This is a genomic window from Sphaerisporangium rufum (assembly GCF_016863395.1).
Lineage (GTDB): Bacteria > Actinomycetota > Actinomycetes > Streptosporangiales > Streptosporangiaceae > Sphaerisporangium > Sphaerisporangium rufum.
This window is the reverse complement of record NZ_BOOU01000100.1, coordinates 1-43,458: the sequence shown is the minus strand read 5'-3', so window position 1 is coordinate 43,458 and position 43,458 is coordinate 1. Positions and strand designations below refer to the sequence as shown.

Here is a 43,458-nt window from a genome sequence, read left to right as displayed (position 1 = left end):
CCGCCGTCCGGCGAGCACCGGGGGCCCGGCGGGTGACCTGACGCTGTTCCGGCGGCCGGGCGGGCCGCCGTCCGGCGGGTGTCAGGTGAACAGGGTGCGGCCCCAGTAGTCGCCGGCGTCCCGCAGCCCGGGCGGGCAGGCGAACAGCCCGCTGGAGATGTGCTTGATGTACTCGTTCAGCGAGTCCGACCGGGCGAGCATCCGCTGGATGGGGACGAACTGCTTGCGCGGGTCGCGCTGGTAGGCGATGAAGAACAGGCCGGCGTCCAGCCGGCCGAGGCCGTCGGATCCGTCCACGTAGTTGTAGCCGCGGCGCAGCAGCCGGGCGCCGCCGTGCGTGCTGGGGTGGGCCAGCCGCACGTGCGCGTCGTCGGCGATGACCGGGGTGCCGCCGGCGCCCCGGGCGGCGAAGTCCGGCTCGTCGAACTCCTTGTGGCCGCCGAGCGGCGCGCCCTCGCCCTTGTTGCGGCCGAAGATCTGTTCCTGTTCCGACAGCGGGGCGCGGTCCCAGGTCTCGATGTTCATCCGGATCTTGCGGGTGACCAGGTAGCTGCCACCGGCCATCCAGGCGGCACCGTCGGACGGCGCCACCCACAGCTGGTCGCGCAGCATGGCGGCGTCCTCGAGCTTGAGGTTGTTGGTGCCGTCCTTGAAGCCCATCAGGTTTCGCGGGGTGGCCTGGGCCCGGGAGGTCGAGGAGGTGCGGCCGAAGCCGAGCTGGGACCAGCGCACCGAGACCTTGCCGAAGCCGATCCGGGCCAGGTTGCGGATCGCGTGCACGGCCACCTGCGGGTCGTGCGCGCAGGCCTGGACGCAGATGTCGCCGCCGGAGATCTCCGGCCGCAGGTCGTCGCCGGGGAACTTGGGCAGGTCGGCGAGCGCGGCCGGCCGGCGTGACTTCAGGCCGAACCGGTCGTCGAACAGGGACGGGCCGAAACCGATGGTGAGGGTCAGGCCGGAGGCGGGCAGGCCGAGCGCCTCGCCGGTGTCGTCCGGCGGGGCCTCCGGCGATCCGCCGAGGGCGCCGAACGTGCCGGCGTCCTTGCCCTGGGTCATCCGCGCCGCGGCCGCGGTCCACTCCTGGAGCATGTCGATCAGCTCGGCGCGCTCCTTGGTCACCACGTCGAAGCTGACGAAGTGCAGGCGGTCCTGGGCGGGGGTGACGATGCCGGCCTGGTGCTCGCCGTAGAACGGGACGGGGGCGGCGGTGGCGTCCGCGGCGGCGGGAGCCGTGCCCTCGGTCAGCGTCTGGGTGGCCAGCGCGCCCGCGCCGACGGCGGCCACGCCGGCCGCGCCGAGCCCGAAGAGCCGGCGGCGGTTGATCTGCGTCATTTCCCCTCCTCGGCGCGGCGGATCACGGACGTGGCGGTCACCTGGCCACCACCGCGGCGACCTTGCTGATCGGCTCGGCCAGCGCGTTGATCGTGTCGGACAGCTTCTTCAGGTCGTCCTTGGACAGCTCGGTGTGCAGCTTCCAGCCCTCGCCGTCCCGGTGGGCCTCCAGCGCGGCCTCGGCGGCGGCGAACTTCTGGTCCAGCGTCTTGACCAGGTCGGGGGCCCGCTCGGTGAGCGCGGGCCGCAGCGCGGAGATGGCGGCCTTGGACCCCTGGAGGTTGGCGGCGAAGTCCCACAGGTCGGTGTGGGAGTAGCGGTCCTCCTCGCCGGTGATCTTGCCGGTGGCGACCTCGTCCAGCAGTTCCTTGGCGCCGTTGGCCATCTTGAGCGGCTGGAGCTTCTCCGCGTTCGCCTTCTCGACGATCTTCTTGACGTCGGCCATCAGCCGGTCGGCCAGCGGGCCGTCCTTGCTGATGTCCTTGGCGACCCACAGGTCCTTCTCGATCTTGTGGAAGCCGGTCCACTCGGCGCCCGGCTCCAGGGAGTCCTCCCGGGCGTCGATGGCCGGGTCCAGGTCGCCGAAGGTCTCCGCGACCGGCTCGATGCGCTCCCAGTACGTGCGCGCGACCGGGTACAGCCGCTTGGACTTCTCGATGTCGCCGGCCTTGACCGCGTCGACGAACTCCTGGGTCTTCTCCAGCAGCGCGTCGGTCTGGCTCTTCACGTACCGCTGGTAGTCCGCGGCCGCCTGCGCGAGCTTGGCGTCCCGGGAGAGCGCCGGGCTGTCGCCGGTGACGGTCAGCGGGTTGCGCACGCCCTTGCCCACCATGCCGGGCTTGCACGCGGCCTCGTACGTCCCGGCGGGCAGCTCGATCATGACCTCCCGGGTGAGGCCGGGGACGATGTTCTCCACCTCGCCCATGACCCGGTCGCCGGCCGCGTAGACGTAGAACTCGGTGACCTTGGTGCCGCCGTTGGTGACCTCGAACGTCGACGCGCCGGCGGGCAGCGAGGCCGCCGACACCTTGCACTCGGTGTCCGTCGCCGCGACGGTGATCTTCCCGTCCCCGCCGGACCGCGCGGAGGTGTCCCCGCCGCCGGGCTCCGCGGAGCAGGCGGCCAGCCCGGCGAGCGCCAGCGCGCCGGCGGTGAGGGCCAGGGAGGTACGCATGATTCTCCAGTTCACGATCGGAAGGACGGCGGTCAGGAGGCCGGCGCGGCGGCGGCGGACGGCGTGCGCGTGGCGCCCGGGCCCTTGCGCGAGGGCAGAAGGAACAGCACCAGCACCGGCACCAGGTACGCCACCCAGGCGATCATCTCCAGGACCGTCGGCTGCGGGGTGAAGTTGAACATGCCGCCCAGCAGGCTGGTGTACCAGGCGTCCGGCGGCAGGGCGCCGGTGAGGTCGAACGCGGGACCGGCCAGCACGTCGACCACGCCGGCCTCGATCATGTCGTGCACCCCGTACTTGAAGATGCCCGCCGCGACGAGGATCAGCAGCAGGCCGGTCCAGGTGAAGAACCTGGTGAGGTTGACGCGCAGCGCGCCGGCGTACAGCACCCAGCCGAGCGCTACCGCGGTGGCCAGGCCGAGCAGGATGCCGGTGAGCGGGGCGGCGCTGGCGGTGGCGCCCTGGGCGGCGGCGAAGAACAGCAGGGCCGTCTCCAGGCCCTCGCGGACGACGGCGAGGAAGGCGACGAGCACGACGGCGCCGGCGCCGAGGCCGACCGCCTCGCCGAGCTTGGCGCGCAGGTCGCCGGAGAGCCGGCGGGCCGCGCCGCGCATCCAGAAGATCATGAAGGTGACGAAGACCGTGGCGGCCAGCGAGGTGAGGCCGTCGAACAGCTCTTGCTGCCGGGAGTCCAGGTTGGCCGCGGTGAAGGTGAGCAGCGCGCCGAACCCGACGGAGATCGCCACGGCGGCGGCGACACCGCCCCAGACGAGCGGCAGCCGGTCGCGGCGCTCGCTCTTGACCAGGAAGGCGACGAGGATGGAGACGACGAGCGTCGCCTCCAGGCCCTCGCGCAGGCCGATCAGATAGCTGGCGAACACGTGGGACTCCCTGGGGACGGTTGCTTAGCCTTACCTAAATTAGGACAGGTTAACCTTAGCGTTGGCAAGAGGCGGCGGGCACGCAGGGGTGGCCGGAGGGGGACGTCCCGGCTACCCGTGCGTAACCATCCGCGCATGTTGCCTGCGGCGGGCACCGCCGGGTAATACGCTCGGCGGCGGAGCAGGCGGGCGTTCGGCCGCCGGCATCCACCCCTCCCTGCCAGAGCGAGCCCCTGGATACGCTGACATCATGACGACCTCCGGCCGGCCGGCCTCGCGTCGCAAATCCGCCCACGTGCTGGCCAATCCCCAGTTCCGCCGGCTGTGGACGGCGATGGGCGTCTGCAGCCTGGGCGACTGGCTGAACATCATCGCCGTCACCGCCTTCGCCGCCTTCCTGACCCGCCAATCGGGGTACCAGGCGCAGAGCCTGGCGATCGGCGGTGTCTTCGTGGCCAAGCTGCTGCCGGCCATCCTGCTGGCCCCGCTGGCCGGGGTGTTCGCCGACCGGTTCGACCGGCGGCTCACCATGTTCACCGCCGACCTGCTGCGCTGGGCGCTGGTGCTGTCCATCCCGCTGGTCGGGAGCTACCAGTGGATCATCATCGCCACGCTGCTCGTCGAGTGCGTCAACCTCTTCTGGGTGCCCGCGAAGGACGCCACCGTCCCCAACCTGGTGCCCAGGGAGCGGCTGGAGGAGGCCAACCAGCTCGGCCTGCTGGTCACCTACGGCACCGCGCCGGTCGCCGCCGGGCTGTTCGCCCTGCTGTCGGTGGTGGTCGACTTCCTCGGCCGGACCGCCTCCGGCCTCACCTGGGAGCCCGCCCGGCTGGCCCTGGTCGTCAACGCCGTCGCCTACCTGGTGTCCGCCTTCCTGATCTTCACCATGCGCGGCTTCCCCCGCGGCCACGCCGGCACGGTCGCCGTCCCGTCGGTGCTGCGGCAGGTGGTGGACGGCTGGCGCTACATCGGCGGCCGGCGGGTGGTCCGCGGCCTGGTCATCGGCATGCTCGGCGCGTTCGCGGCCGGCGGCGCGGTCATCGGCGTCGCCAAGCTGTACGTGGTCACGCTCGGCGGCGGCGACGCCGCGTACGGCACCGTCTTCGCCGCCGTGTTCGCCGGCATGGCCGGCGGCATCGTGCTCGGCCCGCGCCTGCTGCGCCAGCTCTCCCGGCGGCGGCTGTTCGGCCTGGCGATCGTCGCGGCCGGCGTGGTGCTGGCCGCCAGCGCGCTGATCCAGAACCTGGCCATCGTCGTCATGCTGGTGGTCGTGCTGGGCGCCTGCGCCGGCACCGCCTGGATCATCGGGTACACCCTCATCGGGCTGGAGGTCGAGGACGCGATCCGCGGCCGCACCTTCTCCTTCCTGCAGGCCATGGCGCGTGTCACCCTGCTGCTCGTCGTCGCCGCCGCGCCCGCGCTGGCCGGCCTGTTCGGGCGGCACTCGCTGTCGCTCGGCGGCGGCCTGCAGTACGCGTTCGACGGCCCGAGCGTGGTCATGCTGGCCGGCGCCCTGGTCGCCGTGGTGGTCGGGGTGCTCGCGCTGCGCCACATGGACGACCGGCGCGAGGTGCCGCTGCGCTCCGACGTGCTGGCGGCGCTGCGCGGCGAGCGGTACGTCCCGGAGGCCACCGAGCACGCGCATGGCATGTTCATCGCCTTCGAGGGCGGCGAGGGGTCCGGCAAGACCACCCAGTCCCGGCTGGTCGCGATCTGGCTGCGCGACCAGGGCTTCGACGTCGTGCAGACCCGGGAGCCGGGCGCCACCAAGGTCGGCATGCGGCTGCGCGCCATCCTGCTGGACGCGGTGCACCAGGGGCTGTCCGCCCGCGCCGAGGCGCTGCTGTACGCGGCCGACCGCGCCGAGCACGTGGAGAAGGTCATCCGGCCCGCGCTGGAGCGGGGCGCGGTCGTGGTCTGCGACCGGTACATCGACTCCTCGCTGGCCTACCAGGGCGCGGGTCGCGAGATCGACTCCCGCGACGTCGCCACCGTGAACGCCTGGGCCACCGGCGCGCTCGTCCCCGACCTCACCGTGCTGATCGACGTGCCGCCGGCGACCGGGCTGGCCCGGCTCGCCTCGCCGGCCGACCGCATCGAGTCCGAGCCGCTGGAGTTCCACGAGCGGGTGCGCCGGGAGTTCCGGGCGCTGGCCGCCGCCGAGCCCGAGCGTTACCTGGTGGTGGACGGCCTGGCCGGGCAGCAGGAGATCTCCCGGGCCATCCAGGACCGGATCCGGGAGATCCTCCCCGACCCGGTCCCGCAGGAGACCGAGGCCATCACCGGCACCATGCCCGCCATCCGCGACTAACCTGGCCGGGTGACAGTCTTCGACGACCTGGTCGGCCAGGAGCGCGCCGCGGTCGTGCTGCGGCAGGCCGCGGCGGCCGGCGCCGAGGCCTTGGCCGGCGGGCGCGGCGCGGGCATGACGCACGCCTGGCTGTTCACCGGCCCGCCCGGGTCCGGGCGCACCGAGGCCGCGCGGGCGTTCGCCGCCGCGCTGCTCTGCCCCGACCAGGGGTGCGGCCACTGCGACCAGTGCCACCAGGTGGCCGTCGGGTCACATCCGGACGTGGAGACCGTCCGCCCGCAGGGGCTGTCCTACAGCGTCAAGCAGACCCGCGAGCTGGTGCTGCGCGCCGCCGGGGCGCCGACCCTCGGCCGGTGGCGGGTGATCCTCTTCGAGGACGCCGACCGGGCCACCGAGGCCGCCGCCAACGCCCTGCTCAAGGCGATCGAGGAGCCGCCGCCGCGCACGGTGTGGCTGCTGTGCTCGCCGGCGCCGGACGACATGATGGTGACCATCCGGTCCCGGTGCCGGGTCGTCACCCTGGCCACCCCCTCGACGGCGGCCGTCGCCCACATGCTGGTCACCCGGGAGAACGTCCCGCCGGACGTCGCCGAGTCCGCCGCCCGGGCCACCCAGGGCGACGCGTCCAGGGCCCGCCGGCTGGCCCTGGACGAGGAGGCCCGCCGCCGGCGCGCGGCCGTGCTGGCGCTGCCCCGCGGCCTGACCGGCGTCGGCGCGTGCGTCGAGGCGGCCGAGCGCCTGGTCAAGACCTCCGCCGAGGACGCCGAGGAGGCCACCGCCCGGCTGAACGAGGTCGAGACCGCCGAGCTGCGCAAGGTCTACGGCGAGGGCTCCACCGGCAAGGGGCTGAACAAGGGGCTGGTTCGCGGCGGCGCCGGCGCGATGAAGGAGCTGGAGGACCGGCAGAAGTCCCGGGCCACCCGCGTGCGGCGCGACTCGCTGGACGCGGCGTTGCTCGACCTGGTGGCGTTCTATCGGGACGTGCTGGCCGTGCAGTTCGGCGCCGCGGTCGAGCTGTCCACCGGCGACCATCGGGCCGATCTGGAGGCGCTGGCCCGGTCCGGCACCCCGGAGGACACCCTGCGGCGGATCGACGTGATCATGGAGTGCCGGGAGCGGCTGGCCGCCAACGTCAACCCGCAGATCGCCGTCGAGGCGATGACGATCGCGCTGTGGCGACCCGGCATTTCCTGACATATCCGGAGCAGCATCCGGCGCCCGGCCGCGTCTCTGTGACGTGAACACCGAACTCGACACCGAGCCGCCGGCCACGCCGGCGCCGTCCCGGGACCCCGTCGACCTCGCCGCGCTGTTCGCCGACCACCACCTCGGCCTGGTCCGGCTGGCGTTCCTGCTGCTCGGCGACCGGGCCGGCGCCGAGGACGTGGTCCAGGAGGCCTTCGAACGCACGCACGCCCGGCGGCTGCGCATCCGCGAGCCGGACCGCGCCCTCGCCTACGTCCGGTCCTGCGTGCTCAACGGCTGCCGGTCGACGCTGCGCCGCCGCGCCGTCTCGCTGCGCCGCCCGGTGCCCTACGAACCGCCGGTCTGGTCCGCCGAGAGCGCGGCCATCCTCGGCGAGGAACGGCGCGAGGTGCTGCTCGCGCTGGACGGCCTGCCGGCGCGCCAGCGCGAGGCCCTGGTGCTGCGCTACTACTTCGGCCTGACCGACCCGGAGATCGCCGACGCGATGGGCGTCGGCGGCAGCACCGCCCGATCGACCATCACCCGTGGGCTCACCGCCCTCGCCCGGAAGCTGGGAGGCGACCGATGAACGACGAGCGCGTCACCGAGGACCGGCTGCGCGACGCCCTGCGCGCGGCGGCCGGCACCATGGACGTCCACACCGTGCGGCCGCTGACCGCCCCACGCCGCCGCCGGCCGTCCCGGACGCCCATGCTGGCGGCGGCGGCCGTCACGCTGATCGCGCTGACCGGAGTGGTGGGATACGACCGGTTGACCGCGGTCCGGACACCGGTGGAACCCGCCGCTGCGGCGCCGTCCGCCGCGCCCGGAACCATCTGGGCGGGGACGTCGAAACGGACCGCGATCATTGTCTTCCTGTGCAAGCGGAATGACGCCTTCGAGGCCTGCCAGGGGCGTGCCGCGATCACCGCCGCGGAGAAGAAGCACATCGAGCGAACGCTGAGGAAGCTTCCCGGCGTGCGGGAGCTGCGCTTCGAGAGCCAGGAGACCGCCTACGGCAGATTCCTAGAGGCTTACGGCGACGACAATGCCTTCGCTAGGACGATCAAGATAACGGATCTGCCGGAGTCGCTCCGGCTGAAGATCGCCGTAGGTGCCGACCGGCGGGCGATCCTGGACGCCGCCCGGGTTCTGCCGGGAGTGTCCAACGTTGTCGATGAAACCGACCTGCCGGCCCGGACCGGAGGCTGACCCGCGTACTGGGCGTTTCTCGCACACAACCGGTATGAGCGTAATGTGGCGGGAAGCGCGTCGCGGTGCCGGTACCGGCGAGGAGGCGGAGGCGTCCCATGGGGATGATGATGGCCGTGAGCTTCACCCGTTACGGCAGGCTCTACTACCTCGATCCCGGTGAACACCGCCCCAAGGTCGGTGACAAGGTGCTCGTCCCCACCGACGCCGGCCCGGAGGTCGCCGAGTGTGTCTGGGCGCCGCAGTGGGTCAGCGAGGAGGTGGACGGCCTGCCGGTCTGCGCCGGCCTGGCCGGCGAGGAGCACCTCGGGCGGGACGAGGCCAACCGCCGCCGTCGGGCCGAGGCCCGCAGCGTCGCCAAGCGGCTGATCAAGCGGCACGAGCTGCCCATGAAGATCGTCGGCATCGACCACCTGGACGCCGACAACGTCTACACCGTCTACTTCTCGGCACCGCACCGGGTCGACTTCCGGGCGCTGGTCCGCGACCTGGCCCGCAACCTGCGCGCCCGGGTGGAGCTGCGCCAGATCGGCCCGCGCGACGAGGCCCGGCTGCAGGGCGGCATCGGGCCGTGTGGCCGCGACCTGTGCTGCGCGACCTTCCTGAAGGATTTCGAGCCGGTGTCCGTGCGGATGGCCAAGGACCAGGACCTGCCGGTCAACCCGCTGCGCATCGCCGGCGCCTGCGGGCGGCTGATGTGCTGCCTGAAGTACGAGCACCCGCTCTACCAGGAGTTCCGCGCGTCAGCCCCCCGGGTGGGCGCCGCGGTGAGCACTCCGGAGGGGGCGGGCACGGTGGTCGGGCACAGCGTGCCGTCCGACTCGGTGGTGGTCCGGCTGAATGACGGCGGGCGCCGCTGCTCCTGCTCGCGGGCCAGCGTGTGCTCCCCGCGCCGCCAGCACGACGCCAGGTACGGCGACGCGCGGCCGGCCGCCGACGGCGATCCGCCGGACCAGGGCGGCCCCTTCTCCTGAGGCGGGCCTGAGGCCGGACCGCCGATGTGCGATCCGGCCCCGTGGCTCACCGGTGTCCGGCCTGCCCTGTCGCGGTCCTCACGAGGCGCTGCAGGTGAGGGTGGGAGTGGACGGCGATCCACTGCCGATGAAGCCGAACGTCGTCGAGGCGGCCGGCTGGAGCGAGCCGTTGTAGGAGGCGTTGGCCACCGACACGGCCGAGCCGCTGGTGCTCAGCGTCCCGCCCCAGACCTGGGTGATGGACTGGCCGCCGCTCAGGTTCCACCGGACCGTCCAGCCGTTGATCGCGGCGCTGCCGGCCTTCACCGTGACCTCGCCCTGGAAGCCGCCGGACCACGAACCGGTGGTGTTATAGGTCGCGCTGCAGGCGCCGCCACCCGGAGTCGGAGTCGGGGTGGGCGTGGGGGTCGGTGTGGGCGTGGGAGTGGGGGTCGGGGTGGGAGTCGGCGTGGGGGTCGGGTCGCCGCTGCCGGTGAACTGCCACCAGTTGAAGTTGAACAGGGAGCCGCTGCCGCCGGTGAACCTGAAGTACAGGTCGTGGGTGCCGGTGGCGCCGCTGATCGGACAGGAGACGGTGGTCCAGGTCTGCCAGCCACCGGTGCCCGCCACGTTGCAGGTGCCCACCAGCGTTCCATTGGCGCCGTCCAGCCGGGCTTCGATCCGGCCGCCGCTGGTCGCCGAGGCCACCCGCGCGTTGAGCGTGCGCGCGCCGGAGCCGAAGGCGACGCCCTTGACCTTGATGTAGTCGCCGTTCTCGATGTGCCCGACGTTCATGCCGCCCTCGCCGGCGGCTTCGGTCTCCACGCCGGACTCCCAGGCGATCGTCTCCGCCTCCTGGCGGACGTAGGGGTCCAGGGTGCCGACCTGGGGCGCGCCGGTGGTGGTCATGCTCATGGTCGGGATGGTGCCGTCGGAGCGGTAGCTGAACTTCTCCACCGCCACCGACCGGGCGTAGCCGCCGCCGCCGGGGAGCGCGCCGTTGTGGTAGAAGAAGTAGGAATTCCCGTTGAAGTCGATGACCCCCGGGTGGTTGGTGAAGCTGCTGCCCTGGGTGGGCATGACGGTGCCGCGGTAGGTCCACGGCCCGAGCGGGCCGGGCGCGGTCGAGTAGGCGATGAACTCCGAGCAGCACTGCGCCGCGTAGACGTTGTAGTAGAGGCCGTTGCGCTTGTAGACCCAGGGGGCCTCTTCGAACAGGGTGGGGCGCTGGGCGTTCCCGGTGCGGGTGCCGAAGCCGGCCGTGGTGAGCGAGATCTTGGTGGGGCTGCCCGAGTAGGAGGTCATGTCGCTGTTGAGCCGGACGTACCAGAGATTGGGGTTGCCCCAGTACAGGTAGGCCTGGCCGTCGTCATCGATGAAGACCGTGGGGTCGATCTCGCCGTTCTCCACCAGCGGCCGCCCGATGGCGTCCCGGAACGGCCCGGTGGGGCTGTCGGAGACCGCCACCCCGATGGCCATCCGGCCGGTCGACCGGTTCTTCACCGGGACGTACCAGTAGAACTTGCCGTTGCGGTAGACGGCCTGCCCGGCCCACGCGTCGGCGCTGGCCCAGCTGAAGCTGGCGACGCTCAGTGGCGAGCCGTGGTCGGTCCAGTTGACCATGTCGGCCGACGAGTAGACCCGCCATTCCTTCATGGTGAAGTACGTCGAGCCGTCCTCGTCGTGGCCGGTGTAGAGGTAGACGCGACCGTTGTGCACCAGCGGAGCGGGGTCGGCGGTGTAGATGGTCTGCACGATCGGATTGTCGGCGCGGGCCGACGTCGCCGGGAGCAAGGCCAGCAGGCACAGCAGGGCGACGAGCCAGCCGGACCGGCGTCTGGAGCCGGCGACGACCGATGGCGGGACGGCGAATTTCACGTTACTCCCTTAGGTGAGCGCTCACATGGACACGTCGTTCGCGAGGCGGTTCACCGGCGAAGCACCGGTACGACGCCGTTGCGGGGCCGGCCGGCGCCGGCCGGGAACGTGGCCCCTCGGGCGCGTTGCCCGGGATGTGAGCGATCATGGATCGTCACGACCGCTCCCATCGCATGCTGGCGCACTTCGTCCGGTGGAGGTGGCGACGTGGGCGTTACTTGTCGCGGAGCCAATCCCATCCACGCGGGACGGTCAAGGCGCCGGTCGCCCGGTCGGACCGCGCCCTCGGCGAGGTTCCTGGTCGAGCCGGTCTTCATCCCCGGACCGTCCGTGTCCGTGCTCGGTGGAGCCTGAAACTTTCAGCCTCCTGGGCCGATAAATTTTGGCGCTCGGTGCGATGGCGGGGCATCGGGCACCGGACCGGCACCAGGCCGGATATGGCGGTACCCGGCCTGTCGGGCCGTGAAAGAACGGGCCGGTGGGGTACAACGTAAGGGCCGTGCGGCCGATCCTGTCCGCGCGCACCGGACATGGGGGACAGGTGGGCGGCGCAATGAGGCGCTATTCCCGGATGAGCCGTGCGGCCGCCGCACTGGTCGCGGCCACGCTGGTGATGACCGGGTGCTCGGCGAAGGGCGAGACGCGGCTTCCCGCCGACGGCGCCTCCCCGTCCGACCCGCCCGCCGCCACCACTCCGACCGGCGAGCCCGCCACCGCCGCCCCCTCGCCCGCACTCGCCCCCTTCTACACGCAGAAGGTCCGCTGGGCCCCCTGCAAGGACGGCTTCCAGTGCGCCAAGATCGAGGTGCCGCTGGACTACGGCGACCCGGGCGGCGAGCGAATCCAGATCGCCCTGATCAAGCTCCCGGCCACCGGCAAGCAGCGGATCGGGTCGATCGTGCTCAATCCCGGCGGCCCCGGCGGCTCCGGCATCGAATACGCCCGCGCCGCCACCTCGGTGCTGAGCCCCGGCGTGCTGTCCAGGTTCGACACCATCGGCTTCGACCCGCGCGGCGTCGGCCAGTCCACCCCGGTCCGCTGCCTCACCGGCCCGGAGCTGGACGAGTTCATCGGCCTGGACGGCACGCCCGACGACCCGGCCGAGGTGAAGCTGCTGGCCCGCGGCGCCGAGCATTTCGCCGCCGCCTGCCAGGCCAAGGCCGGCAAGCTGCTGCCGCACGTCGGCACCGCCGACGCCGCCCGCGACCTGGACGTCATCCGCGCCGTCCTCGGCGACCAGGGCCTCACCTATCTCGGCAAGTCCTACGGCACCTACCTGGGCGCGGTGTACGCCGAGCTGTTCCCCAAGAAGATCCGGGCCCTGGTGCTCGACGGTGCGATCGACCCCTCCCTCGCGCCGGTTCCGTACGTGAACGCCGCCCAGGCGCGTGGCTTCGAGACCGCGCTGCGCGCGTTCCTCGCCGACTGCTTCACCGCTAGCTCGTGCCCCTTCCCCGAGAAGAAGACCGGTCCGGCGCTGGACCGCATCTCCGAGCTGTTGCGCAGCGCCGACCGGCAGCCGCTGCGCAACAAGACCGGCGACCAGCGGAAGATCGACGAGTCGTGGACGACCCTCGGCATCGTCACCGCGCTGTACGACAAGCGGTCCTGGCCGGTGTTGCGCACCGCCCTGGCCCAGGCCTTCAAGGGCGACGGCACGACGCTGCTGCGGCTGGCCGACGTGCTGGTCGACCGCCGGCCGGACGGAAGCTACTCCAACCAGACCGAGGCCAACATGGCCGTCAACTGCGTGGACCATCCCTACCCGAACCGGACCAGTGCCTACGAGGACGCGGCCCGGAAGGCGCAGCAGGAGTCACCCCGCTTCGGGGCCTACGTCATGTGGGGCTCGCTGCCCTGCGAGTACTGGCCGGTCAAGGCCAAGGGCCCCGACAAGCCGCTCACCGCCCGCGGTGCCCCGCCCATCGTCGTCGTCGGCACCCTGCGCGACCCCGCGACGCCCTACGAGTGGGCCAAGGCCCTGGCCTCGCAGCTCTCCTCCGGCGTGCTGCTCAGCTTCGACGGCGACGGCCACACCGCCTACCGCACCGGCTCCGCCTGCGTCGACGAGGCCGTCGACCGCTACCTCATCTCCCTGATCGCCCCCCGCGACGGCACCAAGTGCCCCAAGATCACCTGACGGTGCCGGTCTGTTCCGGGAGGTTCGCGGCGTAGATCCAGTCGAGCCCGTCCTCGCCGGCCGTGTCGAGGTGCTCGCACCGGACCAGCCCGGCCCGGACGGCGACCCGCTGCGAGGCCGCGTTGCCGGGCCGCACCCGGGCGACGATCGGAAACCCGGGCAGCCGGTCGCGCACCCAGCCGACCACCGCCCCGGCCGCCTCGCTCGCGTACCCCCGGCCCCAGGCCGCCGGATCGAACCGGTAGAAGAGATTCAGGACCCGCATGCCGTCCAGGTCCATGTACTTGGTCCCGCAGAAGCCCAGCGGCGTGGCCGAGTCGTGCCGCCGGACCGTCCAGTACCCGAGCCCGTGCTCCTGCCAGTGCCGGTCCCACCGATGGAACAGCCGCACGGCGTCCTCCCGGCCGCCCAGCAGGTCGGACGGATTGTGCGCGCAGGCCCGCGGGTCGCCGTTCACGGTGAAGATCGCGTCGATGTCCTCCGCCGCCGGACGCCGCAACACCAGCCGGGCCGTCGGGATCTCCATCTTGGTCAGATCCGCGTCGCTCACGAAAGGATCGTAGAACTCCACCCGGCCGCCTGATCTCCGGCCCGTCCTGGCGAAGTATCCGATCGGCCGGCCTCGCACCTCCGCCCGCGAGGTCGCGTCCGACACGGCCCCAGGGCCCCGAACTCGGCCCGTCGGCCGCTCGACGTGCACGGCGGTCGCCGCGGCGCGAGAACCGTCCGGAACCTGTAGACTTCACTCGCCGTGAGTCCGCTCGCGGTACGCCGCCTTAGCTCAGTCGGCCAGAGCGACGCACTCGTAATGCGTAGGTCAAGGGTTCGATTCCCTTAGGCGGCTCCACCTCAGAGGCCCCTTCCGATCAAGGAAGGGGCCGTTTTGCTAACAGGCTTCAGGGGAGGTAAGGAGCGAGTTCAGACCCTCAAGGCGATGGTCACCGCCGCCTGGACCGCGGCGGCCGCACCAGCGCATCCGGCGCCTTCCATGAAAGGATGCCGGATATCACCGGTGCGCGACATGCTATTTCCCGGTCATTCCTTCGCGACCAGGCTTCGCAGTCGCGCGACCGCCGCGGTCTCCACCTCCCAGACGGCCGCGAGCCGGGGGGCGAGGGCCGCGAACAGCGCCTCCGGGTCGGCGATCGGTGGCTTGTGGTCCACGGCGGCGCGCAGCTCCCACAGTTCCGCGGCGTCGGCGGGGCTCGCGCTGCCGGCGTCGGCCATGGACTCGCGCAGGGCGGCGGTGAGTTCCCGCATGCGGGCGAACTCGGGCACGTCGGCAGGAAGCGCGGTCTCGGCGAGTTCGTGCCAGAGGGTGTGGGCGTGCCGGAAGTCCTCGGCGACGGGGGCGAGCGGCAGGCCGGTCAGGGGCGCCGCCTCGTCGAGGGCGTCGGCGAACAGGTCACGCAGGTTGCCGCCGTCCATGCCGACCGGTTCCACGCCCTCCCACAGCGACAGCAGCGCCCCGGGCAGCCCGCGGCCGTCGGCGAAGACGTTCGGCCAGCCCTTGGCGGCCCGCCGGTCGGTGAGCATGCGCGACCACTTGCGCCACGCGGGCAGTGAGAAGGAGTCGGAGGGGGCGCTCAGGTGCTCGGCGCAGTCGCGCAGGCCCGCGAGCACCGCCTCCGTGAGACGTCCGGGGCCGATCTCGGCGGGCCGCAGGACGTGCGTGATGTTCTTGTACGAGGACACCCGGGCGCGGGCGGCGTCCATGCGCTCCCGGGGGACGCGGATCGGGGCCCGCCCGCGGTCGTCCACGTAGACGTCGGTGTCGTCCCGGCGGTAGGCGATCACCGGGTGCCCGCCGTACCCGTCGAGGTGCGCGGGCAGATGCCAGTACCCCACGTGGTACCGGTCGGGCAGCACCAGGCACGGGTGCCCGGCGTCCAGCTCGGCGGTGAGGCGGGCGGCGGCGCCCTTGGCCCCGGACGTGGTGTGGACGTCGAAGCCGACACCGAGGCGGTCCAGGGTCTTGGCCGTCCAGCGGTCGGGGTACTGCCACTGGTTACGGAAGCCGATCACCATGTTGGCGGCGCCGTGGCGCTTGAACTCCCACAGGATGTACCCGGCGCCGAGGCCGCCCCCGGCGAGGAAGACCAGCGGCTCGCTGATCGCGACACCCTGGTTGGCGAGCACGCCGGTGATGGCGGCGCTGTTCGGGTGGCGGCCGCCGTGGAAGGTCCAGTTTCCGTCGGCGCGCCGCTCGGGACGGCCGGCGACGTGGCGCAGCGCGGTGGTGTAGCTCTCGCCCGTCTTGGCCATGCGTGCCCTGATACGGGCCTTGAGTTGCTTCTTTCCGGTCATGGTGACTCCGCTCGCGGCCGTCGCCGACCCAGCCCACGCCTGCCGGTCGGCTCGCCGCGACGATGGTCGGCATGCCGGTGTGCACCAGTGCTCCCGAGGCGCGTTCGTCCCCTTTGCCTCCGCGGACGGCGGGCCGCGTGGGTGCCCGCTGAAGGAGGTTCGGCGTGGGAGCCGCCGACGCGAAGTTTAGGACGGACCCGGCCTCATGACAAGAAACCGCAAACTGACGCAAGCCATCACTCTGAGGTTTCGCGGGGCGTGACGAACGTGCCGAGGCCGCGGACCGTGTAGGCCACTCCATCGGCCGTCAGCTGCACGAGTACCTTCCTGGCGGTCCCGCGGGCGACGTCGAACTCCCGCACCAACTCGTGCTCGCTGGGGATCGCCGTGTCCGGCGGGTAGGTGCCGTCAGCGATCCGCTTCTTGATCACCTCGGCGATTTGCTTCCACTTCGGTTGGTTGACGGCCCATTCGATCCCCACAGCGTGACCGTAGATGAATGTCGGTAACCACAGATACCCATAGATCATCAGTGGTGAACCATGGTGAAGCATGGGGAAGTGGCGTAGCGTGAGTGCCCCGACACGAGGCGGGGCCCGCAGGCGCTGACACGCCGTACGGACCCCTTGATCAGGAGTGAGGTCCTGACCACTATGGGGAAGCCTAATGCTGTCCACAGACGGCCCGCGAGGCGCGTGAGACACTATGCCGACGCTCCGCCGATGCCGCTCGGATGCCGCTGGTGCGGCCACCCGCCCTACGCCCACGACGCCGCCAGCCTCCCTCACAGCCCTCACCATGCCTACGAACCGCCGACCCGTGCCCAGGCCGACGCCCGGATGCGCGCCCGCCGCCGCCTCGGCCTGAACCGCTTCCCCGCGCCGACCCGGCCGGCCCGCGTGCACCAGCCCGTGCTCGGCCCGGCACACCCCGCTCGCCCGACCCGCTCGGCGCGCCCGGCCGTCGCATACCCGGGCGGCCGTGGCCGCCCGGCCGGCACGGCACCGCCAGGAGGAGGGTTCAGTTCGCGCCGGCGAGAGGCGGCCGCATGAAGCCCCGCAGGCCCGGCCGGCACCGAGACGGTGTACCCCCTACTGAGACGTCGCCGCGGCGCTGCTGGGACGACGACCAGCGCACCGCCGCCGCCCAACTCGACAGCGCCGAACCTGGATGGCTGGTCTTCTACGGCGTTGGCACCCGCCGCTACTACGCCTTCGCGCTGTGGCCTGCCACCCCGGCCCAGTTGGGCGCGACCACAGTCCAGGAGCTGTGGCACCTGATGCGCGAGACCGAGATGCAGGCGAGGACGGCATGACCGGCCCCGTAGACCGCCAGCGCGACCCCTATGGCATGTCACCGGCGGCGCGGATCTCCGTCGGTGGATACATGCCGAGCACCTCCTGCCCGCCGGTCCCCGACGCCGTACAGGAGCTGGTGCGCCGCCAGGTTTACGCGCTCGAGCAGATCTATCCCGCGTGGCGGTTCACTCGGCTGACGGATTCGAACGGCGTACCGTGCGGGTGGCGGGCCGAGCGGCGAGTCCCGCTGACGCACGCCCAGCGCGCTGTCGGCCTGATCCCGGCCATCGAACGCGGCGATGTGCCCGGGCTGGTCCTCGCCTTGGCCGTGCAGGACGAGATCGCCCGCCAGAGCGGCTACTCCACCGGAGGTGCTCGGTGATGCCGCCATCGACCCAGGGCAGCGCCGCCCACGGATTACACGTCGCCGAGGTCGACCCCAAGGACATCGACGAGCCCATCACCTGGCGGCCGGCTGCCAAGGCCGAAGGCCGGCGGCGGGTGGTCCGCTGGACGTGCGAGTGTCGGACCACCGTGTACTACCTGGTCTCGGCCGGCGGCCACGGATACCTCGAGCGGACCCGCCGTGGGAGCCCGGCGATGCAGACCGACCGGCTGACGCACTCGGAGGTGGCGCGGCTCTGGGAGCGCCTGCTGATGGGCCAAGCCCTGTGACGTCAGGACCTGCGGGCGGCCGAGTGCAGGCGGGTGCGGCGGATGGTGAACTCGGCGTCCCCCTCGGCGAGCAAGCGCGAGGCTTCGGCGTCCCCGTGCTCGGCGATCTGTTGGCGGATATGCCGGACGAGGTCAAAGTAGCTGTACGACTGGCAGGGGCCATCCCCGGGTGCGCGGGAGAACAGGCGGCACCCTGGGGCTCTGCTATCGGGCAATACGTCGCCAGGTCAATGGCTTGACACCCACGCCAAAAGGGTGCAACCGTTCGGTAACTCTTCGTGTTGGGAGGGAGTCGATGTCCGAGACGGTTCGTCTGCCGTTGGGGCCTGGCACTGAGCTGACGATGTCGCGCACCCGCGCAGAGCAACTCGTGATGAGCTGGAGCCGGCAATTGGGCTTATCCACCGCGCTCGTAGGGGCTGTGCTGCCTGACGACCACCCGCAGTGGGAGCGGCACACGGGCGGTGAAGGTCACCGTGACAACCCAGAGTGGAACCTGGAGTCCGACCTCACTGTTGCGGAAGCCTTCTATCGGTCGATCAAAAACCAGGCAAAGATCTTTTTCGACCTGCTCATCGACCATCCCGGTCAGCAGCTCAGTGTGGATGATATTCGCCGCATCACCGGCGGCGTTCTCTCCAGGTCACACTCCATCGCGGGTGCTCTTAGTGGATTCAGCAGGTCGCAGCAGGCATCGGGTCGCAGGTACCCCTTCTATTGGTGGGAGGGCAAGCCGACCTGTTATGCGATGAAGCCGAGCGTGGCCGAGTTGTTTCGCCAGGCACGGGACCAAGTGGAGACGGGCTGACACCCCTCGTCGGGTCGTCAGGCGTTGGCGTCGCGGAGTCCGACGGCGTCGTGACGCCAGAACGGCTCGGAGTAGACCAGCGTCCCCGTCATCCACGGCTCGTAGGCCGGAAGCCTGATCGCCTGGAAGGCGGCGTCGGGGATGCGCAGGGACGGCTTGCGGAAGCCCAGCTCGGCCCCCGGGACGAATCCGAGGCGGGAGTAGTAGCCGGGATCGCCTTCCAGGAAGACGACGGGTGTCTCACCTTCGGCGAGATTCGCGAGCCCGGCGCGGACCAATGCCGAGCCGATGCCCTGCCGCTGGTGTTCGGGCAGTACCCCCAGCGGGCTGAGCACCTGGACGCCGACCAGCCGCCGCGGGGCGTCGAGCAGGCTGGGCGTGAACATGACGTGCCCGACGACCTGTCCTGCGGCCTCGGCGACGAGCGCAAGCCCCCCACCGGAGCGGATGCCGTGGCGCAGGGTGTCGACCAGGTCGGCCACGACTCCGCCGTGATCGCCGAACGCGCGCAGATGGGCGTGGCGTACGGCGTCCGCATCATCCGGTCGCTCTTCACGGATTTCCATGCCCGGAGGTTAGACGGTCTCTCCCGCCGCGACACCTGATTTAGGCTCTCCGAACGGTGGCGGTGTACCGGAACCCTGGTCGGCCGGCGGAGCGTTATTTGATCACACGGGCATCGACGGGCTTGGGAGCGGGTGCGGTGAGCAGAGCATCTCGACGGCGGGCTCGAAGGAATCGAGCGCGTCGGGCGATGTATCACCGACCGCGGCGAACGGCGGGCGACCCGTCAGGGGCGTCCTCACTGAGGTTCTGGGACTGGATCTTCACCCTGCCGGGCAACATCGCGGTCGTGCTGGTACTGGCCGGTGCCGGGTTCCTGGTGATGTCGGTGGACGACTTCATCCATGTGCGGAGACTTCGTGGCCAGGGCATCGAGGTGACCGCGCTCGTTCACGGAGTGGATCACGGATCTCGCGGCCAGGGCACCGTGCTGGTCGGATTCACGACCCGCAAAGGTGAACAGATCACGGCGCGGATCGGTTTCCATCGCTGGTCGGGTGAGCCGTCATACGGCCAGACCAAGACCCTTATCTACGACCCCGACGACCCCCAGGGCGGCGTGATGGATCCCAAGGTGCGATTCGAGCACGTCGGTCACGTACTGGGCTGCCTCGCCGCCATTCTGTCCTTCATGGGAAGCGTTGTCGTCTGGCGGAGAACCAGGCCCCGGCGCGCAGCGGGCGACCGCAGACGACCTGGCGGTTCCGGCGACGCGGTCAGTCCAGAGCACCAGATCACATGATGGCGCGCTGGAGGGGCGGGACGATCGGATGAGAACGGGCGAGGTGGGGCGGGGGAGTGGGCCGCGCCGTCCGGGGGAGTGGGTGCTCCGGCCCGCCGAGCCGGCGGACGTCGAGCAGATCGCGGAGTTGCGGGCCGTCGTGATGCGTCCGGACCTGGAGCGGCTGGGGCGGTTCGACGAGCACCGGGTGCGGCAGCGGCTGCGGGACTCCTTCTCGCCGGAGTACACGTCGGTCATCGTGGTGGACGACGCCTTCGCCGGCTCGGTCACCCTGCGCCCGGCCGTGGACGGGTCGTGGCTGGAGCACTTCTATCTCGCGCCGGACCTCCAGGGCCGGGGTATCGGCTCGGCCGTTCTCCGGACGCTGCTGGCCCGGCTCGACGCCGCCGGCGAGTTCGTCCGGCTGAACGTCCTGCGGGACAGCGCGGCCCGGCGGCTCTACGAGCGGCTCGGGTTCACCGTGGAGGCGCAGGACCCGATCGACGTCTACCTGGTGCGCCCGCCGAACCCCGGCCGGCCGGCGTCGCCGACCGGCGGCGCTTCGACCGGCCACCGGTCGTGATGGTGGGAGTAGCGGGCGTCCGGCCATAGTGTGCGTCGCGCCGATCGCAGGACGCGTCGACCTCGAGTAGCGATCGGGGCGGCTCCGCCGCCGGAGGGCGGCCACACGGTGCCCGGCCGGTGCGGACGGATCAGTCGCCGGGCAGCAGCGGTCCGTGCCGTACCTTCCAGGTGGCGGCCAGTGCTCCGCTCAGGCCGCTCGCGACGCACACCAGCACGAGTGTCGCGTACTGCAGCGGGGAGTAGGCGAACCACGCCTCGCCGGTCGCGGCCTTACCGAGCGCGGTGAGGGACGCGGCGGCGATTCCGGTGCCGAGCAGTGCCCCGACGCTGGTCACGATCAGTGTCTCCCAGCACACCGCTCTGACGAGTTGCCTTGGCCCGGTTCCCACGGTGCGCAACAGCCGGATCTCCTCGGTCCGTTCGGCCATCGTCATGGCCGTGGCGTTGAGCACCGAGATGACGGTGTAGATCACCGCCGATCCCACCATCATCGGGGCCGCCCACGCCGACGGCCCGGTACGGGTGATGCCCGTTGCCGCGTCGCCGGTCGCCACCGCGAACAGAAAGGTGCACGCGAGCGCCACGGTCAGCATCACCGGGGAGGCCGCCGACATCGCCCGGCGCGGCTGGGTGACCAGCGAGGCCCGGACCGGCATCCCGGCACCCGGGTCGATCCAGGCCACCAGGGCTCCGAGCGCCCCGCCCATCACGCGCAGCGCGACGGGGCCGAGCGCCGACGCGCCCACGCACAGCGCCATCGTGGCCCCCAGCCCGGCCGGTACTGCGGCCACCGGCTTGACCTGGGGAACCAGCCACAGCAACACGATGCCCCCGGCCAGTGCGATGGCCCCGACGACCGCCCGGGGCCATGGCAGCAGCCGCCGCTGCGCCGCGCTCTCCCGCAGTACCTCCAGCGGGCGGACACCGATCGCCTTGCGTGCCGCCACCCGGGCCGCGGGCAGCGTCACCCCCGGTCCGGTCACCAGCGCCAGGATGAACGGCCCGGTCGTCATCTCCACCGGGACGTCTGCGGCCGCCAGCCCGGTCGTCCGCAGGAAGCCGGCCATCAGCGCGGCGTACGGCACGGCCAGTACGCAGCCCGCCGCGCTCGCCAGCACGGCCACCACCATCGCCTCCGCGGTGATGAGCCGGCTCACCTGCCGCGATGTCATGCCGACCGACCGCAGCAGCGCCCAGGTCCTGCGCTGTCGTAACACGTGCATGCTCAGGGTGCCAGCGACGACGAAGACCGCCACGAAGCCCGAAACCGCGGCCGACAGCACCAGCAGTCCCATGATGTCGCTCAGCTCATCACGGGTGTCCGCGCCGGCGACCAGCAGGCCGCTGCCGCTCACGAGCATCGCGGCCAGCAGGACCGCCGCGAATGAGGCGGCCAGGCCGAGCCGGTTGGTCCGGACGTTGTTCCAGGCGAGGGTGGATATCACCGGCGGCCGTCCAGCCGTGCGCCGATCTGCGCCGTCGACGGCCGGTCCAGGATGTCGACGATACGCCCGTCGGTCAGGAAGAGCACCTGGTCCGCCCGAACCGCCGCCTCCGGATCATGGGTGACCATCACCACCGTCTGGCCGAACTCGTCGACCGCCTCCCGCAGAAGTGCCAGTACTTGCCGTCCGGTGCCGCGGTCCAGCGCGCCGGTCGGCTCGTCGGCGAAGAGCACCTCCGGGCGGCCGAGCAGGGCGCGGGCGATCGCCACCCGCTGCTGCTGGCCGCCCGACAGTTGCGCCGGCCGATGCCGCTCCCGCCCGGCCAGCCCCACTCGCGCCAGCAACCCGCGCACGTGTGCCGGGTCGGGCCGCCGCCTGGCCAGCCGGCTGGGCAGTATCACGTTCTGCCAGGCGGTCAGCGACGGCACCAGGTTGAAGGACTGGAAGATGACACCGATCCGGTCACGGCGCAGCACCGCCAGTTCGTTCTCCGCCAGCCGGGTGATGTCCTGTCCGGCGACCCGGACCGCGCCCGAGTCCGGCCGGTCCAGCCCGGACGCGCACTGCAGCAGGGTGCTCTTCCCCGACCCGGACGGTCCCATCACGGCGGTGAAGCCGCCACGAGGGAACCCGTGGTCGACCTGCCGCAGCGCCGCCACCTCGGTGGCGCCGCTCCCGTATGTCCTGGTCACTCCCTGGAGTAGGACCGCGTGATCACTCATGATCAGCAGCGTGCCGGAGTGCGGCGACGGTGCCCATCGGGCATCTCCCTGATCGACCCCGGACCGGTCCCGGGCTCGTGCGCCTGGCCGCGGACGGTGACGTTCCGAGTTCCAGAGGCCGGCCGGTAGCGGCCGGGCGCGCGGGTTCGGCGTCGATATGGACCGGTCACCGGCCGGCCATCCGAACGGCGGCGTCGCACCCGAATCCCGGTCGGCCGGTGAAACAGCCTCGCCGCAGTACACGCCGGTCATCGTGGTCGCCGGCCTTGCCGGTTCGGTCACCCTGTGCCCGGCCGAGGACGGGTCGTGGTCGGGCACTGCCATCTCGCGCCGGGCCTCCAGGGCTGGGGGAGCGACTTGTTCCCGTCGTCCCGGATCCGCCCGGCTCTGGGGGGCCATCCTGGTCCGCTCCATCTTCGGCCCCCCGCCCTCGAGGTCGTGCGGTATCCGGTCACCGGTTCCTTCCGATGCCGGGCGCCTTGTCGCCGACCGGCGGCGTTCCGACCGGCCGCCGGTCGCGATGGTGGGAGTAGCCGGCGACCGCGAGCCCGGTCAGGGTGAGCAGCGCGCCGACCAGGTAGATGGACGAGAGCCCGAGGGAACTGTCGAGCACCCGCCCGCCCAGCCAGCCGGCGAAGGCGGCGGCGAGTTGGAACCCCGAGGCGTTGACCGCCACCGCCAGTGTCGGTGCACCGGTCGCCGCGGACAGGACCCGGGTCTGCATGCCGGGGATGACGGCGAAGGCCAGCGCGCCGACGAAGAACAGGAGCACCACGACCGCCGGTCGGGTCTCGCGGACCGCCCAGAACAGGGCCAGCGTGGCCGCGAGCGCCGACAGCAGGCCGATCAGCGAGGGCAGCGGTGCCCGGTCGGCGAGCCGGCCGCCCGCGAGGTTCCCGAATACCGCGCCGGCGCCGTACACCAGCAGCAGCCCTGGTACCGAGGCGGCCGGGAAGCCGCTGACGTCGGTGAGCAGGGGGGCGATGTAGCTGAAGACCATCACGACGCCTACGTTGCCCAGTGCGGTGAGCGCGATGGCGATCTGGACGTTTCGGTCGGCGAGCACGCGCAACTCCGAGACCACCGAACGGGCGACGGGAGCCGGCGGGGACGGGACGAACCGCAGCACGAGCAGGGCCGCCAGCATGGTGATGACGGTCACCACGGTGAAGGTGGCGCGCCAGCCGCCATGCTCACCGATGAGGGTGCCCACCGGGGTGCCGAGGATGATGCCCAGGTTCATCCCCAAGGTCACCCTGGCGACGGCGGTGGCCTGCCGGCCCGGAGGTGCCATGGACACGGTGGTCGCGATGGCGACGGCGAAGAAGGTGGCCACGATCAGCCCGGCCAGGAACCGCATGGCCAGCAGGACGCCGTAACCGGGCGCGACCGCCGAACCGAGGTTGGCCGCGATCGACACGGCGAGCAGGCCGAGGATGAGGGGCTTGCGGGCGATCCGGGCGGTCAGCACGGTGATCAATGGGCCGCCCACGATCATGCCGCCGGCGTAGGCCGTCACCAGCAGGCCGGCCGCCTCGATCGACACCGACAGGTCCGAGGCCACGTCCGGCAGGATGCCGGCTATCACGAACTCCCCCGTCGTCAGGCTGAACACGACCAGCATGAGCGAGAGGGCGGGCAGCGGCACGTGATGCTCCAATACTTCTAGTTCGTATTATACGAATTAGAATTATCACAGCTCAAACCAACGGCGCTACACTGGGGTGTGCCAACAGACTCGGAGCCGCCGGTGGACGCCCAGCCTGATCGTGAGGCACTCGATCGGGACGTGTGCAGGTTCGTCCATCGGTTCGCCCACCGGCTCGACGTGCACGTCCGGCGGGTCGCCGAGGAACTGGGCATCACCGCCTCGCAGGTGATCGCGCTGCGCGAGCTGTCCGAGCCCATCACCGCCCGGGAACTGGCCGCCCGAATGTCCTGCGAGCCGTCGAACGCCACCTTCGTGCTCGACCGGCTGGAGCGGCAGGACCTGATCAGGCGCGAGCCGCACCCGAGTGACCGCCGGGCCAAGCAGATCGTGCTCACCGCGGCCGGCCGGCGGTTCCGGGCCGCCGCGCTCGAGCGGCTGGGCGCGGAGTCGCCGCTGACCAGGCTCAGTCCGGGCCAGCAGAAGTCGTTGCGGGATCTGCTGCAGGCACTCGTCGACCTCGAATAGCGCCGCGGACGGTGGCGTTCCGAGTTCCGGGCCGGCCGGCAGTGGCGAGCGCGTTGCTTCGGAGCCGGTCAGTCTTGAGTAGCGCCGCGGACGGCGGCGTGCCGAGTTCCGGGCCGGCCGGCAGTGGCGGGCGCGTCGGTTCGGAGCCGGTCAGTTCGGGCAGGCGTCGCGGCAGCCGCCGAAGCGTGCGAGGTCCGGCGGGGTGAAGGCGGTCTCCGGGGTGTCGCGGGCCGCCTCGGTCATGGCCTGCCGCCAGATCCGGCCGGGGACGGCCTCGCCGTCCACCGCCGGGAAACGGCGGCCGCCGATGGTGATGTCGCGCAGCGGGTGGCGGTGCACGCCGCGCGGGTCGCCGAGGCCGACGGCCGCGGCCAGGTCGGGGGTGTAACCGGCGTACCAGGCGCTCACGGAGCCGTCGGCCGTGCCCGGCATGCCCGCCGCCGGCCGGCCGATGCCCTTGGACTCACCGGACGACAGGACGTCGGTCAGGATTCCGGTGACCGCGTCGGCGACCGCCGGGTCCAGCACCTCCCGGCACCGCGGCGGGAAGGAGCGCAGCACACCGGAGCCGTCGCGGACCTCAGTGATCACCGTCGGCTCGCAGAAGCGGCCGCGCGCGGCGAGGGTGGCGTAGGAGTTGGCCACCGAGACGGGGTCGGCCTCGTCGATGCCCAGCGTGAACGCCTCCACTTCCATCAGCGGTGCTCCGTCCGCCCGGCGGAGCCCGAGCCGTTCGGCCATCCGCACCGTCTCGCACAGCCCGGCCTTCTCCGTCAGTCGCATGAAGAAGGTGTTCACCACCTGACGGGTGCCCGCCCGCAGGGTGACGAACCGGTCCCCTTCCTTGTCCCGGTTGAAGACGGAATGGGTGGGGTCGCCGACCGCCTCGCCGGCGCAGTTCCGGAACGACGCGTACCCCGCGGCGGTGTAGGAGTCCGAGATGGCGAAGCCGTCGTCGTAGCGCAGGCCGGCGGCGAGGGCGGCGGCCAGGGTGTACGGCATCGCCGCGGTGCCCGGCTGGAACCCCTTCTGGTCGGGGATGTCGCGACCGGCGGCCATGGCGCGGATTGCGCCCTCGCCTGGGACGATCATGGCCTGCACCGCCACCGGGGCGTCGTCGCGGTGGACGTGGGCGTCGATGGCGTCCTGCGCCGCCCGCTGGAGCCGCAGGTCGATGGTGGTGTGGATTTGCAGGCCCGCCCGGGTGGGCAACCCGGGGTCCGCGGCGCGCAGTTGTTCGACGACCTGGCGGCAGAGGTAGGGGTACCCGCTGCCGGTGCAGTCGCCGGAGAACTCCTCGATGGCGGCGCCCTGGACGTCGAGCAACACGCTCTTCCCGGCCGCCGGGGTGGTGGCGGCCGCGGCGGACGAGCCGGCGCGCCGCGCGGCCGTCCCGTCATCGGCGGGCTCGCGTAACAGGAACAGGACCACGGCGAGGAACCCCACCGCGGCGACCCCCACAACGGCCAGAAGTGCCCGCATCGTCTCCCCCTCTGATCACGCCTGATCTGGATCCTCCAAGAGGTGCGGTGGTGCGGGCAACCGGCCGCGGTCGCCGTGCTGGCTGTCCGGCCTGCTCGGTGTGGACCGGCCGGTGGCGATCCGTGGCGGGTCATACCGGTAGACGGGCGTTTCGTAGGACGGCGCCGGGATCTCACGAGCGCCCCGCGCCCGCGCGCCGGGGCGCGCCGGAGGGGATCCGGGCCCGGTTGCTGACGGTGCCGCGGTCAAGGGCCGGTGGGGCTGGTTGCGATCGGCCCGGCACTGGCACACTGGCGTCCGGAGAGTGAGCCTCCCGGGACCACTCGCATGATCGGATCCGGTCCGGGCGATCGATGCGGGCGGGCGGCCCAGGGCCGGACCGGGTGTCCGATCCGGCCCGGCGGGCCGGGCCGTTCGCCGCCCGCGCCGCCGTGGCCCGTCCGTGAGGTGACCGCATGCCGACCGCCGAACATCGCCCGGACCCGCCCGCCTTCAGGACGCCCGATCGCCTGGCGGCGCGGCCGCGGGCGCTTTTCGTCTACGGGAGCCTGCTGTTCCCCGAGGTCTGGCACGCCCTGCTGGGCTGGGTGCCGGCGAGCACGCCGGCCGCGGTGGACGGATGGCGGGTCGCGGCGCTGCCCGGGCAGGTCTACCCGGTCCTGGTACCGGCGGGGGCCGTGGCGCGCGGCCGGTTGGTCACCGGTCTCACCCTGCCGGAATGGCGCGTGGTCGACGCCTTCGAGGACGACTTCTACGAGCTGCGCCGGCTGACCACGCGGGACGGCCGGCCGGGCTGGGCCTACGTGGCGGACGGCACGGTCGAGGTGCGGGCCGACGATTGGGACGCCCGGCACTTCGGCACTCGCGAGCTGGCCGCCTTCGTGGCACGATGCGGCGACTGGCGGCCACCGGGATGAGCGGTCGCGGCGCCGGCCACGGGTCGGCGCGGTTCAGGCCGCGGCGGACCGGGCGGGTGCGACCCCTCCGTGATCATCGGGAGGTGCCGGCGGTTGCGGTCACGCCGTCCGCCATGCCGGCTTGACCGCCATCATCTGGGCGGTCTTGGCGGGATCGCGATCGACGAGATCGCCGAGCACTTCGTCCACCTTCTTGCGCGCGGCCTCGTCGAGCGGCCGGCCGGCCGCCGCGGCGTTCTCGGTGACCTGCTCGGGCCGGGTGGCGCCGGCGACCACCGAGGAGACCCCGGGCTGCGCGAGCACCCAGGCGATGGCCAGCTGGGCGGCCGACATGCCATGGTCGGCGGCCAGCGGGACGAGGTCCTGGACGCGTTCCAGCAGCGGCGTGCCCAGCACCCGGCCGATGAACGTGGGTGCCCGGCCGCCCGCCGTCGCCCGCGAGCCGGCCGGCGGCTCCTGGCCCGGCCGGTACTTCCCGCTGAGCACCCCTTGGGCGAGCGGCTGGAAGGCCAGCTGGCCGATGCCCTCCCGCAGGCACAGCGGCACGATCTCCGGCTCGATGACCCGCCACAGCATGTTGTACTGCGGCTGGTTGGACACGATGCGGCTGCGCAGCCCGAGATCCTTGACCAGGGTCAGCGCGGCGTCGATCTGCGGCGCCGTCCATTCCGAGACGCCGAGGTAGAGCACCTTCCCCTGCCGCACCAGGTCGTCGAAGGCGATGAGGGTCTCTTCGAGCGGAGTGGTCTCATCGAACCGGTGCGCCTGGTAGAGGTCCAGATAGTCGGTGCGCAGCCGGCGCAGGGACGCCTCGCAGGACTCGACGATGTGCTTGCGGCTCAGCCCGCGGTCGTTCGGGCCGCTGCCGGTGGGTAGGCAGACCTTGGACGCGATGACCAGGGCGGACCTTCGCTCGCCGGCCAGCGCGGTGCCCAGCAGCTCTTCGGCCGCGCCCTGCGCGTAGACGTCGGCGGTGTCGAAGGTGGTGATCCCCGCGTCCAGCGCCGCCCGGACGCAGGCCGTGGCCCGGTCGCCGTCCACCAGTTCGCCGTGGGTGAGCCAGTTCCCGTAGGTGACCTCACTGATCATCAGGCCGCTGTGTCCGAGGTGGCGATGTTCCATTGACAGTCCAGGTGCGGCGCTCTCGGGTCGAGCCCCTGCCCTGATCCCCTTCTCTAGAGAAAGATCATGATACTTCGTGGTCCGTCCGGTGCCGGGAGGAGATCCGCTCGTCCTCCCGGCGATCTCCCGCTTTGCGGAAGTCAGGGCCCGGTGATGTAGAAGTCCATGCCGGTGTAGTCGAAGGTGATGGCGCAGGGCCGGAAGAATTCGTGGCTGAAGTTGGCGATCGTGTCGAAACCGAAGAGCTCCAGCCACGGCCACGCGCCGACGACCCCGGGGACGTCCCGCCGGACGGTGTCTCCGATACGCGCCGTGGCCGGCTTGATCGGATACATCTTCATCCCGCCGCCGTCCCGGGGATTGGCGTAGTCGATGGTCACCCCGGCCCGCCTGGCGTTCTCCTCGTTCATCATGACGCCCAGGCCCATGCCTCCGGTGTCCAGGGAGGCGACCCGCGGCCCGTGGCCGTTCACGCTGCCCAGCGTGCAGGGGATGTGGTCGCCGGCCAGCCACAGCGGCAGCCGGCCGGTCCCGGTGCGCCGGACGGTGGCCTGGAGCTCCCGCTGCTGGGCCGCTGTCCGGCGCCGCAGCACCAGTTCCTGGTTCGCGTAGTCCATCGTGGCCAGGAAGTGGTAAAGCAACGTGGTGCCGATGACGCCGGCCGGCCGGGAGCCGTCCGGCAGCACCGGCATCCGCAGGTCGTACCAGACCACCGGGACGTCCCGCAGCTCGATGCCGCCCAGCCGGAACGACGGCATCACGCCGTGCCGTGTCTCCAGGGTCTGCCCGGCGGGCGTACTCACGCTGGTGGACACCGCGCGCAGCCCGGCCCGCTCCGCGGTCTCGGTGGCGAACGCCAGCGTGGCGCCGGTGTCGATGAGGAAGTTCTGCGGCTCGCCGCCGTTCACGACGGCCCGCACGCAGGGCAGCGGGTCGACGCACACGAACGGCAGCCGGGTCCGCTGCGCGCCGCGCATCGCGTACGGGTTGCCGGTCACGGCGGCGTACTGGGCGGCGAACGCGGCGTCGTCCGGGTCACCGGTAGCCCGCAGCAGCGGGACCGCACGAGACAGGCGGTCCTGCCGGACGAAGCACTGGGCGAGCTCGCGGGTGGCGGAGACGTCGTCGGGTGCCAGGCGGAGGGCTTGGGTCAGGTACTTCTCGGCGGCCGCGAACCTGTTGGACAGCAGCGCGATGCGCCCCCGCCCGGCCAGGGCCGTGGCGTCGGCGGCGTGCTTCCGCAGCAGGCGCGCGTACTCCCGGTCCGCCGCGGCGAACCGGCCCGCCTTGAAGAGCAGGTCCGGGTCCGGCCCGGTCGCCGCGGCGGCCAGGGTCGCGGACGGGAGAGGGCCGGTCTCGCCCGGCCAGGGCAGGGCCGCCGCGGCGCCGGCGGCTCCGGCCGCCAGGCCGGCCCATCGCAGGACGGTGCGACGTCCGATGTGCTGTCGAGTACTGCTGTCCATCGCCGGTATGCTCCTCACCCGATCGCTTGACACCCCGGCGGGCCTGCCCGGGGTCTGGTCGTGCGAGGTATGCAACCGGGCTCGCCGTTGCCGCGCCGTTAACCCCGGGCCGGTCCGGGGGCGGTCTCGTGGCCGGGGCGGCCGGGGGTGCGGCGGCGCTGTTTCAGCTCGGCCTCGTAAAGGTGGCGGCGGCCGCCGGCCAGTTCCTCGCGGATCTGGCGCTCCAGGTCTTGGAAGGTGGCGTAGTAACCGTCGTCGTACTCCTCGACGAGCTGGTAGGTCCACCGGCCCTCGATGACGTTGCGGCCGACCAGTTCGGTCTCCAGGCGGCCGGCGAGTTCGTGGTGGCCGGCCCGGCGCAGCAGGTCCAGGGTGTTGTCCAGCTCGAAGTCGGCGGTCCCGGTGAGCTGGTGGAACGCGTACAGGTGCCCCCTGGCCCGGTGCACGGTCTCCAGGGCGTTGCTGAGGCTGCCGAGCGCCTCCACCGTCAGGTCGTCGACGCCCGCCGGGCGCCGGTGCGCCGGGTCGGGCGTGCGGTCGGTGTCGTGTGGTGCCATGCCGCACCGCTACCCCGCCGGCGTCCCCGGCTACCACCGGGCCGCCGGCGGCCGGCCCGGCCGCGCCGTCCGGTGGCCGGACCCGAGGCGGTGAACGTTTCACCGGGGCGCGGGCCCGGCGTCCCAGGTCGGTGGCGGCCGGGGCGGCCGGGTGCGGCCAGGTCCTTGGCCGGTGCCGGCGGCGATGCGAGGGTGCGGCCAGGTGGGTGGGCCGATGGCCCGCGCCGCCGGTGTGCCCCACTCACACCCGCAGGAGGTTCGGTGCGTAAGGTGCGTACGTTGGTCGCGGCGGCCATGCTGGCCGGTGGCCTGACCCTGTCCATCGGGGTGGCGCCCGCCGAGGCGGCGGCCACGCTTCGCAACGTCTACTACTACGACTGGGACTGCCACCGGGTGGGCGCCCTGGGCATCGACAGCGGCTGGTGGACCTCCTACCAGTGCGTTCCCCAGTACAACCTCTGGTTCCTCTACGCCTGAGAGTACGCCTGAGAGCCGCCGGGCCGGTGCGCCGGCCGGCATGGTCGTTCACCCGGTGAGCGAGTGGACCATGCCGGCGGCCGCGGGACGGTACGGTCGGGGGATGGCGAAGATCGAATTGCCCGGTGGCGGCATCGTGCTGGCCCGGGGGCTGCGCCGCGACCCGGTGCCCGACCCGCCACCCGAGTTCGGGCTGTATCTGCTCGGCCATCCGCTGGACCGGCCCGGGCTCTACGGCCGTCGCCTGGTGGGGCTGCGCCCGTGGACGCCGCCCTGGCCGCACGAGCGCGTGGACTGGCCGGACTTCCGCGCGCCGCGCGACCCGGCCGGGGCGATCGCCGGGCTGCGCGATCTGCTGGCGCGCGCCGGGCGGGGGGAGCGGGTGGAGGTGGCCTGCGGCGGCGGCCGTGGCCGGACCGGTACGGCGCTGGCCGCCCTGGCGGTGCTACGGGGCATGACGCCGGAGGCGGCGGTCGCCTGGGTGCGGGACGCCTACCACCCCCGGGCGATCGAGACGCGTGGCCAGCGCCGGTTCGTGGACCGGCTGCGCGACGCCGCGGAGGCGTGAGCCGCGTGCGGGCCGGTCAGACGGTGAACGCGGCCACGTAGACGGTGGGCCGGTCCGGGGTGGAGCGGTCGATCGTCACCTGGCGGACCAGGTCACCGGTGTCGTCCGACGCGCCCTCGGTGCCGGACAGCTCGTCGAGCCCCCAGCCCAGCCGCGTGCCCAGATCGGACTGGACGCCCTGGGCGCCCTTCTTTGGCGCGGGGAACCCGCTGCCGGTCAGGAAGTCGCGCACCTCGGTGGCGGGCGCGCTGAACCGGAGCAGCACCAGCCGGTCGATTCCGGACTCGCCGCCGGTCTGCACGTCCGAGGGGTGCGGCGGCATGTCGAGCCGCGCGAACCGGGTGATTTCGTCCACGGTGACCTCCGGGGCCGGGGGCGCGCTGCGGGCCGCGCCGGGTGATCTGGATGTCCCGCAGCCGGTGAGGACCCCTAGGCAGAGCAGCAGCGCGAGCGCCGCGGCGAGTCTCATGACCGCTCCCGTTCCGTATCGAACCGGTCGTCCTCGTCATCCGGGGCCTTCGGCGGGCTCGGGTCCGGCCATCGCCCCGGTGGGGTCAGCTCGCGCGTGTGCACATCCCCGGTGCCGTTCACGTCGTACTCCTGGGCCAGACCCACCGTGTGCAACCGCCCCATCTGCCCGTCCGCGATGTTGTACGGCCCGAACTCCACCGGGCCGAGATCGACCTCCGGGATGTGGACGCCCTTGCCCTTGTCCCAGTTGTACCGGTCGTGCACGTGCACCTGGTAGTGCATGGTCAGTTCGGGTTGCCCGCCGGGGCCCGGCTCGGCGGTGACCGTGCCCGTCACGGTGTACCGGATGCCGCCCATGGCGTAGAACCAGTCCGAGCTGAGCGACTTCGACAGGTAGAAGCCCTGCCATCCGGCGGTGAAGGGGACGGAGACCGGCGTGCCGCCGGCGGCGGCGTAGGCGGCGGTCGCCTGGTCGTGCAGAGACCGGTCCAGGGACGCGAGGTAATTGTCGACCTGGCGGCGGAACGCGGGCACGTCGGCGAGGATGTCGTCGACGTTCACCGTCAGCGGCGACCCGGAGTCGTCGAGGTAGTGGTTCATGTGCCGGGCGGCGTTCGTCAACCCTTTGGCCTCCGCGCCGGCCGCAATCGTGCGCATGAACGCCTCGAACTTGCGGTCGTCCATGTTCGGCTTCTCGGTCCCGTGCGCGCCGTGCCCTTCGTCGGCCGGTGGTGCGGCGGGCGCGTCCGGCAGGACGAACGCGGCCAGCGCGGGGTCCGCGAGCACGCGCAGGGACAGCTCGGTGGCCGGGTTGACCCATGGCACGTCTCCGGGCGGGCGCATCCGCTCGTACGCCTCGGTGGCGTCGACGGTGGCCGCGGAGATGAACCGGTCGATCGGTTCGACCAGTTTCGGATCGTGCACCCCGATCCAGCCGGGCGATCGGCCGGCGGCCATGCCGTTGATCCGGTCGAACTCGCCGGCGTACAGCTCGTGGGCCGCGGTCGGGTTGCGTGCGACACCGTCCAGGATCCGCGCCGTGATCAGGTTTCCGCCACCGAGTTGCACCTCGTGCACGGCGGTGCGGCCGATGCGCACCAGCGTGTCCTTGTCCCAGGTGCCGGCCGCCATCAGGTCCGCCAGGGTGGCCAGATCGACGCGCGTGCCCGAGGTGCTGAAGGACGTCACCCAGGCGTCGTCGATGACGCCCTGGTGCGAGGCGGTGGCCAGCAGGCGGGCGATGGCGTCGAACCGCTCCTGCTCGGCCGGTCCCGAATCGGTGCCCCGCAGCAGCCCGGCGGTCAGCGCGAGTTTCTCCGGGCCGAGTTCCTTGGCGAAGGCCCGGGCGAAGTCGGGGTCGTTCTGGTACCTGCGGATGTCCTGCCAGGCGTCGTCGGGGAACCGGCCGGGCCGGTCGTACTTCGCGGCCAGTACCCGGGCCGTCGCCTCGGCGTCCGCGCGGCTGCGGAACAGGCCCGCCCATTCGGAGGCCACCATGCCGCCGCCGAAGCCGTACTGGTGGTTCTCCCGGGCGATCTGCTCGGTCATGGCCCGCCGCCGGTCGAGCATGGGAAGCTCGCCGCCGATCCAGCCGGCCACGCCGGCCAGCGTGCCGATGCCCTTGGTGGACAGCCCGACCCGGCTGAACCCCTCCTTGAGCGCGGGGACGTGCTCGTCGATGAGCCCGCGCACCTCGTCCAGATCTTTGATCATCTGGCGCATCAGCCCGGGATCGATGCCGGCGAAGTCGCTGCCGCCGTCGTCCTCGCGTGGTGCCATGCCGCAGTCGCCCTCTCCCCGGCCCCGACCCGAGATGATCATCAATGCGGAGGAGTCTACGGCGGGAAGTCCTACTGTGACGAGGTTTTCCGGGGCGGTGACGAATAGCGTCCGGAACGTGGCGCCGGGTGTCAGGTGCGGTGCCACCCGCGGCCGGTCGCGGCCTCAGGCCGGCGGAGGGAAGGGGCGGTCGGTGAGCGCGACCGAGGACATCGATCGGGAGATCGCGGAGTTACAGAAGAGCGTCACCGCGCGGGACGCCCGGCAGGCGGTGAAGCACCTGCTGAAGGCGGGCGGCGAGATCGCCGGGCTGCTGACCGTGGGGGTGGGGGCCGCCACGCTTGCGGCGACGGTGCTGCCCGGCATCGGCATCCCGATCGCCGGGGGCACCCTGGCGATCATCGCGAAGAAGGCGATGGAGGGGTACGACAAGCTGGATCCGGTGGAGCGGAAGGCGGTGCGGGTCCTCGTCGCGTACGCGAGGAAGACCGTCGGCGGCGTCTGAGAGGGCGGATCCGATCAGCCGGTCGAGCCCGGAGGGAGGGTGAGACCGGGAAGGAGGGCGGGCAGGCGGGCAACGCCGCGGGCGGTCACGGTGAGCCCCCGCCCGCCCTCCTGCCCTTCGACCAGGCCGCCGGCCAGCAGCGCGCCGAGCACCTCGGCGCCGAGCACGCCGCCGAGGTGCGGCAGCCGGTGCACCCGGTCCAGGCAGGCGGTGGCGAGCTTGCGGCGGCGCGCGTCCAGCGTGGCCGGGTCGACGCCCAGCTCGGCGAGGGCGGAGGTGTCGGCGCCGAGGGCCAGCTCGCCGTCGTCCAGCGGCCGCAGCGCGCCGCGGGCGACCAGCGTGCTGAAGATCGTCACCCCGAGCAGGCCGGCGGCGTGGTCGTAGCAGGTGTGCGCGACGTCGCCCGGGGCGGCCGGGCGGCGGGGCCGGATCCGCAGGTCGGCGTGCGCGTACCGGGCGAGCGCGGCCAGGACGTCGCCGATGTCGGCGGAGGCCGCCCGGTAGACGGCGTGCCGGCCGGTGCGCTGGACGGTGACCAGCCCGGCGGCGCGCAGCCGGGCCAGGTGGTTGCCCATCCGCGGCGCCGACACCCCGAGCACGTCGGACAGCTGGCTCAGCGTGTGCGGTCCCTCGGCGGACAGCAGTTGCAGCGCGGTCAGCCGCACCGGGTCGGCGAGCTCCCGGGCCAGCGCGATCACCGAGGCCAGGACCGGCTCCCGGGTGTCGACCCATCCGGCCATCCTTGCCCCCCTGTTCGGCGTACTGTCACGCTACCACCCTTCAGTGAAGCGTGAATGATGACTGTTTAACACCTGACGTCAGGGCAACATCCACCTTTAACGGAAACCTGAAAGGTGGTGGGACCGGTGGCCGCGGTGGCGGAACGGGAACAGGTCGCGGTGGCCGGGCTGGGCCGGCTGGTGTGGGGACGCGGCATATCCGCGCTCGGGGACGGGCTGTGGTTCACCATCTGGGCGCTGTACTTCACCCGGATCCTCGGCCTCTCTCCCGGCCTGGTCGGCGTCGGGATGGCGCTCGGTGGTGCCGCCGGGCTGGCCGCCGCCGTCCCGCTCGGCGCGCTGGCCGACCGCTTCGACGCCCGGACCGTCCTGGTGGCCCTGACCGCGGTCCGCGCGGCCGCCATGGCCGGTTACGCCTTCGCCGGGCAGCCCTGGGTCTTCCTGGTGGCGACCGTGCTGTTCACCGGGTCGGCCAACGGCGCGTCCGCGGTCCGCACCGCCCTGGTGGCCGCCCTGGTGCCCGGTACCCGGGACCGGACCGCGGCGCTGGCCCGGCAGCGGGTCGCGCAGCACATCGGGTACGCGCTCGGCGCCGGCGCCGGGTCACTGGTGCTCGCGGCGGACCAGGCGGCCGGATATCGGCTGGCCGTCGTCGCGAACGTGGTCACCTTCGCCGTGCTCGTCGTGATCACCGCGACCGTCGGGGCGGTGCCGCCGCGGCCGGGCGCCGGTCGCGCGGGCATCCGGCCGGTGCTGCGCGACCGTCCCTACCTGGCCGTGGTCGGCCTGGTGTCGGTCATGTCGCTGTGCTGGGCGATGCTCTCCACCGGTCTGCCGCTGTGGCTGTCGACCGGCACTCGGCTGCCGCTGTCGCTGAACGGCGCCGTGGTGGCGATCAGCTCGGTGGGGATCGCGCTGCTGCAGGTGCGGGTCACCCGGCTTGCCGGGACGGTGGCCCGCGCGGCGCGCACCGCGGTGTGGTCGGGCGTGGCGCTGGCCGTGGCGTGCGCGCTGCTCGCCACCACCGGGGGTGCGGCCGGGGCGGCCGGCGTGGCGGTGGTGACACTGGCGGCGCTGTTCCACCTGGCGGGCGAGCTCGGCTATGTCGGGGCGAGCTGGGGACTGTCGGTGGAGCTGATGCGCGAGGACGCCCGCGGCGCCTACCAGGGCGCGACGGAGGCCGCGACCGCGACCGTCCAGACGTTCGCGCCCGGTTTCTTCACCCTGGCGCTGACATCGGCCGGCGCGGGCGGCTGGCTGCTGGCCGGCGCGGTCTTCCTGGCCTGTGCCGCGCCGGTGCCCGCCCTGGCCCGCTGGGCCGCCCGCACCCGGTGACCGGTGTCGGCGGCTTATCCGACTATAGGTAATCAAAAGGGTTTTTATCTACTTTCATAATCCTATGAGGTATATAACGCATTAATTGAGGGGGGCCGCGGATGGTCACCAGACGCCGGCTGCTGAAATCCGCGGTCGTGGCCGCGGTCGCCGCCCGCCAGGCCAGCAGGGCGCGCGGCGACCCGGCGCGCCCGACCGGCGACCGGCCGGGCCGGCTGGACCCGCGGGACATCCGCAAGTACGCCGCGCCGCTGCCGGTGCCACCGGTCATGCCGGCCGCGTCCCCGCCGGACGGCCCGGACACTCACTACGTGATCGAGGTACGCCCGGTGCGCCGCCAGGTGCTGCCGCCCGGCGCGCCGGCCACCGCGGTGTGGGCCTACGGTCCGGCCGGCGACCCGGGCGCTTTCGGCTGGCCGGGCCGCACGATCGAGGCGGTCGCCGGCCGCCCGGTGCGGGTGACCTGGGTGAACGGCCTCACCGGCCGGGACGGCCGGCCGCTGCCGCACCTGTTCGCGGTGGACCCGACGGTGCACTGGGCCGACCCACCGCGCCGCGGGCATCGGGCGGGCCACACCCCGGCGGCCTACCGCGGACCGGTGCCGATCGTCACCCACCTGCACGGCGGCCGCAACGCCGAGGAGAGCGACGGGCATCCCGAGGCGTGGTACCTGCCCGCCGCGCGCGACATCCCGGCCGGGTACGCCACCGAGGGCCCCGCCTACTCCGGTTTCCGCGCGCTGTTCCGCGACGCGACCGGGGCCGGCTGGCCGCGCGGGGCGGCCGTGGCCGAGTACGGCAACCGGCAGGCCCCCGCGACGCTCTGGTACCACGACCACGTGCTCGGCATGACCCGGCTCAACGTCTACGCCGGCCTCGCCGGGTTCTATCTGATCCGCGGCGGCCCGGCCGACCTGGACCCGGGGGTGCTGCCCGGACCCGCGCCCCGGGCCGGGGACCCGCCGGACGCGCCGGTCCGCGAGATCCCGATCGTGGTGCAGGACCGGTCCTTCAACGCCGACGGCTCGCTGTACTACCCCGCGAACCGCGCCGCGGCGGCCGACGGGTTCGCCGGTCCGTACCTCCCGCACGGCCAGGTGCATCCGATCTGGGTGCCGGAGTTCTTCGGTGACGCGATGACGGCCAACGGGCGGACCTGGCCGGTGCTGGCGGTCGAGCCGCGCCGCTACCGGCTGCGCCTGCTCAACGGCTGCAACGCCCGGTTCCTCATTCTCAAGATCGCCTCCGATCCGCTGGCCCGGCGGCCGGCCGCGGCGGTGCTGCCGCTGTGGCAGATCGGGGCGGACGCCGGCTTCCTGCCCGCTCCGGTGCGGCTGGAGGGCCTGCTGCTGGCCCCGGCCGAACGCGCCGACGTGATCGTGGACTTCACCGGCATCCGGCCGGGCACCGAGCTGTACCTGATCAACGAGGGGCCGGACGGCCCGTTCCAGCGGACGGCCGGCACCCCGCCCGCCGACCCGCGCACCACCGGCCAGGTGCTGAAGTTCGTGTTCCGCCCGCTCGCCGGGCCGGACGCCAGCGTGCCGCCCGGAGACCTGTCGCTGCCGTCACCGGGGCCGCTCGGCGCGGCGACGTCCACCCGCCGGGTCGCCCTGCTGGAGAGCACCGCCACCGGCGGGCCGGGGAAGGGCCTGGTGGTCGCGGCGCTGCTCGGCACCGCCGGCGGCGCCACGCCGGCCGGCGGCACCCCGCTGCGGTGGGCGGACCCGGCCACCGAGCGTCCGGCCACCGGCACGACCGAGATCTGGGAGATCCACAACACCACCATGGACGCCCACCCGATCCACCTGCACGAGGTGCACCTGCGGGTGGTCGACCGGGGCCGTCCCGGCGGCCCGGTCCGCCCGGCCGAGCCCGGCGAGCGCGGCGCCAAGGACACGGTGATCGCCTATCCCGGCGAGGTGACCCGGATCTCCGCGACGTTCGACCGGGCCGGCCGGTTCGTCTGGCACTGCCACATCCTGGAGCATGAGGACAACGAGATGATGCGCCCGCTCCACATCGGCGGATGAACCCGGCGTTCTCCCTCGATTCCCGGAGTGGCCGGGCATGAGCCGGGAGGAATAGCCTGCATCTGTACAGTGCAAAAGTTTGGTAGCCAGAAGGGGTGCGTCCCATGCCTGCGTCGCAACACGGTTCGGAGATGGACATCCGTGTTGAACGCCAAGACCACTGCACGGTGCTGCATGTGACCGGCGACCTCGACTTCCACGGCACCCCGCTCTTCTACACCCGGGTGGACGGCGTCGGCACCGCCGGCTCGCCGTGCATGGTGCTGGAGCTGTCAGGGGTGAGGTTCTGCGACTCGGCGGGACTGGGTGCGCTCGTCTACGCCTTCAACCGGATGAAGGCGGCCAACGGCCGGCTGGTCCTGGTCGCGGTCCCGCAGTCCTTGCGCCGCCGGCTGCGCATCAGCGGCCTGGAGAGCCACTTCGCGTTCCGCGACACCGTCCAGGAGGTGCTTCCGGAGGCCGGTTCGGTCTGACCATCATGCCGCCGGCGCGGGCCGGCAGGTCAGACCGTGATCGAGACGCCGACACCGCCCCGGGTGGTGGCGCCGTACCGTTCCTTCTCGCGGGTTATGTCCAGCGGCCGGATGGCGGCCCGTCCGGCGATCGTCTCCGCGGTGAGCAGGGCGGCGGGCACGATCCACGACACCTCGAACTCGATGCCGTCCGGGTCCTTGGCGTACAGCGCCTTGGTGGTGGAGTGGTCGGAGGCGCCGGCCAGCGCGCCGAGCCCGGCCAGCCGGGCGGCGGCCTGCTCCAGGTCCTCCAGCGTCTCGACCTCCCAGGCCAGGTGGTAGAGGCCGACGGTGGTGCGGCCGGCCTCCGACGGCCCGGCGGCCGTGCCGATCTCGAACAGGCCGAGGTCGTGGTCGTTGTCCGACCCGGCGGCCTGCAGGAAGGCGGCGCCGGGGAACGCCATGACGGTCCGGAAGCCGAGCGCCTCCCGGTAGAACGCCACCGACCGCTCGACGTCCCGCACGTACAGCACCGCGTGGTTGAGGCGGTGAACGGGCATGATCCCTCCCGGTGTTCGAACTCACTGCCGAGGATATGCCGATTTAGTTGCACCGTCAAATATTGTTCGGAGGAACAAGTTGTGGCAGGTAGTCGCCGGGGGCGGCGATCACCCGCCGGATCACCTGGCCGGCGCCGCCCAGCGTCGCCGCCTCCGCGCCGGTCCGGGAGACCACGACGGCCGGTACCCGGGCCCGCATCTGCCCGAGCCGGTCGCGCAGTTCCCGCCGGACCGGGTCGGCCACCCAGTGGAACAGCGGGGCGAAGATGCCGCCGAGCACGATGGTCTCGGGGTCGAGGAGGTTGGCCGCGCCGGCCAGCGCGACGCCGAGCGCCGCGCCGGCCCGCTCGCAGCCTTCGACGGCCACCGGGTCGCCGGCCGCCAGCCGGTCGCGCAGCGCGGCCAGGTCGCCGCCCGGCCGCAGCAGGGCGTCCTGCCCGGCGTACAGCTCCAGGCAGCCCGCGCCGCCGCACCGGCAGGCCGGCCCGTCCGGGACGACCACCACGTGGCCGAGCTCGCCGGCGAACCCGTGCGCGCCGCGGAACAGCGCCCCGTCCACCACCAGGCCCGCACCGATGCCGATCTCGCCCGACACGTGCAGGAAGTCGCCGAGCTGCGGGCCCGCGCCGAACCAGAGTTCGCCCAGCGCGGCGAGGTTGGCCTCGTTCTCCGCCCGCACCGGGACCGGCAGGCCGAGCGGGCCGGTCACCTCCACGTCCCGCCAGCCGAGGTTCGGCGCGCGGTGCACCGTGCCGGTGTCGCGGTCCACCGGGCCGGGCAGCGCGACCGTGCCGCCCACCACCGTCAGGCCGAGCGCGGCGGCGTCGGCCAGCGCGCCGGTCGCCAGCTCGCGCAGCCCGGCGATCACCCGGTCCGGCGCGGCGGCGCGGTTGTCGGCCGCCCGGGAACGCCGCAGCCGGACCGTCCGGGACAGGTCCACCACGCAGCAGGACAGGTAGTCGACGTTGATCTCCAGGCCGAGCGCGGCGACCCGGTCGCCGCTGAGCCGGACCGCCGTGCCCGGCCGGCCGCGCTCGCCGTCGCGCACCGCGCCGGACTCGACGGCCAGGCCGGCGTCGATCAGACCGGCCACCAGCTTGGACACGGTGGTCTTGGTGAGCCCGGTCGCCTCGGCGAGCGCGGCCCGGGTCAGCGGGCCCGTCCGGTCCAGCTCGCCGAGGACGGCGGCGAGGTTGCCGGCCCGCATGGCGTCGTGGCGCAGCGCCCCGGCCATCAGGACCTCCCCCAGACATCCCGCACGTCACACCGTCCCTCCGGTGAGCCGGCCGGCCCGCCCTCTTGACCGGAGGCCGCCGCCGGTCGATATTTAGTCCACAACATAGACTAATTTCGAGGAGAGCCCGTGGACGCGTACACGCCCACCAAGGAAGACAAGTTCACCTTCGGCCTGTGGACGGTGGGCTGGCCGGCGCGCGACCCGTTCGGCGACGCGAGCCGCGCCGCGCTCGACCCGGTCGAGACGGTGCACCGCCTCGCCGAGCTCGGCGCCTACGGCGTGACCTTCCATGACGACGACCTCCTGGCCACCGAGTCCGACCGCGACAAGGCCATCCGGAGCTTCAAGCAGGCCCTGAGCGACACCGGCCTCAAGGTTCCCATGGCCACGACCAACCTCTTCACCCACCCGGTCTTCAAGGACGGCGGCTTCACCAGCAACGACCGCGACGTCCGCCGGTACGCGCTGCGCAAGGTGATGCGCAACGTGGACCTCGCCGCCGAGCTCGGCGCCACCACCTACGTCTGCTGGGGCGGCCGGGAAGGCGCCGAGTCCGACGCCGCCAAGGACGTCCGGGCCGCGATGGCCCGCTACAAGGAGGGCATGGACCTCCTGTGCCAGTACGTGATCGACAAGGGCTACGACATCCGGTTCGCGCTGGAGCCCAAGCCCAACGAGCCGCGCGGCGACATCCTGCTCCCCACCATCGGGCACGCGCTGGCCTTCATCAACGAGCTGGAGCACCCGGAGATGGTCGGGCTCAACCCCGAGGTCGGCCACGAGCAGATGGCCGGGCTCAACTTCGTGCACGGCATCGCCCAGGCGCTGTGGCAGGGCAAGCTGTTCCACATCGACCTCAACGGGCAGCACGGGCCCAAGTACGACCAGGACCTCGTCTTCGGCCACGGCGACGTCAAGAGCGCGTTCTTCCTGGTGGACCTGCTGGAGAACGGCGGGTACGAAGGGCCGCGGCACTTCGACTACAAGCCGATGCGCACCGAGGACGCGCAGGACGTGTGGGTCTCGGCCGCCGCCAACATGCGCACCTACCTCATCCTCAAGGCCAAGGCGGCCGCGTTCCGGGCCGACCCCGAGGTGCAGGAGGCGCTGCGCGACTCCCGCGTCACCGACCTCGCCGAGCCGACCCTGGCGCCCGGCGAGAGCTACGACGACCTGGCCAAGGACGACTTCGACCTCGACGTCGCGGCCCAGCGCGGCTTCCACTTCACCCGGCTCAACCAGCTCGCCCTGGAGCACCTCCTCGGAGTGCGTGGATGACCCTCGTCGCCGGAGTCGACTCCTCGACGCAGAGCTGCAAGGTGGTGGTACGCGACGCCGCCACCGGCGAGCTGGTCCGCGAGGGCCGGGCGCCGCACCCGCCCGGCACCGAGGTCGCGCCCGAGGAGTGGTGGCGCGCGCTGGAGCGGGCCGTCGCCGCGGCCGGCGGCCTGGCCGACGTGGCGGCGATCGCCGTCGGCGCCCAGCAGCACGGCATGGTCTGCCTCGACGAGCGGGGCGGGGTGGTCCGCGACGCGCTGCTGTGGAACGACACCCGCTCGGCCCGGGCCGCCGCCGACCTGGTCGCCGAGCTGGGCGGACCGGCGGCGTGGGCCGAAGCGGTCGGCAGCGTGCCGGTCGCCTCGTTCACCGTCACCAAGCTGCGCTGGCTGGCCGAGCACGAGCCGGAGAGCGCCGCCCGCACCGCCGCGGTGTGCCTGCCGCACGACTGGCTCACCTGGCGGCTGGCCGGGGCCACCGGGACCGGGACGCTCACCACCGACCGCGGTGACGCCTCCGGCACCGGCTACTGGTCCCCGGCGACCGGCGAGTATCGGACCGACCTGCTGGAGCGGGCGTTCGGCCGGGTGCCCGCGCTGCCCGCCGTACTGCCGCCGCGCGCCGAGGCCGGCGAGGTCACCGCCGCCGAGGCGGGCACGGCCGGCGCGCGCGTGCTGCTCGCCCCGGGCACCGGCGACAACATGGCGGCGGCGCTCGGCGTCGGCGCCGAACCCGGCGACGTCGTGGTGTCCATCGGCACCTCCGGCACCGTGTTCGCCGTCGCCGGCGCGCCCAGCCGGGACGCCTCCGGCGCGGTGGCCGGCTTCGCCGACGCGACCGGGCGCTTCCTGCCGCTGGTCTGCACGCTCAACGCCGCCCGGGTGCTGGACGCGGCGGCCGCCATGCTCGGGGTCACCCTGGCCGAGCTGTCCGACCTGGCGCTGCGCGCCCCGGCCGGCGCGGGCGGGCTCGTCCTGGTCCCGTACCTGGAGGGCGAGCGCACCCCGAACCGGCCGGACGCCACCGGCTCGGTACACGGGCTGCGGCTCGCCAACGCGACCGCGGAGAACCTGGCCCGCGCCGCCGTCGAGGGCATGCTGTGCGGGCTGGCCGACGGGCTGGACGCCCTCGGCCTGGACCCGCGCCGGGTGCTGCTCATCGGCGGCGGCGCCCGGTCGGCCGCGGTGCGCGCGGTGGCGCCCGCGATCTTCGGGTGCCCGGTGCTGGTGCCCGAGCCCGGCGAGTACGTCGCGGACGGCGCCGCCCGCCAGGCCGCCTGGCTGGCCGCCGGGACCGACGAGCCGCCGGCCTGGCGGTCCGGCGAGGCCCGGCCGTACGAGGCGGACCCGACCCCGCAGGTGCGTTCCCGGTACGCCGAGGTGATCTCCGCAGGCTAGCCGGACCCTGATCCGCCCCCGGCCTCTCTCAGGGGCGGATCAGGGGTGCCACCGGATGTTCGAGGTGGCCGTTTGCGGACAGTCTGGAGCCATGCTGCCAAGGCTTTACCCCCTGACCGCCGGAGCCGGCCTGCTGGTCGCGCCGGTCGCGATCGCGGCCGGTCCCGTGAGCGCCCCGGCGGAGGCGCTGGAACTCACCATCGGCCGGTTCGCGGCGCTGCCCGGCGGCGGTGCGGTGACCTTCGGGATGCTCCTGGTCGGCCTGTCCTGCCTCGCCCTCGCCGCCGGACTGCGCGCGGTGGCCGCCCCGGTCGCGGGCTGGTCGCTACGGCTGCTGGTCGCCGGTGGCGTGGCGGTGCCGGCCGCCGCGGCGCTCCCCGCGGGCGTGCCCGCGGACATGGTCACCGTCCTGGCGCTGACCGGACTGGCCGGCGCCATCGCGCTGCTGGCCCGGCGGTTCGGCGAGGACGAGCACCGGCGCGCGTCGGCCCGCCCGCTGGAGTGGCTGGCGCTCGGCGCGGGCGGCGGGCTCGCCGTCCTCACCTACATGTCGCTGCCCGGGCACGGCGCCATGATCGGCCTGGTCGAGTGGTCGGTGCTGGCGATCGAGGTCGCCGCGCTGGCCGTCATCGCCGTGCTGGTCTGGCGCGCGGCGCCGGCCACGTCCTGGTCGGCGTGGCGCGGTGTGTTCGCTTGGCGCGCTGTGTTCCTTCGGCGC

General features: G+C 72.8%; 43 protein-coding genes and 1 tRNA gene. 24 read left to right on the top strand and 20 right to left on the bottom strand.

What is annotated here, in order from left to right; all coding sequences use genetic code 11:
- Window positions 1-81 precede the first annotated feature (81 nt).
- The 3 genes from efeB to efeU are packed head-to-tail and all read right to left on the bottom strand — an operon-like array spanning window position 82 to window position 3,387.
- Entirely contained in the window at window positions 82-1,332 is a 1,251-nt protein-coding gene (efeB, locus tag Sru01_RS32535) for an iron uptake transporter deferrochelatase/peroxidase subunit (protein WP_203993921.1), read from the bottom strand.
- Window positions 1,333-1,369: 37 nt separating this feature from the next.
- The gene (efeO, locus tag Sru01_RS32530; protein ID WP_203993918.1) at window positions 1,370-2,506 is read right to left on the bottom strand and encodes an iron uptake system protein EfeO; all 1,137 of its coding nucleotides are present in this window, start codon (window positions 2,504-2,506) and stop codon (window positions 1,370-1,372) included.
- Between the two features lie 32 nt (window positions 2,507-2,538).
- A complete protein-coding gene (gene efeU, locus Sru01_RS32525) occupies window positions 2,539-3,387 on the bottom strand; it encodes an iron uptake transporter permease EfeU (protein WP_203993915.1) in 849 nt (282 codons plus the stop codon).
- Between the two features lie 250 nt (window positions 3,388-3,637).
- Here efeU and tmk point away from each other — a divergent pair, with 250 nt between their 5' ends.
- The 5 genes from tmk (at window position 3,638) to Sru01_RS32500 (ending at window position 9,069) form a co-directional block, all read left to right on the top strand.
- Window positions 3,638-5,698: a dTMP kinase gene (gene tmk, locus Sru01_RS32520; protein ID WP_203993912.1), complete on the top strand. Its 2,061-nt coding sequence runs from the start codon at window positions 3,638-3,640 to the stop codon at window positions 5,696-5,698.
- 9 nt (window positions 5,699-5,707) lie between these two features.
- On the top strand, window positions 5,708-6,892 hold the full coding sequence (locus Sru01_RS32515; protein ID WP_203993909.1) for a DNA polymerase III subunit delta': 1,185 nt from the start codon (window positions 5,708-5,710) through the stop codon (window positions 6,890-6,892).
- A gap of 43 nt (window positions 6,893-6,935) precedes the next feature.
- Window positions 6,936-7,472 (top strand): SigE family RNA polymerase sigma factor, encoded by a 537-nt coding sequence (locus Sru01_RS32510; RefSeq protein ID WP_239137937.1) that lies wholly within the window; start codon window positions 6,936-6,938, stop codon window positions 7,470-7,472.
- Complete coding sequence (locus Sru01_RS32505) at window positions 7,469-8,095, top strand: permease-like cell division protein FtsX (RefSeq protein WP_203993906.1); 627 nt, start codon at window positions 7,469-7,471, stop codon at window positions 8,093-8,095. The genes Sru01_RS32510 and Sru01_RS32505 overlap by 4 nt, the downstream gene beginning before the upstream one ends.
- A 104-nt stretch (window positions 8,096-8,199) precedes the next feature.
- A complete protein-coding gene (locus Sru01_RS32500) occupies window positions 8,200-9,069 on the top strand; it encodes a PSP1 domain-containing protein (RefSeq protein ID WP_203993927.1) in 870 nt (289 codons plus the stop codon).
- Between the two features lie 78 nt (window positions 9,070-9,147).
- Here the strand turns inward: Sru01_RS32500 and Sru01_RS32495 are convergent, their stop codons facing one another.
- Window positions 9,148-10,926 (bottom strand): family 43 glycosylhydrolase, encoded by a 1,779-nt coding sequence (locus Sru01_RS32495; protein WP_239137936.1) that lies wholly within the window; start codon window positions 10,924-10,926, stop codon window positions 9,148-9,150.
- A 571-nt stretch (window positions 10,927-11,497) separates the two neighbouring features.
- On the opposite strand from Sru01_RS32495, the gene Sru01_RS32490 reads away from it, so the two are divergent.
- Entirely contained in the window at window positions 11,498-13,066 is a 1,569-nt protein-coding gene (locus Sru01_RS32490; protein ID WP_203993903.1) for an alpha/beta hydrolase, read from the top strand.
- Here Sru01_RS32490 and Sru01_RS32485 read toward each other — a convergent pair.
- Window positions 13,059-13,616 (bottom strand): GNAT family N-acetyltransferase, encoded by a 558-nt coding sequence (locus tag Sru01_RS32485; RefSeq protein ID WP_203993900.1) that lies wholly within the window; start codon window positions 13,614-13,616, stop codon window positions 13,059-13,061. The genes Sru01_RS32490 and Sru01_RS32485 overlap by 8 nt on opposite strands.
- 220 nt (window positions 13,617-13,836) lie before the next feature.
- Here Sru01_RS32485 and Sru01_RS32480 point away from each other — a divergent pair.
- A tRNA-Thr gene (locus Sru01_RS32480) sits at window positions 13,837-13,913 on the top strand.
- Window positions 13,914-14,101: 188 nt separating this feature from the next.
- Here Sru01_RS32480 and Sru01_RS32475 read toward each other — a convergent pair.
- Together Sru01_RS32475 and Sru01_RS32470 are read right to left on the bottom strand one after the other, a co-directional pair.
- Complete coding sequence (locus Sru01_RS32475) at window positions 14,102-15,373, bottom strand: BtrH N-terminal domain-containing protein (RefSeq protein WP_203993897.1); 1,272 nt, start codon at window positions 15,371-15,373, stop codon at window positions 14,102-14,104.
- A gap of 236 nt (window positions 15,374-15,609) precedes the next feature.
- Window positions 15,610-15,855 (bottom strand): GntR family transcriptional regulator, encoded by a 246-nt coding sequence (locus Sru01_RS32470; protein ID WP_239137935.1) that lies wholly within the window; start codon window positions 15,853-15,855, stop codon window positions 15,610-15,612.
- A 566-nt stretch (window positions 15,856-16,421) separates the two neighbouring features.
- On the opposite strand from Sru01_RS32470, the gene Sru01_RS32465 reads away from it, so the two are divergent.
- The 4 genes from Sru01_RS32465 (at window position 16,422) to Sru01_RS32450 (ending at window position 18,154) form a co-directional block, all read left to right on the top strand.
- Window positions 16,422-16,688 (top strand): hypothetical protein, encoded by a 267-nt coding sequence (locus tag Sru01_RS32465; protein ID WP_203993892.1) that lies wholly within the window; start codon window positions 16,422-16,424, stop codon window positions 16,686-16,688.
- Entirely contained in the window at window positions 16,685-17,053 is a 369-nt protein-coding gene (locus tag Sru01_RS32460; RefSeq protein ID WP_203993889.1) for a hypothetical protein, read from the top strand. Before Sru01_RS32465 ends, Sru01_RS32460 begins: the two co-directional genes overlap by 4 nt.
- Window positions 17,053-17,346: a hypothetical protein gene (locus tag Sru01_RS32455; RefSeq protein WP_203993886.1), complete on the top strand. Its 294-nt coding sequence runs from the start codon at window positions 17,053-17,055 to the stop codon at window positions 17,344-17,346. The genes Sru01_RS32460 and Sru01_RS32455 overlap by 1 nt, the downstream gene beginning before the upstream one ends.
- Window positions 17,347-17,641: 295 nt before the next feature.
- Window positions 17,642-18,154, top strand: coding sequence for a DUF6416 domain-containing protein (locus tag Sru01_RS32450; RefSeq protein ID WP_203993883.1), 513 nt, complete (start codon window positions 17,642-17,644; stop codon window positions 18,152-18,154).
- Between the two features lie 17 nt (window positions 18,155-18,171).
- Here the strand turns inward: Sru01_RS32450 and Sru01_RS32445 are convergent, their stop codons facing one another.
- Window positions 18,172-18,720: a GNAT family N-acetyltransferase gene (locus tag Sru01_RS32445; protein WP_203993880.1), complete on the bottom strand. Its 549-nt coding sequence runs from the start codon at window positions 18,718-18,720 to the stop codon at window positions 18,172-18,174.
- Window positions 18,721-19,007: 287 nt separating this feature from the next.
- Between Sru01_RS32445 and Sru01_RS32440 the strand changes: the two genes are divergently transcribed.
- Complete coding sequence (locus Sru01_RS32440; protein WP_203993877.1) at window positions 19,008-19,460, top strand: DUF3592 domain-containing protein; 453 nt, start codon at window positions 19,008-19,010, stop codon at window positions 19,458-19,460.
- A gap of 28 nt (window positions 19,461-19,488) precedes the next feature.
- Window positions 19,489-20,022 carry a GNAT family N-acetyltransferase gene (locus Sru01_RS32435; RefSeq protein ID WP_203993875.1) on the top strand — a complete coding sequence of 178 codons (534 nt, stop codon included), beginning with the start codon at window positions 19,489-19,491 and terminating at the stop codon, window positions 20,020-20,022.
- A gap of 130 nt (window positions 20,023-20,152) precedes the next feature.
- Here Sru01_RS32435 and Sru01_RS32430 read toward each other — a convergent pair whose 3' ends face one another.
- From Sru01_RS32430 to Sru01_RS32420, 3 genes are all read right to left on the bottom strand, one after another.
- Window positions 20,153-21,469 carry an FtsX-like permease family protein gene (locus Sru01_RS32430; RefSeq protein WP_203993873.1) on the bottom strand — a complete coding sequence of 439 codons (1,317 nt, stop codon included), beginning with the start codon at window positions 21,467-21,469 and terminating at the stop codon, window positions 20,153-20,155.
- A complete protein-coding gene (locus Sru01_RS32425; RefSeq protein ID WP_203993871.1) occupies window positions 21,466-22,191 on the bottom strand; it encodes an ABC transporter ATP-binding protein in 726 nt (241 codons plus the stop codon). The genes Sru01_RS32430 and Sru01_RS32425 overlap by 4 nt, the downstream gene beginning before the upstream one ends.
- A gap of 451 nt (window positions 22,192-22,642) precedes the next feature.
- On the bottom strand, window positions 22,643-23,839 hold the full coding sequence (locus tag Sru01_RS32420; RefSeq protein WP_239137934.1) for an MFS transporter: 1,197 nt from the start codon (window positions 23,837-23,839) through the stop codon (window positions 22,643-22,645).
- 78 nt (window positions 23,840-23,917) lie between these two features.
- Between Sru01_RS32420 and Sru01_RS32415 the strand changes: the two genes are divergently transcribed.
- Window positions 23,918-24,367 carry a MarR family winged helix-turn-helix transcriptional regulator gene (locus tag Sru01_RS32415; RefSeq protein ID WP_239137933.1) on the top strand — a complete coding sequence of 150 codons (450 nt, stop codon included), beginning with the start codon at window positions 23,918-23,920 and terminating at the stop codon, window positions 24,365-24,367.
- Window positions 24,368-24,517: 150 nt separating this feature from the next.
- On the opposite strand, the gene Sru01_RS32410 is transcribed toward Sru01_RS32415, so the two are convergent.
- Window positions 24,518-25,849 carry a penicillin-binding protein gene (locus tag Sru01_RS32410; RefSeq protein ID WP_203993869.1) on the bottom strand — a complete coding sequence of 444 codons (1,332 nt, stop codon included), beginning with the start codon at window positions 25,847-25,849 and terminating at the stop codon, window positions 24,518-24,520.
- A 455-nt stretch (window positions 25,850-26,304) separates the two neighbouring features.
- On the opposite strand from Sru01_RS32410, the gene Sru01_RS32405 reads away from it, so the two are divergent.
- Window positions 26,305-26,766 carry a gamma-glutamylcyclotransferase family protein gene (locus Sru01_RS32405; protein ID WP_203993867.1) on the top strand — a complete coding sequence of 154 codons (462 nt, stop codon included), beginning with the start codon at window positions 26,305-26,307 and terminating at the stop codon, window positions 26,764-26,766.
- Window positions 26,767-26,865: 99 nt separating this feature from the next.
- Here Sru01_RS32405 and Sru01_RS32400 read toward each other — a convergent pair whose 3' ends face one another.
- The 3 genes from Sru01_RS32400 to Sru01_RS32390 all read right to left on the bottom strand — a co-directional run bounded on the left by Sru01_RS32400 (window position 26,866) and on the right by Sru01_RS32390 (window position 29,908).
- On the bottom strand, window positions 26,866-27,888 hold the full coding sequence (locus Sru01_RS32400; protein WP_203993864.1) for an aldo/keto reductase family protein: 1,023 nt from the start codon (window positions 27,886-27,888) through the stop codon (window positions 26,866-26,868).
- A gap of 140 nt (window positions 27,889-28,028) precedes the next feature.
- The gene (locus Sru01_RS32395; protein ID WP_203993861.1) at window positions 28,029-29,351 is read right to left on the bottom strand and encodes a retropepsin-like aspartic protease; all 1,323 of its coding nucleotides are present in this window, start codon (window positions 29,349-29,351) and stop codon (window positions 28,029-28,031) included.
- Window positions 29,352-29,449: 98 nt separating this feature from the next.
- Window positions 29,450-29,908, bottom strand: coding sequence for a hypothetical protein (locus Sru01_RS32390; RefSeq protein ID WP_203993858.1), 459 nt, complete (start codon window positions 29,906-29,908; stop codon window positions 29,450-29,452).
- 261 nt (window positions 29,909-30,169) lie between these two features.
- On the opposite strand from Sru01_RS32390, the gene Sru01_RS32385 reads away from it, so the two are divergent.
- Together Sru01_RS32385 and Sru01_RS32380 are read left to right on the top strand one after the other, a co-directional pair.
- Window positions 30,170-30,385 (top strand): hypothetical protein, encoded by a 216-nt coding sequence (locus tag Sru01_RS32385; protein WP_203993855.1) that lies wholly within the window; start codon window positions 30,170-30,172, stop codon window positions 30,383-30,385.
- A gap of 103 nt (window positions 30,386-30,488) precedes the next feature.
- Entirely contained in the window at window positions 30,489-30,953 is a 465-nt protein-coding gene (locus Sru01_RS32380; protein WP_203993853.1) for a protein-tyrosine phosphatase family protein, read from the top strand.
- Window positions 30,954-30,969: 16 nt separating this feature from the next.
- On the opposite strand, the gene Sru01_RS32375 is transcribed toward Sru01_RS32380, so the two are convergent.
- On the bottom strand, window positions 30,970-31,422 hold the full coding sequence (locus Sru01_RS32375; protein ID WP_203993850.1) for a hypothetical protein: 453 nt from the start codon (window positions 31,420-31,422) through the stop codon (window positions 30,970-30,972).
- On the bottom strand, window positions 31,419-33,203 hold the full coding sequence (locus Sru01_RS32370) for a hypothetical protein (protein ID WP_203993847.1): 1,785 nt from the start codon (window positions 33,201-33,203) through the stop codon (window positions 31,419-31,421). The genes Sru01_RS32375 and Sru01_RS32370 overlap by 4 nt, the downstream gene beginning before the upstream one ends.
- A 193-nt stretch (window positions 33,204-33,396) precedes the next feature.
- Between Sru01_RS32370 and Sru01_RS32365 the strand changes: the two genes are divergently transcribed.
- Window positions 33,397-33,708: a hypothetical protein gene (locus Sru01_RS32365; RefSeq protein ID WP_203993844.1), complete on the top strand. Its 312-nt coding sequence runs from the start codon at window positions 33,397-33,399 to the stop codon at window positions 33,706-33,708.
- A gap of 14 nt (window positions 33,709-33,722) precedes the next feature.
- On the opposite strand, the gene Sru01_RS32360 is transcribed toward Sru01_RS32365, so the two are convergent.
- Window positions 33,723-34,448, bottom strand: coding sequence for an ArsR/SmtB family transcription factor (locus Sru01_RS32360; protein WP_203993841.1), 726 nt, complete (start codon window positions 34,446-34,448; stop codon window positions 33,723-33,725).
- Window positions 34,449-34,574: 126 nt separating this feature from the next.
- Between Sru01_RS32360 and Sru01_RS32355 the strand changes: the two genes are divergently transcribed.
- The 3 genes from Sru01_RS32355 to Sru01_RS32345 all read left to right on the top strand — a co-directional run bounded on the left by Sru01_RS32355 (window position 34,575) and on the right by Sru01_RS32345 (window position 38,289).
- Entirely contained in the window at window positions 34,575-35,783 is a 1,209-nt protein-coding gene (locus Sru01_RS32355; protein WP_203993838.1) for an MFS transporter, read from the top strand.
- Window positions 35,784-35,884: 101 nt separating this feature from the next.
- A complete protein-coding gene (locus Sru01_RS32350) occupies window positions 35,885-37,816 on the top strand; it encodes a multicopper oxidase family protein (protein ID WP_203993836.1) in 1,932 nt (643 codons plus the stop codon).
- Window positions 37,817-37,947: 131 nt separating this feature from the next.
- The gene (locus Sru01_RS32345) at window positions 37,948-38,289 is read left to right on the top strand and encodes an STAS domain-containing protein (protein ID WP_203993833.1); all 342 of its coding nucleotides are present in this window, start codon (window positions 37,948-37,950) and stop codon (window positions 38,287-38,289) included.
- A 29-nt stretch (window positions 38,290-38,318) separates the two neighbouring features.
- Here Sru01_RS32345 and Sru01_RS32340 read toward each other — a convergent pair whose 3' ends face one another.
- Window positions 38,319-38,828, bottom strand: a complete 510-nt coding sequence (locus Sru01_RS32340) for a VOC family protein (protein WP_203993830.1) — start codon at window positions 38,826-38,828, stop codon at window positions 38,319-38,321.
- Between the two features lie 55 nt (window positions 38,829-38,883).
- A complete protein-coding gene (locus tag Sru01_RS32335) occupies window positions 38,884-40,062 on the bottom strand; it encodes an ROK family transcriptional regulator (protein ID WP_203993827.1) in 1,179 nt (392 codons plus the stop codon).
- A 129-nt stretch (window positions 40,063-40,191) separates the two neighbouring features.
- Here Sru01_RS32335 and xylA point away from each other — a divergent pair, with 129 nt between their 5' ends.
- From xylA to Sru01_RS32320, 3 genes are all read left to right on the top strand, one after another.
- Complete coding sequence (gene xylA, locus Sru01_RS32330; protein ID WP_203993824.1) at window positions 40,192-41,343, top strand: xylose isomerase; 1,152 nt, start codon at window positions 40,192-40,194, stop codon at window positions 41,341-41,343.
- Window positions 41,340-42,740, top strand: a complete 1,401-nt coding sequence (gene xylB, locus Sru01_RS32325; protein WP_203993822.1) for a xylulokinase — start codon at window positions 41,340-41,342, stop codon at window positions 42,738-42,740. Before xylA ends, xylB begins: the two co-directional genes overlap by 4 nt.
- A 91-nt stretch (window positions 42,741-42,831) precedes the next feature.
- Window positions 42,832-43,458: DUF998 domain-containing protein (locus tag Sru01_RS32320; protein WP_203993820.1), on the top strand; the 627-nt coding region annotated here is incomplete at its 3' end.

Coding starts and splice junctions, on each gene's coding strand:
- efeB (WP_203993921.1), bottom strand. CDS start 1,332: ATGACGCAGATCAACCGCCGCCGGCTCTTCGGGCTCGGCGCGGCCGGC.
- efeO (WP_203993918.1), bottom strand. CDS start 2,506: ATGCGTACCTCCCTGGCCCTCACCGCCGGCGCGCTGGCGCTCGCCGGG.
- tmk (WP_203993912.1), top strand. CDS start 3,638: ATGACGACCTCCGGCCGGCCGGCCTCGCGTCGCAAATCCGCCCACGTG.
- Sru01_RS32505 (WP_203993906.1), top strand. CDS start 7,469: ATGAACGACGAGCGCGTCACCGAGGACCGGCTGCGCGACGCCCTGCGC.
- Sru01_RS32500 (WP_203993927.1), top strand. CDS start 8,200: ATGATGATGGCCGTGAGCTTCACCCGTTACGGCAGGCTCTACTACCTC.
- Sru01_RS32490 (WP_203993903.1), top strand. CDS start 11,498: ATGAGCCGTGCGGCCGCCGCACTGGTCGCGGCCACGCTGGTGATGACC.
- Sru01_RS32475 (WP_203993897.1), bottom strand. CDS start 15,373: ATGACCGGAAAGAAGCAACTCAAGGCCCGTATCAGGGCACGCATGGCC.
- Sru01_RS32465 (WP_203993892.1), top strand. CDS start 16,422: ATGAAGCCCCGCAGGCCCGGCCGGCACCGAGACGGTGTACCCCCTACT.
- Sru01_RS32460 (WP_203993889.1), top strand. CDS start 16,685: ATGACCGGCCCCGTAGACCGCCAGCGCGACCCCTATGGCATGTCACCG.
- Sru01_RS32455 (WP_203993886.1), top strand. CDS start 17,053: ATGCCGCCATCGACCCAGGGCAGCGCCGCCCACGGATTACACGTCGCC.
- Sru01_RS32450 (WP_203993883.1), top strand. CDS start 17,642: ATGTCCGAGACGGTTCGTCTGCCGTTGGGGCCTGGCACTGAGCTGACG.
- Sru01_RS32445 (WP_203993880.1), bottom strand. CDS start 18,720: ATGGAAATCCGTGAAGAGCGACCGGATGATGCGGACGCCGTACGCCAC.
- Sru01_RS32435 (WP_203993875.1), top strand. CDS start 19,489: ATGAGAACGGGCGAGGTGGGGCGGGGGAGTGGGCCGCGCCGTCCGGGG.
- Sru01_RS32425 (WP_203993871.1), bottom strand. CDS start 22,191: ATGAGTGATCACGCGGTCCTACTCCAGGGAGTGACCAGGACATACGGG.
- Sru01_RS32410 (WP_203993869.1), bottom strand. CDS start 25,849: ATGCGGGCACTTCTGGCCGTTGTGGGGGTCGCCGCGGTGGGGTTCCTC.
- Sru01_RS32405 (WP_203993867.1), top strand. CDS start 26,305: ATGCCGACCGCCGAACATCGCCCGGACCCGCCCGCCTTCAGGACGCCC.
- Sru01_RS32400 (WP_203993864.1), bottom strand. CDS start 27,888: ATGGAACATCGCCACCTCGGACACAGCGGCCTGATGATCAGTGAGGTC.
- Sru01_RS32395 (WP_203993861.1), bottom strand. CDS start 29,351: ATGGACAGCAGTACTCGACAGCACATCGGACGTCGCACCGTCCTGCGA.
- Sru01_RS32390 (WP_203993858.1), bottom strand. CDS start 29,908: ATGGCACCACACGACACCGACCGCACGCCCGACCCGGCGCACCGGCGC.
- Sru01_RS32380 (WP_203993853.1), top strand. CDS start 30,489: ATGGCGAAGATCGAATTGCCCGGTGGCGGCATCGTGCTGGCCCGGGGG.
- Sru01_RS32375 (WP_203993850.1), bottom strand. CDS start 31,422: ATGAGACTCGCCGCGGCGCTCGCGCTGCTGCTCTGCCTAGGGGTCCTC.
- Sru01_RS32370 (WP_203993847.1), bottom strand. CDS start 33,203: ATGGCACCACGCGAGGACGACGGCGGCAGCGACTTCGCCGGCATCGAT.
- Sru01_RS32360 (WP_203993841.1), bottom strand. CDS start 34,448: ATGGCCGGATGGGTCGACACCCGGGAGCCGGTCCTGGCCTCGGTGATC.
- Sru01_RS32350 (WP_203993836.1), top strand. CDS start 35,885: ATGGTCACCAGACGCCGGCTGCTGAAATCCGCGGTCGTGGCCGCGGTC.
- Sru01_RS32345 (WP_203993833.1), top strand. CDS start 37,948: ATGGACATCCGTGTTGAACGCCAAGACCACTGCACGGTGCTGCATGTG.
- Sru01_RS32340 (WP_203993830.1), bottom strand. CDS start 38,828: ATGCCCGTTCACCGCCTCAACCACGCGGTGCTGTACGTGCGGGACGTC.
- Sru01_RS32335 (WP_203993827.1), bottom strand. CDS start 40,062: ATGGCCGGGGCGCTGCGCCACGACGCCATGCGGGCCGGCAACCTCGCC.
- xylB (WP_203993822.1), top strand. CDS start 41,340: ATGACCCTCGTCGCCGGAGTCGACTCCTCGACGCAGAGCTGCAAGGTG.